Consider the following 56,846-nt stretch of genomic DNA (forward strand, 5'->3'; position numbering starts at 1 on the left):
GGCAGGTCCGTCCGGTATGACGATGGTGTGAGTCCGTCGGTTGCGATTGCCGATGATGGTCTGGTGGTGGAGGTTCACCAGTCGCAGAATCACGACACCCTCTGGAACCACGTTGGCAAGATCAACGGAGATGCCATCGACTTCGGCGACAGCGTCCAATACGACACCGGGATCATCCCATCGGTCGCCGTCACCAGCGACGCAACGGTGGTGGAGATACACCAGGCCGGCCAGGGTAATTCCGCCGTCTGCTGGTCTCGTGGCACCGGTCACGTCGACGGCGGCGCCATCCATTGGGACGACGAGAAGAGCATGCGGATCGGCGACGGCGAGTCCCCGGCGATCGCCTGCAACACACGGGTAGCCATGGAGACCCACACAGCGGACAAGAGCCTGTTCAGCACGATCCTCGACCTGCCGGCTTCCCGCGGCGGCTGGCTGGACCTGCACGGCGCGAATTCCTACAGCTATTGCACGTGCAACAACACGAGCGGCCCCGATCAGCGACACGTCTCCAGTCATGCGCTGAACGTCGAGGCGGAGGCTCCCTATCTCTATGTGGTCCTCAGTCGCAGCATCGACGATGCCGAGTTCCCGGCCGGTGCGAAGATGACCGTCACCGGACCCGACGGAACCAAGTACGACCACGATGCCCAGGACGACAACCAACTCGTGATCATGTCGGGATCGTCGGTGCAGTGCCTCGTTGTCAAGAACCCGGCGGCCGGTGACTGGACCATGTCGATGGACGTTCCCGCGGGCGTGGCCTTCTGGTGCGCGTGCAACACCGTTCCTTCGGCGGACGTCTACCAGACATTGGATTCGACAGCGCAGCTCAACAAACGGTTCATCGCAACCACCACACTCCTGTTCGCCGCCGGTATAGCCCTTCTGGCTGCCGTGGCCTTCCGGCTGCGCAACTCGCCACAACCGGTAGCCGTGGCCGGGTTGACGGCGGCGATGTACGCGGGGCTGGAACCCAGGACCGCGGCCTGGGTGTCCGGTTTCATGTGGGGCTCGTCCCCGGCGGAGCCACCGCCGATGGGAACTCGGACGTACCACGAATTCATCACGGATCTGGCACGTCAGTTGACTTCCCTGGCGGATCGTCTGGAGAGGTCGGGATACGGTGCCTTCGACAGTATCCCGGATTATGTGAGGTGGTTCGGGAAAAACTTCTCCGAAGAGGAATACAACGTCGTACGGGACGCGAACATCCCCGTGGATCGGGTGCTCTTCGTCTACGCCCTCGTCTACTTCGAGGTCAGGCACATGACCGATGCCGAGGAGCAGAACGCCGTTCGCCACGCGCTGTGGCAGTGCTACCTGAAAAAGGCCTTCGGTGCGGACTTCGCGACGAAGGTCGGTGACGCCCATGAAGTGGCGAGGCCGGGAACCGACGAGGACAACCGGGCCGACGAGATCAACAATGTCAAGGGGCAGCAACTGGCCGATCAGGTGACGGCGCCGTACGAGTGTTTCGACGCGGCCCATCAGATGTGGGAGAAGGGCGAGCTGCAGTCGCGTACCGATCTGGAAGGCGACCCGACCTGATTGAGGTCGGTCGGTGGCGGTGCTCAATGCCAGGTCGGCGGCCCCGCCGATTGGCAGCTCACCTTGTTCCAAGAGCTCGCCGCGGCCCAAGCAGCGCCCGAGCCCGGCGTGACGACGGCGACGTCACGCCGGGCTCGACTCAAAGTCCGTGGACGGGGCGAGGTTCTCCGTCCGTGAACGCGGCTCGGTCCCGCTCACGGCTTCGCGGATCACGTGGCCGTGTGCGGGGGCGACGGTCGCGGGTGCCGTCGCTCGTCGAGGACGCGTTCCAGCAGGGTCGGCCACGAGGCGATCAAGCCGTCCGCGCCAGTGTCGAGGATCTGGTTGTAGGTTGTCGCATTCTCCGGGGCGGTGCCGCTGAACCAAACCTGCACGGCGTACCCGTCCGCGTGTGCCCGTGCCACGAACTCGCTGGTGGCGACCGGAATCCCGGCGAACCGCACCGGTACTTGCAGCACCGAGGTCCCGTCGATCGGCTTGACGCCGGCCAGGAAATAGGCCGTCAGCCCCGCACGTCCCGGAGCCAGTGCGACCGCCGGAGCCAGCCGGTGAAACTCGGCCAGCGCGTCGTCGTTGAATGAAGTCACCACGATGTCCCTGGTCCGATGCATCCGGTGCACCAGGGCGGCGAGCAGCCGCGCGTTGTGGAGGAACGACTCGGTGTCCGCATCGGTCGTCCCCTTGATCTCGACGCTGAGCGGCACGTGTCGGAAGGTCGTGAGCACCTCCCGCATGGACGGGACCGCGAAGTCGTCCGCGCGATATCCGCGAGGCGGTCGCCGGTCGTGGGTGCGGACACCGCGAAGGGTGTAAGCCTCGGCCGGTTGCCCGGGAACTGCGCTCTGCCCTGGAATGAAGTTGTAGGCAGCGTCCAACGTGTGGACTTGGCGGTAGGTCATGTCGCGGACCAGCCCCGTCCCGTCGGTCGTGCGATCGACGCCGGCGTCGTGGATCGCCACCAGGACATCATCCGAAGTGGACTCCACATCCATCTCAAGCATGTCGGCGCCCACCGCAACCGCATGCCGGAACGCGTACATGGTGTTCGAGGGCGCCTCGTTCTCCCCGCCCTGATGTGCTACGTCCCGGGCTTGGTGCCGAGATGCTCCGGAGCGGGCCGACACGGCGGAGCTGTCCGTCGTGACCGCGATGCCGATCAAGCACATCGAGATTGCCGCGGCGCGCATCAATCCGATGAGGGTCATGCCTGCCCACGTTCCGGAACCGGCGAGACCCGCAGACGGTCATTGTCTGAGCGCCAGGAGAAATCCCGGTGAAGGTCGTCGTTCTCCGCGACGCTCAGTCCCCGTCCCCATGAACCTTTTCAACCTGGCATCGATCCCGTCGGTTTCGCGCCGTTGACCAGCGGCGGCAGCGCTGTCCGGAGAGGCTCCGCAGCCGCGGGTTGTAACTCGGCTGTACTCCGCCCTCATAGGGTGAGGGCGGTTGTTGATCGATGCCAAGCTTGGACCCGCGAAATGATTTCGACGATGCGAAGAGACGATGCGAAGACGTGTCGCGCCGGAGGAACGGGGGTGCGGGGATGCAGCCGACAGCGGCGGTCGCATCCCCGCACGGTGGTGCGGCTCACGCGTTCCCGCGGCCTCGACGAGGTGAACGGGTCGAGCTGGGCGACCTGGCGGGTCCGCTGGAGTTGTAACTCGGCTGTATGTGTCGTTCCTAGGCTTGCCGTCGATCCTAGATCCCTCTCGAAGGAGTTCGATCATCATGCGGAGAAACGTCGCTCGACTGGCCGTGATCGGCGCGCTCGCCACGGGCGTGATCGGGGCGGTGGCTGCGCCGGCTCTCGCCGAGCAGCCATGGACGCGGCACGGCTTCTATCCGACCTACGCCGCGTGCTCCATGGACGGGTCGCTCGCGGTCCGGGGCCCGGACTGGAGCGAGTACTCGTGCACCTACGAGGGGGTCAACGGCTACGAGCTCTGGCTGCGCTGACCTTTGACGGTGGCGGTGGCCGGCTTGCGGCCACCGCCACCGGCCGCCATGACGCGCGCGGCGTGCGGATCCTCGGACTCCGCCCGTTCCCGAGCGAAGATCCGCACCAGTTCGTGGAACCGGTAGCGAGCCGGTCCGCCGTCCTCGGGCACGGTCTCGATGAGCAGGTGGACGTCGGCCAAATTCTCCAGCGAGGTGGTGACCGGGCCGGTGCCGTCGCCCGTCATGGCCGCCGCGACCGGAACGGTGACGTCCGGCGTGGACAGCAGACTCACGAGCCGCAGCACCCGCCGATCGGCCGGTTGCAGCGCCGCATAGCCGCTGGCGAACCGCGGCCGTACGGCCAAGTCTCCGACCCGCAGCCGACCGAGCCGCTGTGCCTCGTCGCGCAGCAGCGAAGCCGTCTGGGGCAGGGGCCGGCGAGGCCGGGCCGCCGCGATCCGCAGGGCAAGCGGCAGCGAACCGCACATCCGGACGATCTCCCGCGCCGCAGCCCGTTCCACGGTGGCCGGTTCCCGGCCGAGGAAGCCCGCGAACATGGCCATCGCTTGAGGCTCGGCCGGACAGGTGAGATCGAGGAAATCCGCTCCGTCCAAGGCGGACAGCCGTCGGCGACTGGTTACCAGCACCGCGCAGTCGGCGCTACCGGGCAACAGCGCGCGCATCTGGCTCTCGTCCGCCACGTTGTCCAGAAGAACGAGGACCCGTCGGCCGGCCAGCCGGCTCCGTAACAGCCCGGCCCGCTCGGCCAGCCCTTCGGGTACGCGTTCGGACGGTACCTCCAGCAGATCCAGGAAATGCCGGATCACCTGTGCGGGCGCCGTCGGTTCACGATCATCGCCGTGCAGGTCGGCGTAGAGCTGGCCGTCGCTGTAGTGGGCTCGCACCCGATGGGCCAGCGTGACGGCCAGTGCCGTCTTGCCGACCCCGGCCATGCCCGAGACGGCGAGGATCGCAGGAGTGGAGCGCGAAGTGGCGGTGAGAACGCCGAAGCCCAGCGCGATCTCCGCCGACCGGCCACGGAACTCGGGAATGGCCGGTGGGGTGAGGAACGGCGTTCCCACGGCCCCCGACTCCGGTACGAACACCGGCTCCAACGCGGGATTGCGCTCCAAGACGGCGCGGTGCAGTTCGGCAAGCTGGGGTCCGGGCTCAATGCCGAGGTGGCTGGTCAGCGCTTGCCGGGCCGACCCGAACACGTCGAGCGCCCCCGCAGCGTCCCCGCACCGGTACAGCGCGGTCATCAGCAGCGCGTACGGCCGCTCGCGCAAGGGTTCCGCGCGGATGTGCCGGCGCAGCGCCGGGACGACCTCGGCGTAGCGGCCGAGTGCCAGCCGGGCCTCGAACGCCTCCTCCATCGCCTGGGCACGCTCCTCCTCCAGATGGGACGCGTAGGCGCCGAGAACCGGTCCGTCCGAGACCCCTTCAAAAGCCGGCCCGCGCCACAACTCAAGCGCCCGGTCGAGAAATTCGAGGGCGCCATGCGGCGACCCGGCCGCCATCTCGGTACGGCCCAGCCGCACCAGGTTGCGGAACTTGTCGATGTCGAGGAGATACTCACCGCCGGTCACCGTCAGCCGATACGCGCCCGGCTTCGCCAGAATCTGCAGGGACGGCGAATCCCGCCGGATGCTGCGGCGCAGGCCGGCCACATAGGTGCGGACGTTAGCGGTCGCCGATGGCGGCGGTGAGCTGGCCCAAATCTCCCCGACCAGGTCGTCGATCGGAACCGTACGGTTCGCATGCGCCAGCAGGTATGCCATCAGCACGCGTGGCTTGACCGCCGGGAGCGGCACCGTGCTCGCGCCCTGCCGGATCTCCAACGGCCCGAGCACGCGGAAGCTGATCGTCACCGTCCTGACCTCCATCGGGGCGGGTGCGTTACCCCGAGATGATCACCGCGGGCGCTTACCGCAGGCTTACCCGGAGCATCGTCCACACAGGTCAGGTCACCCGGAACCGGGCCTTGACCGCCACCGTCGTACAGTGATCTCGATGAGCGCGGAAGCACCTGATCCGGTCGAATTCCGCCTGTTGGGCCCGGTAGGAGTCACGGTCTCGGGTACTCCGGTGCGGCTCGGCGGCGAGCAGCGGACCGCCCTGTTGACCATGCTGTTGCTGCACCCCAACCGGGTGGTGAGCGCCGAGCGACTCACCGGCCTGCTGTGGGGGCCGCGGTCAGCGCGGACCGCCCGGTCCGCCCTGCAGGTGCGCGTCTCCCAACTGCGTCGCCGATTGGATGAGGCTGGTGCCGGTGACGACCGGCTCAAGTTCCGGCCGCCCGGCTACCTGTTGCGAGTCGAGCCGGGTGAACTGGACCAGCACCGTTTCGTCACGCTTGCCGACCGGGGCCGGGAACGGCTCGCCGCAGGTGACGCCGCGGAGGCGGCTCGCCTGCTGCACGAAGCGCTGGACCTGTTTCAGGGCCTGCCGTTCGAGGATGTGCAGGCTTCGGCTCTGGAGGAGAACCGTACCCGCCTCCTGCGACACCGCTTGGCCGTGTTGACCGACCGCATCGACGCCGACCTGCGGTTGGGGCGGCACGCCGCCGTGACGGCGGAGCTGGTGGCATTGGTCGAGGAACACCCCCTGGATGAGCGGCTGCGCGGCCAGCTCATGCTGGCGTACTACCGGTGCGGCCGCCGGGCTGACGCCCTGGCGAGTTACCGGCAGGCCCGGCAGAAGCTGGTCGACCAGCTCGGCCTGGAACCGGGCGAGGAGCTGCGCCACCTGCAGCGGGAGATCCTCAACGCGAGCCCCACGCCGCCGCCCGCCGCCGAGCAGGTCTCCGCCCCGGAACAGTTGCCTGCCGACCAGCCGTTCTTCACCGGGCGGTCGGACAGCATCGACCGGCTGGACGAGCTGATGCCGACCGGGACGGTACGTCCGGTGCCGGTGGTCATTTCGGCGATCGCCGGCATCGCAGGAGTCGGCAAAACCACCCTGGCCGTCCACTGGGCACACCGGGTGCGCTCGCGCTTCCCCGACGGGCAGCTCTACGTCAACCTCCGGGGGTTCGAACCGACCGGTTTGGCGGCGACGCCCGGTGATGCTCTGCGGATGCTCCTCGACGGGCTCGGCGTGCCGGCGCAGCGCATTCCGTACACCGTGGACGCCCAGGCCAACCTGTACCGCAGCATGCTGGTGCGCAAGCGGATGCTGATCCTGCTCGACAATGCCCGCGACGCCGAACAAGTCCGCCCCCTGCTGCCCGGATCGCCGGGCTGCGTCGCGGTGGTGACCAGCCGCGACCGGCTGACCGGGTTGGTCGCCACGGAGGGCGCCCGGCTGCTGAGCCTCGACGTGTTCTCCCCGGTGCAGGCTCGCGAGCTGCTGGTCGGCCGAATCGGCGCCGACCGGGCGGCGGCGGAGCCCGAGGCCGCCAACGAGATCATCGCGCGCTGCGCGGGGCTGCCGCTCGCGCTGACGGTCGTGGCCGCGCGCGCCGCCGTGGACCCGGGCCTCGCCCTGGTCACCCTCGCCGCCGAGCTCGGCGACGGCGAACTGAACGCGCTGAACACCGGGGACACGGCCACCGACATCCGCCGGGTCTTCTCCTCGTCGTACCGGACCCTGGGCGACGGCGCGCGGCGCCTGGCCCGGCTACTCGGCCTGCACCCCGGCCCCGACATCACCATCAGCGCCGCGTCCAGCCTGGCCGGCGCCGCCCCGGATGACGTACGCCGGTGGTTCGCCGAACTGGTCCAGGCCAGCTTCGTCGCCGAGCCGAGGCCCGGCCGCTTCACCATGCATGATCTGCTGCGGACGTACGCCGCGGAAATGGCCCAGCAGGACGAGAGCGAGGCGGACCAGCGGGCGGCGGTCGAGCGCGACATCGACCATTACCTGCACAGCGCGTCAGCCGGCGCGCGGGCGATCCTTCCGCACGGCGACCGGCCCGAGCCGGGTGAACCAAGCGCCGGCGTGCGACCGGTGGCCTTCGACGGCTCGCCGCAGGCGGTGACCTGGTTCGCCGAGGAACTGCCGGTGCTGCTCGCCGTGCTGCGGGCAGCCGTGGACGCAGGGCACGATCGCCGGGCAGCCGAGCTGGCGTGGACCATGGCGCGCTTCTTCGACCTGCGCAGCCGTTACGGCGACATGGCCGACACTCAGAAGGTCGCGCTGGCGGCGGCCCACCGGATCGGCGACCTGCGCCGTCAGGCGAGGGCTCACCGGCTGATCGGCCTCGCGGCGAGCCGCCAGGCGCTGTACGACGAGGCCCGGGAACACCTCGAACGAGCCCTCACCATGACCGAGACTCTGGGCGACCACACCGCACAAGGGCACACCCGCATGACGCTCGCCCAGCTCCACGCCCGCACCGGAGTCTTCGACGAGGCGCTGAGACACGCCGGACTGGCGTACGCCGCATTCCTGGCCGGCGACCAGCGTTACGGCCAGGCCAACGCCCTGAACGCGATCGGCTGGTACCACGCCCGCCTCGGCGACCACGGCCAGGCGCTCACCATCTGCGCCCAGGCGGTGGCCCTGACGATGGATCTCGGCGACACTCGCGGCGCGGCGTCAGCCTGGGACAGTCAGGGATATGCGCACCATCAGAGGGGCGACTACGGCCAGGCACGCGACTGCTTCCGGCGGGCTATCGACCTGTACGCCGAGACCGGCGATGCGTATTTCGAGGCCGACACCCTCCTCCACCTCGTCGACACCCTGCAGACCTCGAACCATCCCGCCGCCGCGGCGGCCAGCGCGAAGCGCGCTCTGAAACTGCTTGAGGCGCTCGGTCATGTCGATGCCGAACGTGCCCGGAAAAAGCTGCGGGAGCTCGGCTGACCCGCAACCCACCCGATGGTCTGGCGGGCGCCCGCCGGCCATGGAGAGCGGCCGGTGGGCCGGCCCGCTACATGCGGGATTGGAGAACGTCGACCTCGCAACCCGGGGCGAACGGGTCGAAGCCGTGCTCGGCGAGCCAGCGGACGTTGAGCAGGCTGCGCAGGGACCACCAGGCGTGGATGGCGTCCGGTTCGGCGGCGGTGCCGTAACCGGCGAGCACGTCGGCGAGCCGGTCCTCGTGGCCCAGCGTCAGCGTGGCCAGGTCGAACATCGGGTCGCCGTGCCCGGCCTCGGACCAGTCGAGCACACCGGTGACCCGGTCGTCGTCGGTGAAGACGTGGGTGATCTGAAGGTCGCCGTGCGTGAACGCCGGGGTGAACGCGCGGAAGGCGGCCTCGGCGACCGCACGGTTGCGGGCGACCACGTCGGCGGGAAGGACGCCGCAGGCGACGAGCAGTTCGCACTCGGATTCCAACTCCGCCCGCACCCGTGAGTCGGCGCTGCGGCCGGGGCGCGCGGGCAGTGGGGCGTCGTGCAGCGTGCGGGCGGCGGCACCCGCGGCCGCCCAGGCCGCGGGGGAGGCGGGGGACGGCTCGCCGAGGCGGCCGAGGGCCTTGCCGGGGAGGGCACCGAGCGCCATCACCGATGGTTTGCGCCACAGGATCGGAGCCGTCGGCAGCGGCGCCGCGGCCATCGCTTCCACCTCGGCGTCCAGGCGCGCAGGGTCGGCGTCCACCTTGAGGAAGACGTCGCCGACGCGCAGCGTCGCCCGCTCGGAGTGCGCGACCACGACCTGAACCTCGTCCACTCCGGCCAGTATCACGGCAGGTTCGCGCGGTGTCTCGCGATTATCGCCCGAGCGTGCGGCGCAGGCGATTCGATGATGACCCTCGCGGTAGTACCAAGGGCGCGATGGCTTCCTACCAGGATGACCCGCCGGGGTCAGTCGCTGGCGAAGCTGAGGTCGAGGTCGAGAAGCTGGTCGGTCGATACCGAGGTGAGCTGCAGACGTACCCGTCCGTCGGCGATGGTTCCGGTCAGGGCGGAGCCGACATCCAGCGGTATCGGCCAGGGCGGCAGCGAACCCATCTCGGGGCGGCACGGCACAAGCAGGCGCTGGCCGTTGAACACGTTGAGCGCTGCAGCTTCGCTGAGGTGCGGATCGGTCAGTTCGGCGGAAAGCGTCGTACCCGACAACCGTACCCTCCAGTACGTGAGAAGAACCCGTCCGGACGTGGTGTCGAACGACTGTGCTGAATGGAGAGACAACGCGCCGAGCGCACCGAGGTCCGAGGTCGTAAGGACCATCTGGACGGGGTTGTCCTCCGCCAGGGAGCGGAACACGCCACGGACGGCCCGAGAGATGCTACGAAGGGACGTGCCCGACCGGACAAACTCCCCTGATGCCACGTCCCTGGAGACTCCGCGGCTGCTGCTGCGCCGCTGGAGAAGCGAGGACCTGGACGGACTCGCCGCGATCAACGCGCAGCCCGGGGTGATGCGCTACATCCACGACGGCCACACCCTGGACCGGGCCGCGACCGCGGAGCGCCTGGCCCGTTATCGCCGGCATTGGGACGAGCACGGCTTCGGCCTGTACGCGGTGGAGGTGAAACAGACCGGTGAGCTGGCCGGCTTCACCGGGCTGGCGGTGCCGACCTTCCTGCCCGAGATCTTGCCGGCCGTGGAGATCGGTTGGCGGCTCGGCAGCGCGTACTGGGGGCGAGGCTTGGCCACCGAGGCGGCTCGGGCCGTGGTCGCCCACGCCGGTGCCGAGCTCGGTCTGCGGCGGCTGGTCAGCATCCATGTCGTCGGCAATGAGGCGTCCGCGCGCGTGATGATCAAGCTGGGCATGTCGCTGGAACGCGAGACCGAGCAGCCGGACACCGGCCGTCGGGTCCGCGTCTACACGATGGAGCTGTGAGGTGCGCATCGCGAGCGTCAACGCCTGGGGCGGCGCGCTGGCCGACGAGTTGCTCACATGGCTTCCCGGCAGCGGGGCGGACATTGTCTGCCTGCAGGAGGTGACGCGGACTCCCGGTGCGACCGGCTGGACCCGGTTCGCCGACGGCGAGCGAAGCCTGCCGCAGCGCGCCACTCTCCTGGATGACGTACGCGGTGTCCTGCCCCGGCATCAAGCGTTCTTCGTGACGAGCGATTCCGGCCCGGTGCACGACGACACGGGACACCGCCGTCGGCAGGACTTCGGCGTGGCGACCATGGTCGGTGAAGACCTGCCGGTCGTCGGCGTCGACTCCGCCTTCGTGCACGGACAGTTCGCCGACCATGCCGAATGGGTCTCCGACCGTCCACGCGCGGCCCTCGCGGTGCGCACCGTCGATCGCGCCGCCGGCCGGCCAGTGTGGGTCGTGCAGATGCACGGACTTCGCGATCCGAGCGGCAAGGCCGACACCCCTGCCCGGCGCCGCCAGGCCGAACGGCTCGCCGGTCTCGTGCGCCGGATCCGCCGCCCGGAGGATCTGGTGGTGGTGTGCGGCGATTTCAACGTGCTGCCCGACAGCGAGACGTTCGGCGTGTTGGCCGGTCTCGGCCTCACCGACCTGGTCGGCGGGGCGGACACCCGTACGTCTCACTATGGCAAGCCGACCAGACACGCCAGCTATCTGCTCGTCTCCGATCCCGCCGCCGTCAACCGTTTCGAGATTCTGGCCGAGCCCGAGGTCTCCGATCACCGGGTGCTGATTCTTGAGACCGGTCCAGTCGGTCGCGCGGTCACGGATTCGTGAGCTGCCGTGTCAATGTGCTCAGGCCGCTCCTGATCAGTTGTCCGTACTCGTCGTCGCCGAGCACGTCGATTCCGGCTTGGGCGTGGTGCAGGTGCTCGCGGGCGCGGTCGAGGTCGCCGATCCTGCGGTAGCAGTCAGCGAGGTTGAGGTGCAGCGACGGGTACAAGCCGGCGACCGGTACGGCTACGCCGGCTTGCGCGGTCCGCTCGTCGGTGAGCAGGTCGGCCGCGGTGAGTGCCCGGTGGTCCCAGAGCAGTTCCTGGTGCACGTCGTCTTGCACGTCGGCCATGGTGTGCGCGAGCACGCACACGTGCAGCGCGTTGCCGTGCTCGCCGCCGATCTCATCCCAGATCTGGCTGAGCAGGCGGCGAGCGGCGTCACGCTGACCTTGGTGATGGTGCAGTTGCGCTGCCTCGCCGATGCGGGCGAGGGTGGGATCGGTGACCATCGGCGTCTCCCCTCCGGGTGGTCCGTACTGTCGCGCCGGGCCCGCTCCATGGGGTTGTCCCCCGCATGGGCCGGCTGGGCTACTGGGGCTGCGGGTAGAGGGCGGCGGTGAGTGCGCGGCTGTGGGTGCGGCGGCTGAGCGCGTCGGTGTTGTCGACGAACTGATCGATGGCGCCGATCAGTGGCAGCGAGCGCAGGGCGGGGTCGGTGATGCTGCGGATCAGCGCCTGGGCGAAGCGTTCGGCGTGCAGGACGCGGAAGGGCCGGTCGTGGAAGGGCCGGACGGACGGGTCCACCGGTGTGGTCAGGCCGAGCTCGTTGTGCCGGGCGGCGATGGTCTCGTAGGCGGTCACGAGGTGGTGCTCGCGGTCGCGCCAGGTGCCGGCGCGCAACGTGGCGGTGAGCGCGGTGGCGAGCCGGTCGGCGTCGGGCAGACGGGCGAAGGCGGTGCCGAGCCATTTTCCGTACGGCGGATAGGTTCGGCCGATCAGCAGGCGCAGCCGCATCAGGTCGCGGACCAGCCGGGCGGCCACCACCGCCGAGCCGAGTTCGTCGCCGACCTCGCCGCAGCGTCCGACGAACGGTTCCTCTTGGCTGAGGCGCTGCCATTGGCAGGCCAGCACATAGCGCCACACCTCGTCGGGATACCAGGCCAGGGCCCGCCGTGCCGCGTGCAGGGCTCCCAGGCCGTCGTGGTGCACGGCGCCGGTGGTGACCTCGGCCAGGGTTTGGGTGGGGGTGGCCAGCCAGTCGTGTGGCGTGATGCCGGTCAGCGGGTTGAAGCCGAGGTGACCGGTCAGCCAGCAGCCGGGTTCGGTGATCACGACGCCGTGCTGGACGCGCCCGGTGGTGTGCCGCAGGTGCCGGGTGCCGTGCTCGGTGGGAACCAGGCTGGTGGGATAGCCGGCGATGGTGGCCGGCAGCCGCTCGGTCAGCAGGTCGTTGATCCGGGCGCCGTGGCGGGCGAGGTCGTCGGTGGTGAGGAACAGGTGCAGCCGTGCACCCCAGTCGTGGTCGGTGGATCGCTCGGTGTCGAACCCGAGGACCTCGGACCCGGCGCCGATCAACGCCGCGCTGTGGGGGAGACCGGGAAAATGCCGCGACAGCAGGGGCCGGACCGCGTCGTCGTACAGCCGGCGGGACAACTCGGCGCCGGAGATGAAATCCACTGACACATCCCGAATCCTCGCAGTGCTGGGCGGTTGCCGACGACTGATTTCCGCCAACCGGGGCCGTCGATCACCGGGTCCTCGTCGATCACGCCCAGCGCGATAGCCGAGACGCTGAGCACGAGTGAGCAGTACTGAGCATCGAAACGACCTGGAGAGTGGCCGGTTCCGGTCACGAGCATGACTTCTGCCACGACGCCCGTCGGGCGATCCGCGATAGGTGAGGAGTCACGTGTGAACAGAACGAAGAAGATCTCCGGCGTTCTGGCGATCGCCGTCGCAGCGGCACTGGTGTCCAGCGGCTCGGCCGTCGCCGCGCCGCCGACCGATTCGCCTGTGCAGACCTATGCGGCGTCGGCCCAGGTGAGTCCGGCCGAGCTGAGTCCGGCCGAGCTGAGTCCGGCCGAGGCGGCGACGGCCGAGAAGCAGCTCGTCCTCGCAGCGGCGGCCGCGCAAGGCGGTTCCAGCATCGACCTGATCGACGGGTTGCTGAACACGGCGAAGCGGATCCTCTCCTTCGCGATCGCGCAGGCGACCGCCAACCAGAACCGGTCCGGCTACGTCCGCAGCCTGCTGGAGGCAGGCTGGTACAAGACCGGCGAGAAGCACAACGTCGTCGTGATGGTGGCCCCGGGTGGAAAGACGAAGGGCCGGTTCGCCATCAACGTCAAGGGCAAGGTCTCGGACGCCGTCTACCACTACAAGGGCTACCCGCCCTTCCGGGTCATCGTCTTCAAGTCCGGGACGGTCAAGAACAAGGGCGACGGTGGCTACATCAACTGGGCCTACCGGGGCTGGTTCACCCGCAACAACATGACCGTGCACTTCCACAAGCCGTGATCATCCGCCGAAGGGAGGAAACCGACGTGCGACGAAACCTCATGAGCAGAGCCGGCCGACTGTTCCTCGGCGTGGCCACCGCCCTGGCCCTGACCGCCGCGGCGGCGGCCCCGGCCGCGGCGGCGGCCCCGGCCGATCAGCCGGTGACGATGGCCACCCCCTCCTCCGTCACGGTCTTCAAGTCGAAGGGTGTCCCGGGCGTGAAGATCGCCCATGCCCTGGACGGCATCGACGCGGTCAACCGGGCCGAGTTCACCCAGCGGGCCGTCAAGGTGGCGGCACGGGTCGACGCGCACCCGTACAACGTGATCATCATGAATCTCTCGGTGAACTACAAGGCGCAACTGACCGGCGTGAAGTTCTACGCCAACATCACGTACAAGGGCATCTTCTACGGCATCTGGATCGCCACGGGCGGCAAGTTCACCAATCTCGGTGACGGGGGTTACAAGAACTGGGCCTTCTTCGGTCAGTTCAATCGCACCGGCAAGGGCGGCAAGGTCGTCCACTTCCACTGACGTGGGTGCACGGCAGTGATGTCTCAGATCGACAACCGACCGGGAAGGAATGATGTGGTGAAGATCCGCCGGGCCGGCGCCCGCTTCGCTATGGTCGCCGCCCTCGCCCTGTCCGCGCTCTTCGTCGCCGGCCAGCCCGCCTCCGCCGCCTGGAAATCATGCGACCTGCGGGTGAAGGTCAACCAACTGCGCGGTTATGACGCGAACGGCAAGTTCAACATCCTCGTGTGGAAGGGTTCCGCCGAGAAGAGCATCCATCTCAAGGGCGTCACGCTCAACGCGACCGTCCAACGCAAGGCCTGCGACCAGCCGGCCAGCGGCATGAAGTACTACCACTGGGCCATGTTCAAGTCCGGTGACTTCGTCCGCAAGGGCGACGGCGGCTATCGGAACTGGGCCTTCTTCGGCAACTGGAAGCGACCGACCGACAAGCACGTCATCTTCAAGCCTCGCTGACCACCGACCGCCGAGCGCAGAAAGGCCGTCCATGAGAACCGTCCCCTCCAAAACCGCTGTCGTCCGTGCTCTCGTCGCTGGTGCCGTCGCCGTCACCGGCGTCGTTGCCGGTGCCTCACCGGCCAGCGCGGCCTACCCGCCCACCATCGTGCCGTGTCATCTCGACCAGACCGTCGGCGAGCTGACCCAGTGGGGTGCCAACGGAAAGAACAACGTCATCGTCTACGTCGGATCCGCGAAGAAGTCGGCGCACTTCGAGGGAGTCGTCAAACGGGGCCACAAGAAGAAGTACGGCTGCAACGAGATCGGTGAACCGTTCAACAACAAGCGCACCTTCTACTGGGTCGTCTTCCACGGGAAGGGCACGTTCGTCCGCAAGGGCGACGGTGGTTACCGGAACTGGGCGTTCTTCGGGGTCTACGACCGCGTGAACGACAAGAAGGTGAAGTTTCACGCCCGAGGCTGAGGGAACGGCCCGGCCGGTTCGGCGCGGCGCTTGCGGAGCACCTCGTCGAGCCGGTCGATCCCGGCCTTCAGGTGCCGTCGATAGGTGCTGAACGGGAGGTCGAGCCGGGCCGCTGCGGCTTCCTGACTCGTCGCGCGTTCCAGATAGGTCGCACGCAGAGCACGGTGGTGCCGGATGTGGCTCGGATCGGCGCCGAGCGCTCCGACGGCGGCCTGGAGCGCGTCACGCAGGGCGGCGCCGTCGCCGTAGAACCGTACGAGGGGGTTCGCGGCGACGGCGTCGTCGTCGTGCCAGTCCCGCAACACCTGCCGTACGGCCTCCCGATGGTCCTTCTTGGAGAGTGGGCGACGGATCGTGCCCGGCCGCTCGCGGGCCGGACCGAGAGCCGGGGCGATCCGGTCCAGATAGGTGATCATCGGCGCCTTCCGCCAGTCGTGGCCGAAGACCCCCCAGGTGCGGCCCCCGGCGACCGGGGAACCGGGCAGGAGGGCGAAGCCGAACTTCGCCATGGTGGCGACCCGGCTCTGCGGATCCGGCAGCAGCAGAAAGCTGGCCGCCAGACTTCCGGGCCGCCGCAGGTGCTCGACCGCGAGTCCCTGGAACAGCCGGTCGGCCTCGGCCAGGGAAGCGCCCGGCGCCGGAACCATGAACCGGCCCACCCCGATGTGGTCGTCGTCGTGCAGCGGCGCGAGCCGGCCGAGATGGTCCCGCACCGGTGCGAGCATCGGATCGGTGTCCAGATCGTCGGTGCCCGGCCGCAAGCGCAGCCAGCCGAAGCAGGCAACGGGCGCCGGGTCGTCGGCCCGGGAGTAGACCCGGAACGCCTCCGGCTGCCGCGCCAGCCAGTGCGCGACCCACCTCGCCGCCCCGCCGCCCTGGTCGTCGCGGGTCAGGCGTAGCAGCGCGTCGTGGAGGCCGGGGGCGTATGCGCGCTCGGTCACGGTGTCATCGCGGGCGGAGCCGGGCGACTCTTGGTCCGGCGGGCCGGGATGGCCGGGGTGGCCCGGGCCCAGAAGGTACGACAACTCGGAGACCACCGCGCCGACGTCGTCCCCGGACGCCGAGCGGGCCTGTCGCCCGAGCGCGTGCCACAGGTCGGTCCACAACCTGCCGTACGCCTCGGGGTTGCGCCATCGGGCGTCCGCGCGGACGACGCGGCTCAACAACTCGTGCGGATGCAACCCGTTGCGGCCCGGTGTCACCCCCGGCAGGTGGCCGAGCCAGTCGAAGACCGTGCCGGCCGTCGCCGGGTCCGGCCCGGTACGCAGCAGATCGACGGTGACGTGCCGGACCAGGCCGCAGACCCGCAGAGCGTGCTCGTGAACGCCGGACGGAACTCCGCCGAGCAGGTGTTCCAGCAGGGTCTGGACGATCAGCGGGCTGGGTACCCGGTCGTCGCGGCCGGGGCCTCCGGCGGTCGCCGCCTCGGCCGACAGGGCCAAGGCCAGCGGATGCCCCCCGGCGAATTCCCCGATCGCCGGCCGGTGCTCGTCGGGGATCCCGCGCTCGGAGAGCAGGGTGGTGACGTCGTCCGGTCGCAGCGGCCCCAGCTCCATGATGTGCACCAGAGCGCGCCAGCCGGGGTCGACCGTCCATTGCGGTTGGGGTGGACGTTGCCCGGCGATGACAACGACGGTGCTCTCGGGACTCGCCGGCAGGAACTCCTCGCGCAACCAGGTCTCCACCGCCTGGCAGTGCTCGAACCTGTCCACGACCAGGAGGGGCCGGTTGGCGTACCGGATCGGCTGGGCCCGCTCCTCGAACTCCCGGACATCCGCTGCGGTCCGTTCCCCGTCCACCCGGATCACGGTCCACTCGCGGGCGAGCGCGTCGTCGGCGAACTGTTCGAGCAGCGCCGACTTGCCGATCCCGGGAACGCCGTGGACGAAGAAGACCTGGGGAGCGTCGGGCTCCGCCCGTAGGGCCCGGCGGAAAGTCCGACGCTCCTCGGCGCGTCCGACGAAGCCGTCCCGGCGCGAGCGCCGGACCCGATCGGCCAGGGTTCGCGGCCGGCCCGGGAGTACCCCCGTGTCGTGGGCGATCTCAGTCATGCGTCTGCCCCCTGCCCGTCATCGGCCGCCGATCCGTGGATCGGACGGGTGCCGGGCGACGGAACAGCCGCAGTGGCGTCGTCGTCCGCTCGGCTACGGACCAGGTTCTCGCAGCCGGAGTAATGCACTCCGGTCGATGCGTAACGTCGCGCGCCGGAGGTCACTGGCGCTCGGCCCTCCGCGTTGTGCCCGTGACCCGCCGCCAACTTGCGATGCGGGCCCGGCACGCTAGCGTCTAAGCGGTTATCGCCCCGGTCATGGAGGACCACGCGTGCTGCAGCGGTCACTCGGCGACGTGGCGTCGGCGCGTCTGTCCTTCTCGATTCTCGGCCCGGTCCAGGTGCTGGGGGACGGTCGGCCGGTGCCGCTGCGCTCCCTGAAGAGCCGTGCGGTGCTGGCACTGCTGATCCTGCACCGGGGGTGGCCGGTCGGTCCCGCACTGCTGGTCGACCGCGTCTGGGACGGCCCCCCGCCGCCCACGGCTCCGGCGTCGGTCCGCAATCTGCTCTCCGCGCTGCGGCGCCTGCTCGCGACCGACGACCAGGTGTCGATCACGACAGGCGAGGAGGGATACGTGTTCCAGGCTCCGGCCGAGGCGGTGGACCTGGAGACCTTCGAAACGCGGCGGGCCCGGGGCCGTGGCCTGATGCTGGGCGGCGCCTGGGACGCTGCGGCGCGCGAGCTGGGCCGGGCCCTCGACCACTGGACGGGGCCGGCGCTGATGGATCTGGCTCTGGCCGGGATCGACTGGCCGGAGCGCACCGCGCTGGACGAGCGCCGGCTGGCGACGATCGAAGACCTGGTCCAGGTCGACCTGACCCGCCAGCGGTACCGGGAGGTCTTGGTCCGCCTGACCCGGCTGCTGGCCGAGCATCCCGGCCGGGAGGCGCTGCATCGCGCCCGGATCATCGCACTGCAGCGATCCGGGCGGCGGGCCGAGGCGGCCCGCGCCTATCTCGACGCCCGGAAGACGCTCGCGGAGCACACCGGCCGCGAACCGAGCGCGGAGTTCCGTGATCTGCACCGGCGGATCCTGGCCGACGAACATCGCACGGTCGACTCGCAGTTCCCGCCGCCGGTGGACACGTCCCGCGCATCGGTGGTGACCCGTTCCGTGCGCCGCTCGGACGCCGCCGGCCGATCGCTGATTCCCCGGGTCGGGGCCCCGGACTACTCGTCCGAACTGGCCCATGAGGTTCGCGCCGTCGCGGTCCTCTGCGTACGGGTGTGCGCGCCGGCCTTGCCGGCGGCGACCAGTGATCACGTCGGCGACATCGTCGCGCAGCACGGTGGGGTGATGGGCGAGATCCGGGGCTCGACCATGGTCAGCTACTTCGGGCTGGCCGACGCCGAGCCGGGCGGCGAAGCGGGGACGACGGCGGCCGACCGGGCCGCTGCCTGCGCAATCGCCCTGCACGCGAGCGGCTCGGTCGACCGGATTCGTTCGGGCGATCTGAACGGGACCGTGTTCGGGGCGGTCCCGCCGTCGGGGGACGGCGGCGGCCTGCCGCCGACCCGGTTCGCGTGCGTGATCGCGACCGGCCCCGTCATGCACGTCGTGCGGAAGCTCGGCCGCGGTGAGGTGGTCTCCTGGGTCGCCGGCGAGATGATCGAGCTCTGCCAGCAACGGGCCGGACGCGTACGGCCGGGTGAGACGGCGATCTTCTGATCGCCATTTCCGCCGAGAACGCCGGAGGGAGACGACGTGGCGATCACGATCGAGCTGCTCGGCGTCGTCCGGGTGCTCCGGGACGGCGAGCCGGTGGATCTGTCTCGGTGGTGGACCCGCGAGGTGCTGGCCCTGATGGCGTTCGACGCGGGCACCTACGTGTCCCGGGAACAGCTTGCCAGGCGCGTCCGGGACGGTGACCTCGACGCCGGCACGCACGCGCGGATCGAGCGGGCCGTGCGGGAACTGGAGCAGGTCTTCGCCATGCCGCATGGGTCCGAGGCCGACGGGCCCCGGGTCGAGCGCTCGGCCGGCGGCGGCTGTGTCCGATTGCTGGTGCCCGCCGACGGTACGGATCTGATGCAGGTCGAGCGGCTGCACACCGAGGCCGGCCGGGCAGCCGGCCGGGGCGACTACACGACGGCCGTCGAGCTGACCGGAGAGGCGCTGGAGCGCTGGACCGGGCCCGGCCTCCAGGAATTGCGGACCGGGCCCCGATGGCCGGAGACCACCGCCCTGCACGAGCTGAGGGCACTGCTCGAACAGGACCACTACTACTGGATGCTGGCCGGCGGAGCCGATCCGGCGGGCGCGGTCGATCGGGTGACACAGTTGGCGGCGGCCCACCCCGCCGACGAGTCGTGGTGCGCGCTGCTGATGGCGGTTCTGACCGCCGCCGGTCGCACCGACGAGGCCGCGACCGCCTACGACCGGATGACCGAGAGACTGACCACGGAGTGGGGACTGCAGCCCGGGCCCCGGCTGCGTGGTGAACGCCGACGACTCGACCGGGCGACGGCGGCGTCCGAGAAGTTGGGGGCCGAGGTCTCGATCATCGTCGTCTCGCGCGATCCGGAGCTGAGCCGCTCCGACGACGAGACGATCTGGCGGGCCGTCCGCGGGCGCGAGGGCATCATCATCTGGCGCATCCACCCCGTCACGATGGGCCTGTTCACCGGACCCGGTCACTGCGCGCGAGCACTCGACGTCGGTCGGGAGATCCAACGACTGCGGGAACGGCACCACCCGGCACTCGCCCGCACCGCCAGGACATTCGTCGGATCGGGCTGGGCCGATCGCTGCACCCTGCAGAACTCCGCCCGGCAGGGCGCCACCGGCCCGATACTGGCCGGAACCGTCCTGTCCGAAGGGCGGGAGGCGTTCTTCGAGGCGCGCCCGGGCGCGATCACCGTCGATGCGTCGACGGCGGAGCGAACCGCGGAACTGGCCGGGTACGAAGCCGACGGTGGCGGCTACCGGGTGGTGTCCTGGAGGCGCTGAACGGTCCGCTCGGAAGACTTGCCCGGAATTATCTTAATAGTTAAGGTAATTCCCATGGCTCCTTCCATCGCCGTCGCGGGCGCCGGGCTGTCCGGGCTTCTGCTGGCGCACCGACTCGTGCGGGCCGGCGTCGACGTGCACGTCTACGAACGTGACGAGGCGCCCTTCACCCGCCCGCAGGGTTACCGCATCACTGTGGACGCCGACGGTCTGCGAGCGCTTCGTACGGCATTGCCCGACGAGCTCCGTGCGCAGATCCTCAGCACCGGAGGCACGCCGGGCGGCTCCTTCCGATTCACCAACAGCCGGCTCCGCGACGCGTTCACGCTCACCTTCAAGGCCGAGGCCGACGGCGGGCGGCAGATCGACCGGCAGGTGCTGCGTTCGGCGCTGCTCAACGGGCTACCGGAGCGAGTGCATTTCGGCCGGGCCGTGTCCCACATCGATGGGCACGACGTGCACTTCGACGACGGGAGCCACGTCCACGCCGATGTGATCGTCGGCGCTGACGGTGTCGGTTCGGCGTTGCGGCGCCAGATCGCGCCGGGCGCGGAGCCGAGGGACAGCGGCATGGCCGGCATCTACGGCCGCAGCCCGATCCCCGACCTGCCGGATGCCTTGCGCAAGAGCGGGGTGCTGGCCATCGGCGACCGCCCCGCCAGCGCGTTCTTCTTCACCTCCATGCGGTACGCGACGCCGCCCGTGGGCCTGGTGCCCGATCCCCGTGACTATGTGATGTGGGGTGTCGTCGTTCGCCGGACCGAGGTCACCGACGCCCCGCTGCAGCAGCAGGCCGTCGACCAGGTGAGGGACTACCATCCCCTGATCCGCTCGCTGGTCGCCACCGCCGACCCGGCTGCGATCGTGCTCGCGTCGTTCGCCGTCGGTTGCCGGCCGGTGCGCTGGCCGCTGCCCCACGCCACGTTGACCGGTGACGCGATCCACGTCATGCCGCCATTCGGCGCCCACGGCGGCAACACGGCCCTGCGTGATGCGGGGCTGCTCGGCGACCGCCTGGCCGGCGGCGGCCGTCCGGAAGCCGCGATCGCCGCATACCAGCGCGACATGGTGGACTACGCGTTCCGGGACGTCGACCGCGCCGCCGCCATGATGCGCCGGATGACCGACAGCGGTGCCGTCGGGCGGTTCGTGCTCACCCGGCTGCTGCCCAGCCTGCACCGGCACACCGTCCCGGCGGGGTAACCTCGGCGGCACCATGGACGAACGCGAGCGGGCAGTCGCCGAGTTCCAGCGCGCAGGCCGCGAGTCGTCGCGCCTGTCCGTGCTGTTCCGACACGCCCTCGCCGGCCGCCTCGGCCTGACCGTGACCGACATGGAGTGCCTCGACTTCCTCATGGACACCGGCTCGGCGACCGCCGGGCAACTGGCCGAGCAGACCAACCTCACGACCGGCGCCATCACCAGCATGATCCGCCGCCTCGAACATGCCGGCTATATCAGCTCCGAACGTGACCCGGCCGACCGTCGCCGAGTCGTCGCCACCATCAACCCGGCTAAGATCGCCGAGGGCGTCGAGCTGTACCAGTCCTACGGAGACGAGGTGGCCGAGGTGCTCAACGGCTACACCACCGAACAACTGGTCTTTCTCTCGCAGCACTATGACCGGATGAGCGCCGCCTACACCCGACAGATGCAGCGGCTACGCACCGGCTGAGGCTCGCGTCGCCTGCCCTGCGCCGACGTTATTCGATTCACTTCCGCCACGACCGTCGCGATAGTTGACCGATGATCGACAGGCTCAACCCCTCCACTGTCCATGTGCCGGACGGCTACAGCCACGTGACGATTTCGACCGCGGGCCGGCTGGCGCATCTCGCCGGGCAGTGCCCGCTCGACCTCTCCGGCACGGTGGTCGGCGAACCCGGAGATTTCGCCGCCCAGACCGAGCAGGTGATGACGAACTGCCTGGCGGTTCTCGAGGCCGCCGGGGCCACCCCGGCTGACGTGGTCCGGTCGGTCGTCTACGTGGTCAGCCCGGACAGTGCGATTCTGTCCTCGGTGTGGCGACAACTCAACGCGTCGCCGCTGGCCGAAGCATTCACCACCGCCAGTACGCTGCTGGGTGTGGCTTCGCTCGGCTACCGCGGACAACTCGTCGAGATTGATCTCACCGCAGCACTTCCCGATTGACCGGACGCCGCTGAGGCCGGTGCGGGAATCAGCGGCCCGGTGCGAGGAAGTGGACCTCCGGGAACCGGGGTGACGGCCCGGACAGCAGCGGTTGCGGCCGGTGCCGCAGGTGCAGGTCGAGAAACGCGGCCACATAGGTGCGACTGATACGTACGGCGCGGGGTCCGGGCATCGGCTGCATGTCCAGGCCCAGCCATTCGCCGACCACGGCAGCGTCGCTGGGGGAGCGGTGGTTCATCTCCGGCACGTACAGCCAACGGCGCCAGCCGGTCAGGTGGGGCCAGCTCTCCGGCCAGGAGGCGTCCACGGTGTCCGCGCCGTGTGGGCTCGTGCCCAGCATGAGGAACGGGCGGTCCAGGTCATGGGTGAGCGTCGGCTGGAAGGTTCCGTCCAGGTTCGCCCCGGCGACCACGCGCCGGTCGGCGAGCATCGTGGTGGCGGCGGCGGCCCCGCCCATGGAGTGCCCGACGACGGCGATGCGCCGGTGATCGATGAGCCGGCCGTACCGGTGCCCACCGAGCAACCGGTCGAGCACGAAGGAGATGTCTCGGGCACGGCTGGCCGCAATCTCTGGGCTGTGGACGTCGCTGGCGCACACGACGCATTCGGCCACCCGGCCGTCGGGGAAGGTGACGGCTGCCGCCTCGTACGTGTGGTCGACCCCGGCCACGACGTAGCCGCGACTGGCCAGGTCCTCCGCCAGCGCGGTCTGCATCCATCGGGGATCGCCGAAGCCGGGGGAGAGCACGACCAGCGGGCGTCGCCGGGTGGTGGGCAGCGCGGGAGCGCCGGACCGGGCGTGGGTGCGCACCCGGGTCAGCGCGTCGGCGGGCGCGTCGGTGGTGTCGAGAACGCCGGTCAGCCGCAGCATCAGTTCCGACTCGGCCGCGCTCGCGTAGGGCACGCGGCGGCCTTGCCCGGCGACGGCCGGGTACCACACCGAGACCATGAGTTCGCGTGGCCCGCTCGGGACCCACGGGTCCGGCCGGTCCCGGTCGATCAGGTGCAGGACGTCCCGGCCGACCGGGTTGGGGCCGGTCGGCGCCGGTAGGCTCCAGTCCGCCGTACGCGGCACCGGTTCCGCGCTACGCGGTGTCGGCACCGCCGCCGGTGCCGACACCGGCGGCGCCACCCCGACCGCCAGGAGCCCGGCCATCGCCGCGAGAAAACCGCGCGTCGCCCGCATGTCATCCTCCTCCGTCGAACACATCGGAGGATCAGCATCGATGACCGAAGACCCGAGACGCCGCCGGGAAATACCCCGAGATGCCCCGGGTCTCCGGCGGCTCCTCTACAAGGGATCACCGCGGGCCGCATCACCCCACGACCCCAGCGGCTCCCGCTACCGGTATGGGCCCTGGGGCGGGCATCACGCGTCCGGTGAGGTGGTCATGATGCCCAGGCACATCTCGTCGCTGGTGCCTTCTCCCCAGACCACGTAACGCGGCGGGAGGGTCTTCAACTGGGGCAGTCGTGCGCGCAGGGACGCGTCGTGCGTACAGGTGAGCCGGACTTTGTCTCCGGCCTTGAGGTGGACGGGCCGGTCGAGGATCTGCAAGGCCTGGTTGTCAAAGTCGAACGACGGGACGTCGAGCAAGGTCTGCGCGGTGGCTGTGCCCGGGTTGAGTTCGATCTTGATGGAGCGGCCGAGCAGGTGCATGTGGCCACGGGTAGCGTAGACCGTCATCGGGGCCGGTATCCTCTTGTCGCAGCTCTGGGTGTTTCCCGGCTGGGGTTTGCCGCCGCTGCACATTTTCAGGAGCCTCCCGGCCTGGTCCGGGGTGCCGGGCGAGCGCTTGGCCACGTCCGCGACTGCGGCGTCCCGGTCGCAGAGCGGTCCGGTCTCGCCGGCGGGGCAGGGCAGTTCGATCGGGGCGACGACGTTGGTTGTGGTCAGTGGCACGGTGTTCGCCGTCCCGTCGGTGAGCCGCAGCCGGACCGAAGACTGGTCGCTACCTACGGCCTTGCCGCCGCTGGCCAGCAGGTTGTAGTGGACCTGCAGGACGATGAGGCTGCCCGGTTTCATGGCGTAGCCGGCGTCGCGGTCGAGCAGGGTCTCCTTGCCTCCGGGGGTCCAGACGTCGACCCAGGCCGAGCCCTGCAGGCCGTCGTTGCCGAAGCACGTGTAACCCTCGCCGGGTGCGGCGGCGTCCTTGGCCCGGGCTTCGGCGGCGTGCTCCGGAGACACGACGAATATGATGGCGTGGTGCGCGATCGCCGGGTTCTGCGGCTCGAACTGGCTGCCGGTCAGGTATGCCGGGGCGGTGAGCTTCGGGTCGATGACCATGCATCGGTAGTCGTCGGTGCCGCCCGCCGGAGGGGCCGGGGTGTACGGCCGGCTCATGCCCAGATTCTGGAACCGCTCACCGGTACGCAGGGGCAGCGCCGCCGCGTTCGCGGCCGTGCCGGAGTGTTGATGCGTACCGGGACTCGTATTCGTACTCGCGGATTCAGAGTTGCCGGAGCACGCGGCGAGCGCGGGCAGCAGAGTGAGGGCCGCCATGGCAGCGGTCCCGGCTCGACGGGAATTCATAAAACGGCATATTTCCGCCGGCGGATCCTGGTCGGCAATCGGCTCGTTGTAGGCACATCACTCTGGTGCCCACGCACCAGAGGGCGCGCAGAGATACTGCGATCTGACGACGTCGCGCCGCGGGCACCCGCATAGGCTGGCGTAGATGAATCTGGATCGGCTGTGGACCGGATTCGGGCGAAGCATCCGGCGGCATCCGCTGCTGGCCGACGCGTTGCTCGCGCTGGCCTTGGCCGTCGTGTCGGTCGGCATCATCTTCATCGATGCGCCGGCCCGCGCGCTGCCTGCCCCCGACGCGGGACAGGTCTTCGCCTTCGTCCTCGCCCTGGCCGCGATCACCATACGCCGCTGGTTCACCCTCACGAGCCTGGTTCTCGTCGTCGCTGCCGCCGTCGTCCTCCTCGTCTTGCAGCATCGGGAGAGGCCGGCACTGACCATAGCGGTAGCGGTGCTCACCTACACGTACGCCACCCGGGCTGATCGGCGGCGCGGGTGGATTGCCGCCGGCCTCACCGCGACCGTCCTGATCCTCGCCGACCTGCTATGGCACGAGAGCGGCGGCGATCGGTTCGCCATCTTCCTCTGGCCCGGCATCGGCGCGGCGGCAGGCGATGCCGCCCGCAGCCACCGGGCCTACATCGCCGAGGCGGAGGAACGCGCCCGGCAGGCGGAACAGTCCCGCGACGAGGAAGTCAGGTTACGTGTCGCCGAGGAGCGGATGCGGGTCGCCCGCGAGCTGCACGACGTCGTGGCCCACCGGATAGCAGCCGTCAAGGTGCAGGCGACCGGAGCACGGCACATCCTGACGTACCGGCCCGAGCAGGTAGCGCCCGCGCTCGACCACATCAGCCGGCTCTCCGACACCGTCCTGCGGGAAATGGGGTCGGTGATCGGGCTGCTGCGCCATTCCGCCAACGACGCCGTTCCCGGAAACGCCCCCGTGCCCGGCCTCTCGCGGCTTCGGGGCCTGCTCGACGAGTTCACCACCGCCGGCCTGCACATCCGGCACCGGCAGGTCGGCGCCGCCCGGACGCTGCCGGTTCTCGCGGACCTCGCCGCCTACCGGATCATCCAGGAAGGTCTGACGAACGCCCACAAGTACGGCGACGGCGCCGCCGACCTGACCGTCACCTACACCGCCGGCGGAGTCACCGTCGACATCCGCAACACCATCGGCGTACGGCCCGCCCCGCACGGCACCGGCTACGGCGTCATCGGGATGAGCGAACGAGTAGCCACGACCGGCGGCACCTTCACCGCGGGGCCGACCACGAAGGAGCATTACACCGTGCACGCCGAGCTGTCCGCCCCGATCGTGGCACCGGCACGATGACCATCCACCTGCTGCTCGCCGACGACCAGCCACTCATCCGCGCCGGTTTCAGGATGTTCGTCGACCCGGAGCCCGACGTCGAGGTGGTCGGCGAGGCCAGTTCCGGGGCAGAGGCCGTCGAGCTGGCCCGCGCGCTCAACGCAGACGTCGTCCTGATGGATCTGCGCATGCCGGAGATGGACGGTATCGAGGCCACCCGGCGCATAGCGAACGCCGACGACCTCGACGACGTCCGTGTCCTCGTGCTGACCACGTTCGACGACGACGAAAACGTCGTTCGTGCCCTGCGCGCCGGAGCCAGCGGCTTTCTCGGCAAACACGTCCAGCCCGCGGAGCTCGTGCACGCCATCCGCGTCGTGGCGGCCGGCGAGGCGTTGCTTTCCCCTGCCGCCACCAAGAGCCTGATCACCCGTTTCCTGGACCAGCCGACGTCCGAAGCCCTGCCGGACCACCCCGAACTGGAGAAACTCACCGCCCGCGAACAGGAAGTCCTCACCCTGGTGGCGTACGGCCTGACCAACGACGAGATCGCCGACCGGCTGTACGTTTCACCCTTCACCGTACGGTCGCACGTCGCCCGATCCATGACGAAACTCGGGGCCCGCGACCGCGCACAACTCGTGGTGATCGCCTATCAGGGCGGCCTGATCGCGCCGTGGCATGGCTGATGTCAGGGGTCGCCGCCCCGGTCGGCATCCACGCCGTACCCCGTCGAAGACCTGTCGCCCGCTCGGGCGGTGATGCGGAGGCCGGGCACCCGCCGGATGCGGTCCGCCGGATGCGGAACCCGATGCGAAATAATCCGTGGCGGGTTGTCGTATCGGCGGGATGTCGTTCGTGGTGATGGCAGGCGGTCATCGGAGCCGCCCGGAAAGTTGAGGAGAGCTGAGATGACGCACTACCTGCTGAGCGTGCATGGTCCGGCCGAGCGCAACGAGTTCGGCAACTACGGCTCCAAGCAGGAGATGGAGGAGGCGTTCGCCGCGACCGGAGCCTTCAACGACAAGCTGCAGGCCACGGGCTACTGGGTCTTCGCCGGCGGCCTTGCGGCGGCATCGACGGCGACCGTCGTGGACGGCCAGGGCGAGGCCCCGGTCCTGACCGACGGCCCGTACCTGGAGACCAAGGAGATCATCGGCGGTTTCTGGGTCATCGACGCGCCCGACCTGGACGTGGCGCTCAAGCTTGCCGCCGAGGGATCGAAGGCATGCCGCGGCAAGGTCGAGGTCCGGCCGTTCGACGGCCTCGCCTGAGCGGGCTCGGCCGGAAGAGCCCGGGGAAATAATGGACAGCGGGACGGCGGCCGTCGAGCGGGTCTTCCGCGAACAGTACGGCCGCCTGATCGCCTCGCTGGTACGCCGCTTCGGCGACATCGACATCGCCGAGGAAGCAGCCGGCGAGGCTCTGGTGGCCGCGCTGCAGCGATGGCCGGAGGCCGGTGTGCCGCCCAATCCCGGTGGCTGGCTGACCACCACCGCGGGTAACCGCGCGATCGACCAGATCCGCCGCGACAAGCAGCGCGACGCCAAGCATCAGGCGGCTCTCATGCAGTACGACGACTCGCCCCACGATTCCACCGGACCGATCGAGGACGACCGGCTACGGCTGTTGTTCACCTGCTGCCACCCGGCGCTGGCCCCGGACGCACGGATCGCGCTGACGCTGCGACTGCTCGGTGGACTGAGCACGCCCGAGATCGCGCAAGCGTTCCTCGTGCCCGAAACCACCATGGCGCAACGCCTCACCCGGGCGAAGAAGAAGATCGCGGCGGCGAAGGTGCCGTACCGGATACCCGAGACCACCGACCTGCCCGAACGGCTCGGCGGTGTGCTCACGGTACTGTTCCTGGTCTTCAACGAGGGCTACCTCGCCACCGGTGACGGCGACCCGGTTCGTGCCGAGCTCACCGGCGAGGCCATCCGGCTGACCCGGATCCTGCGCCAACTGCTGCCCGACCAGCCGGAGGTGACGGGTCTGCTCGGGCTGCTGGTGCTCATCGAGGCCCGGCGCGAGGCTCGCGTCCGCGATGGACAGTTGGTCCCACTCCTCGAACAGGACCGCGCCGGCTGGAACCGAGCCTTGATCGACGAAGGTCACACCCTGGTCCGCGAGTGCCTGGCGATCAACCAACCCGGCCGTTACCAGATACTGGCCGCGATCAACGCCGTCCACACCGACGCCTTCACCGCGGCGGACACCGACTGGTCGCAAGTCCTCGCCCTCTACGATCGGCTGACCCGGCTCGACCCGTCCCCGATCGTCGCGCTCAACCGCGCCGTCGCGGTCGCCGAACTCGACGGCCCGGCAGTTGCCCTCGCCCTGGTCGATCGGCTCCCACTGGCCGGCTACCACGCCTGGCACGCCACCCGCGCCGACCTGCTGCGCCGACTCGGCCGCAGTGCCGAAGCGAAACTGGCCTACGCCGCCGCCGTCGCCGCCACCCACAACTCCGCCGAGCGCGCTTACCTGACTCGCAAACGCGGCGAACTGGTCTGAGCGGCCACGGCCGAAGTCGACATCGGCCTCCACGCGACGGAGGATGTCCACGCGTCCGGCGTAGAATTCCGAGGAAGTCTCAACATCCGGCCAAGGCACCCGGGTGCGTCATGAGAACGGAAGGATCGACCGATGGGCGAATGGGCCGCGGAGGCTACCGATGGCGAGGCGATCACCCGGTTGGATACCGGTGTGGCGCATATCGCGCGGGTTTACGACTACCTGCTCGGTGGCAAGGACAACTTCGCCAGCGACCGCGTGGCGGGCGATGAACTCGTGAAGGTCATGCCCTCCATCGTGCCCGGTGTCCGTGGATGCCGCGGGTTCCTGGTCCGGGTGGTGCGGTACCTGGCGGCCGAGGCCGGAATCCGCCAGTTCCTCGACATCGGTACGGGACTGCCCACGGCGAACAACACCCACGAGACGGCCCAGCAGGCAGCCCCCGAGAGTCGGGTCGTGTACGTGGACAACGACCCCTTGGTACTGGTGCATGCACGGGCGCTGCTGACCAGCAGCCCGCAGGGGAAAACCGCGTACCTCGACGCCGACCTGCGCGATCCCGGGAAGATTCTTGAGGAAGCGGCCGACACTTTGGACTTCAGCCGTCCGGTCGCAGTCATGCTCGTCGGGGTGCTGCACTGCATCCCCGACGACGGCGATCCATGGGGGATCGTGGACCAGATCGTGGCGGCATTGTCGCCGGGCAGCTACCTGGTTGTCGGCCAGCCGGCCAACGATATCCAAGCCGAGGCCGAGGAGGGCGCCGCGGGACTGAACGACAGGCTCGCCGAACCTGTCACCTTCCGAACCCGCGACCAGATCGGCCGGTTCCTCAACGGGCTGGAGATCCTGGAACCCGGAATCGTCCAGTACCCGCACTGGCGGCCGGACCCCGACGCCGAGCCGATCCCGGACACCCCGGCCTGGTGCGCGGTCGCTCGCAAGAACTAGAACCCGCCAGCGCAGACCACGCGAGACAGGACCCCTGATGTCTGGTCCCGGCGAGGCCGAGCCACTATCGGCTATCGGCGCCCCCGGAGGATGACTTCGGCCCGGCCGTCGACCCGCATCTCCGCCCGGGTGCAGGCGGCCTTCGCGTCGGTGATCTCGCTGACCACGAGGGCGGCGGGTTCGACTCCGGCCCGCGCTGCAGCTTCACGGGCGTAGTCCGCCGCTGTTTCGAGCGGGTCGCAGCTATCCCTCAGGTGCTCTCTGAGGGCGCGGGCCAGCGAGGCCAGCGCCGGGTCGACGGACGTAGTGCCGTGCTCGACCGGGACGAGGACCACTCTGCGGGTCACGGCGTCGAGCGAGTAGTACGTGCACGTGTCGGTGCCGTCGGCCGCGCCACGCTCGGTCGTCACGGACCAGTCGTGGAGCCCGAGCCGGCTCAGCTCCCGCTCGGTGGCGGTCCGGGCAACCGCCAGCGGAAGACAATCCGACCGTAGGCCGTCGATCCGGTCATCGAGCGCGGCGTCCAGCTCGATCAGGGTGGGATCTTGGCTGACGCCCGGCTCCAGCCGCGTCCAACCTTTGTCCGGCAGGGTGCCGGCGGTGACGACGTCGGTCCCACCGTGCCCGTTGTCGTAGGCGACCAAGGGCGGGGCGTCGGCTCCGGTCTCCCGCTTCCACTCGGCGGCGCAGTCGGCGACCGGATCCCCCGTGATCGGCTTGACCACTGAGATCGAGCCGTCGGCGATGTGACACCCGTTGGCGGGGCCACCGTCGCCGCTACCGGTCAGCCCGGCCCAGGCCGCGCCACCGGCCGCCGCGACGGCGACACCGGCGAACACGGCGACCAGCCCGCGGGTCATCCGGGGCCGTTTGGCTCTCGGGGCCGCCGTCGCGGTGATCTGCTCGAACAAAGCTTGTCGAGCGTCCGGGTCGGCCTGCAGGCCGACCTCATGGTCGCTGATCAGCGACAGCCGACGGATGTATTCCTGCGTGCGGTGCTCGGTGTTCACAGCGCCTCCTGCACGGTTGGCTGTTCGGTGATCCGTCGGACGCCTCCGACTCCCTGCCGCGCGAGTTCGCGGGCGAACCGGGCGCGGGCCCGGTGCAGGCGGACCCGCGCCGTAGCCGGGGTGCATCCCAGCACGGAGCCGATCTGCGGCATGTCGAGTCCCTCCCAGCCGACGAGCAGCAGCAGCTCCCGATCGAGCTCGCTGAGCCGACGGAATGCCGCCGTGATGGCCGTGGCCTGCTCACCGGGTGCCGGTTCGGGCGGCATCGGCGCGACCGCGCGCGACAACCTCTCCCTGACGCGGCGGTAACGGTTCAGTCCTCGGTGATGGTTGGCCAGCACCCGGCGCGCGACGCCGTACAACCACAACCGGGCCTCGTCGTCCTCCGGCACGTCGGCCAACCGCCGCCACGCCGTCAGAAACGTCTCCGCTACAACATCGGCGGCGTCCTCCTGACTGTCGGTGCGGCGCAGCGCGTACCCCAACAACCGGTCGTAGTTCGCGTCGTATATTCGCCCGAAGCGGGCGACATCGTCGGACACCAGTCCTCCTTGACCGTCCGGCACCCGAGTAGGTGCTGCCAGGGTCATGTCCACCACTCCGGGAGCGTTACATCGGACCGCTCCGACGCGGCGAGATCCCCCATGGCCGGCCGTTGCGCAGGCAGCCTCCTCCGGCGGTTGAGTCGGCACAGCCGTGGCGCCGCACTCTGGGAGAAGCGCTTGTGAACGCTCGGCATGAATGCGCTCGGGCTGGTTACCGCATCGGAGAACTCGCCGGGGCGCACGCTCGGTCCACGACGAAGTAGATCAACGTCATGTCGATTGCGGAGTCGCGACGGGTGGGCCGACCGGAGGGTCGGTGGCAACGTTCATCGCTGCGGCGAGGATGGTCAGGATCGGGATCACCGCTTGGGGTGCGAGTTCGTACTCGCCGCGACGCTTCTGTGTGATCAGCCCCGCCCCCTGCAGCGCCCGCAGGTGATGGTAGAGCTGGCCGCTGGTCGTCTCCCCCTGGCTCGCGCCGAGCGCCTCCTGAAGGTCGACGTTGGTGCGGCGGCCCTCGCGCAGAAGCGCCCCGAGCAACGCCAGCCGCGGCAGGCTGCCGAGGGATTCCAGGATGCCGGCCGCCGGACCCCAGTCCGCCGGCAGTAGCTCGGCCAGCGGTATCTGCCTGGCCCAAAGCAGTTCCCTCCCGGCCACGTACCCCGCATAGCCCACCGTCCCGGGCAGGGACTGCTCCTCGGCCTCGCGGCGCCAGCCATGCAGCACCCCCATCAGCGGGTTCGCACCTCGCGCGGTACGCCTCGGCGCGGTTCCGCCGTCGATCCGGCTCTCCAGTCGGGCGATCCGTTGCTCAAGTTCGTCAAGCCTGTTGTCGCTCATGACCCTCTTTCGTTGCTCCGTAACTACGAACTAGCGTAGAGGACCGGCGGCAGGCTTGCAACGCAGGTTCAGAGAACGGCTGGAGCAAGCCTCGCGCGAGGATCGCGTCTTCCATTCGCCGATGAACCTCCTGGGCCTGCGCGCCGACTGAATGGGTGAAGGAGGGTCGATGACTGATGAGTTACTGGTGATCCGCTGTCAGTTGGGTGAGCGGGAAGCGTTCGCCGAGTTGGTACGAGACTGGCATCCGGTGGTCGAGCGATACGTCGGCCGGATGCTCGGCAGGTCTGACGATGACGTGGTGCAGGAGATCTGGCTGGCGGTCTTCAGGGGGCTGCCCGGGCTGCGGCAGCCGGACCGGTTCGCCCCCTGGTTCTACGTGGTCGCCCGTCGCGCCGTGATGAACCAGTTGCGAGAGCAGTACCGGCGGCCGGAGTCCGAACCGGTCGGTGACCCGCTGGAGGCCGATGAGGCGGATGGTGTCGTCGACCGGGAGACGCTGGCCAGAGCGTTGGCGGCGCTTCCGGCCAGAGAGCGGGAGGTACTGATGCTGTTCTACCTCGAGGATCTGCCGGTGGGCGTCTGCGCGCAGATCTGCGATGTTCCCGTCGGGACGGTGAAATCACGGCTGAACAGAGCCCGCAAGTTGTTGCACCTGGAACTGGTTCGGAAGGGATACCAGGCATGACTCCGAACGAAATCCTGGCGCGGCTGGAGGCGCCGTTGTCGTTGCGCAGGCGGGTTGGCTACGTGGCGGTGGGACTCGCGGGCCTTACCGGCAGCGCCTTGATCAGCCTGCTGTGGGCGACCGAACCCGCGTTGCCACCGCGCACGAAGGTCGCCTTCGCAGTTCTGGTGGCGATCGGTTTGAGCTGGGTGGCGGTGGCCGGCTGGGCCGTAACCCGGCGCACGCCGCTGTTCGCCCGAGATCGGGTGATAGCCGCATGGCTCGGCACCGGAGCCTGGCTGGTCTTCGCCGTAGGTTCGCTGATCCTCGCGGCCTCGCGGCACCGGTCGGAGCTCCCGCTGACCGGCGTCGTGGTCGCGCTGGGTCTGATGGCCGCCGTGAACCTGTGGTCAGCCCGCCGCCGGAGGCGGGCTTTGCTGCGCCGCAGAGAAAACCTGAACAGGCTCGGCGGCAACGAGTGAGCATCGCCCAGAAAATCCGTACCCCGCGCGGGCACCTCCGACCCCACGCAGCGCAGCATCCACTTGTCGGCACTGTCCACGGTCATGGTGCTGGTGCGCAGGAACCGGATTGGTTCGTCGCCGGCGACCCATGGCTCTGGGCGGCACCCGGATTCGTCGAGGGCGAGATGGACCAGGTCGGCGCGACCGCAGATAGGCGGCCACGCTGGTTACCACGTTTCGATTGCGCGAGGCCGTCTCTGCCGGCGAGCCGGAACGGCATCGGGCCGCGCTGATCGCCTGGCATCGTGCCGAGTTGGACGAGCCGGTGCTCGCCGATGAGGGCCCGCGGCACGGTGTGCGGATGCCCGCGCTCGGTGAGATCTACATCGATCCGGTCTTTCGGGTACGCCCCGGCGGGCCGATCACTCGCAGCAGCGTCCCGGCACCGGACTCCGTCACCGGGACGCACGGGCGGTTGTTTCCGCGCCGCCAATTGGTTGACCATCGCCAACCCCCTGGCCCGTCAATGACCCCGACCTGGAAAGCGTCTAGCGGTGGGGAGTGCGCAGGCCGTCAAGGACGATCGCGAGGAGGTGGCGGGCGCGGTCGGCGAACTCTTCCGCGTCGAGGCGGGACAGGTAGGTGATGAGGATGATGACGTCGCGGGCGTCGGCGTCCGGGCGGATCGTGCCGGCGAACTGGCCCGCCTGGAGCAGGCGGGTCACCGCGTCGCCGATCGGGCCGTGGCTGTGCGCGGAGAGATCGGCCCATGTCGCGCTCTCGACGGCCGCCATGACGTCGCGTTTGACCTGAGCGTAATCGGCGACGCGGTCGAACCAGCGGGCCAGTGCGGTCACCGGCTCGTGGGTCGCCAGCAGGGTGGTCGCCGCCTCCACGAGTTCGTCGACGTCAGTGCGGTAGACCTCGGCCAGGAGGTGGGCACGGGTGGGGAAGTGCCGGTACAGGGTGCCTTGGCCGACTCCGGCGCGCTGGGCTATGGCGTTGAGCTTGGCCTCCGCGTTTATCGCGATCTCGGCCCGGGCGGCGGCGAGGATCCGGTCGCGGTTGGCGGAGGCATCGGCGCGGGGCGGGGTCACCGGTACGTCGTATCACATCGCTGGGCAAGCGGACACGTGTCCGGCTAGCCTTCGGGTAAGCGGACACCTGTCCGCAAAGACGAGAGGTGGACGACGTGGAAAAGGTCGTGGCGATCACCGGGGCCAGCAGTGGAATCGGCGAGGCGACAGCGCGGCTCTTGGCCCGCAGCGGGGCGGTCGTGGCCCTCGGTGCCCGGCGGACCCAGCGGCTCGAAGCCCTTGCCGCCGAGCTGCGCGATCAAGGAGGAACGGTTTCTGTGCACCGGACCGACGTGACCAGCCGGGCCGATGTCGATGAATTCATCCAGGCGACCGCGAAGGAGTTCGGGCGGCTGGACGTGCTGGTGGCCAACGCCGGGATTGCCCGGACCGCGCCGCTGGCCGACCTGGATGTCGAGGGCTGGGATGCGATGATCGAGGTGAACCTGCGCGGTGTCCTGCACGGCATCGCGGCGGCGTTGCCCCTCTTCCGAGCGCAGGGCCGCGGGCATTTCGTGACAGTCGTATCGACCTCGGGGCTGAAGATCGTGTCCAACCAGGCGGTGTACGCGGGTACCAAGAACGCGGTCCGGACCGTGCTCGAAGCCCTGCGGCAGGAATCCACCGAAGGCGTGCTCCGCACGACGTCGATCTCGCCCGGCTACGTCCGCACCGAGCTGGCCGACCATATCGACGATCCGGCGCTGCGGGAGCACATCCAGCGCAACATGGCCGAGTTGGCGATCGCTCCCGAGGCCGTGGCCCGAGCGATCGCGTTCGCCATCGACCAGCCGGACGACGTGGAGATCGGTGACCTGACCATCCGGCCGACCCGGCAGGGTTGAGCGGGTGGTCGTCTTCGCTCTGCCGCCATCTCGATTCGATTCTGAGGGTGGGTAAGGGTGCACTCGGCTGTCAGGTCAGACGCGTGCCGGTAGCCGACCGGCCCGGGTCGGTGTCCTCAGGTGTCCTTGCCGTGGCTGGCGCGGTGAGAGATGACGGTGTCCATGTTGTCCTGGGCCCATGCGCGGAGGTGGCCCACCACCTGGTGCAGGGACACACCGAGCTCGGTGAGCTCGTAGGTGACCGTCACCGGCACGGTCGGGACGACGCTCCGCGACCGCGGTCATCGAGACGGACATCGGGAGAAGGCCCCACTATGAGCACCACCTCCACCAGCGACGCTACCGGCTCCACCCCCCTCGTTCTGCCCGGCGGGACGTGGACCCTGGGTGGGCGTGAGGTCACCCGCTTCGGCTACGGCGCGATGCAGTTAGCCGGTGCCTGGGTCATGGGCCCTCCGGCCGACCACGACGGTGCCCTCGCCGTCCTGCGCGCCGTCGTCGGTGCCGGCATCACCCATATCGATACCTCCGACGCCTACGGACCCCACATCACCAACGACCTCATCCGCGAAGCGCTGCACCCCTATCCCGGACCGCTGCTCGTCGCCACCAAGGTCGGCGCCAACCGCGACGCCCGGGGCGGCTGGCCCACCGCCCGGCGTCCCGAGGACCTGCGCCGTCAGGTCCAGGAGAACCTGCAGGCCCTGGGGGTGGACGTCCTGGACCTGGTGAACATTCGCATGGGCGACGCGAATGGCCCCCAGGTCGGCTCGATCGCCGAAGCCTTCGAGACCCTCGCCCAGCTCCAGCAGGACGGCCTGGTCCGTCACCTCGGGGTCAGCAACGTCACCGCCGGGCAGGTCGCCGAGGCCCGGGCGATCGCCCCGGTCGTGTGCGTGCAGAACATGTACAACCTCGCCGTGCGCCACGACGACGACCTGATCGACGATCTGGCCCGCGACGGCATCGCCTATGTGCCCTTCTTCCCTCTCGGCGGGTTCACGCCGCTGCAGTCCGACGCGCTGTCAGCCGTGGCGCAGCGGCGGTCGGCCACGCCGATGGCGGTGGCGTTGAGCTGGCTGCTGCAGCGTTCTCCGAATGTGCTGCTGATCCCGGGGACCAAGTCGGTGAAGCACCTGCGCGAGAACATCACCGGCGCAGCCACCATGCTGTCCGAGCAAGACCTGGCCGACCTGGACACCATCGGACGCTGAACAACCCCGAAGACGAGGGCTGAACCCGGCGCGCTGCCTGCGTGGGCGACGTGTCATGGTCACCGACCATCCGCCGTCGTGACGGACGAGCGGGTTTCGCCGCCAAACCATGGCGGCATTGCACGGGGGAGGAACCACCGGTCCGCGCGATTTCGGTAGTGAACCATAGCGGCGCTCTGGCCCGGAGCGGCGACGACGTTGACGGTCTCGCCGTTGTCCGGCTCACCGGGGTCCTCTCCGCACGCTGCGGCGACGACCGCGCGCAGGCAGCCCGAGTGGGTGGCGACCACGGTTGCTGTGGTGGGGTCGCCCCTGGCGATCAACCGGCCGATCGCGCGCCCGAACCGGAGGACGACGGCGACCGGTGGTTCGAACGAGGGAAGCGGTTGGCGCAGCCAGTAGCCGACCGGGTCACCTCCGAGGCGCTGACGTTCGAGGTATCGAGTGAAATCGGTGATCCAGTCCGCGGCCGCGTCGGCCTGCTCGATTTTCTGGTATAGGGCATGGGCTCCGGTCGGCTCCGTGATGGTTTCTCCGCACCTGATCAGGAAGTTGCTGAAGGCGGGATCGGGTTGAGGGGTTCCGGCCACTGGCGGCCCGGACGCGTCGGTCAGACCGGCGCGGAGAGCTTCGGCGGTCTCGCGCGCGCGTTCGGTCGGTGCGTGTCGTAGCACGATCCGGTCACGCCCGGCCAGGGCCCGCGCCAGCGCCGTTCCTCGCGTGTAGGCCTGGTGTTCGCCGCGGTCAGTCAGCCCGGCATCGTGATCGTATGTCCCGGTTTCGCCGTGCCGGACGAGTACGACCTCGATCTTGTCGGCACCGGCCACCGGCTCAGGCCTGAACCCAGGTCCGCGTCACGATGAGCCGGCGAAGGGTCCAGGTGGCTTCGTCGACGACGACGTCGTACTCGCCGAGGGTGTTGAGCACCGGTTCGGGCGTGAGCACGTAGCGGGTGTAGTGCGCTCGTGCGATCCAGGTGCCCGGGGTGTCGCCGGGCAGGACGAGCAGGTTCGACAGGTCGTGCCGGTGCTTGGTGGGATTGCCCCACAGCTTGGTGAACAAGGCCCGGGCGGTTTCCGGATCGTGGGAGGTCCCAGCGGGAAAGGACACCTCGGCCTGACCGAGGACGGCGACCGCAGCCTCGACGTCCTTGCGGTCGGCCGCCTCCAGGTAGGCGGCGAGCAGGTTGGCGATCTGGTGTCGTGCGACGGTGGTGTCGTCGAGCGAGCGCGTGGCGGTAGTCATGGTCAGCCTCCTTGATGTGCGGCCGGCGGCCCGGCCTGTCGGGACTGGTTCGAGGTCACGTTCGGCTTGCCCGGTTCTGGTCGTGGGTGAGACGTGAGCGCCATCCGGCTGCGGTTCAGCCGACGCCAGCCGGAGTCAGCACTTCCTCCCGCAGACGAAGGGCATCCTCGCCGTCGGGTACGACGAGCCAGTCGAGGTGCCCGTCGGCGTAGCGTTGCGCCACGCGTTCACGCAACTCTGCACGCTCGCCGAACAGTGTGTAGGCGCAGTCGTCCAGGTCGATGCGAGGGATGCCGAGCGCTTGCGCGTACCGCTCGGCGTATTTGTTTTTCTCCTCGCGTCCGCACAGACGCAGGGCGCTGAGCGTGACCGACGTCGTGCCGGATTCCTCCCGGCCGAGAGTGTGCCGCAGTTCCCGCCATCGGCGAGCGTGGTCGCGGACGGCCGCGACCGAGGTGCGCAACCGGCGGCGTGTGTCCGAGTCTCGCGCGCGGCAGCCCGACCGCGAAGCGCTTTGGGGTTCGATACCTGGAGGTGTGTTCACGTCGAGGTGGTCGCCATGTCGTGCGGCAAGTTCCAGCAGGCCCGACGAACCGCCGCCGAAGAGCAAGCGCGGCGCCTTGTCCAACGCCGGCGACAACGGAAACCCCGCGGCAGCGCCCTCTTCAGAAACGATCTTCCCGGCGAACAAGGACTGGGCGAGTTCGACCGTGCGGCCGAGCTCGTGGAGCCGGTCGCGCAGCGGGGGCATGGTCGAGCCCACCGCCTCGTACTCGATCGCGTTCCACCCTGCGCCGAATCCCGCCCACACACGATCGGCACCTGCCAGGGCCACGAGTTGCGCCACCTCCCGCAGAATGTGAACGGGATGGCGGATCGTGTAGTTACTCACGATCGTCGCGAGATCCAGCCGGTCGGAGAGGGCCGCGACGGCGGCGAGCAGCACATAGGGCTCGACGCGGCTCTGTGCCGGTGACCGCGTGGTCGACGAGCCGACCGAGAACAGGTGATCGCCGGCAACGACGCCGTCGATCCCGGCGTCGAGCCAGCGCGTTACTCGCTCGCGCAGGACCGCGACCTCGGTCGACGCACTGATTTTGACCAGAATCCGCATGGCGGGGCGGCTCCTACGAGCGGTGACCAGGGACACGGCGCAAAACAACCGTTTCGGGCCCATTACGTGTCGGGGTCAGCGTGGGCTCAACCGGACATGCTCACCATTATGCACATCTTGAGCGTGTCGGCCAGTGCAGAGAAATGTCCGTATCGAGAGGTTTGTCCGCGAGGTTGAGTCTGGTTCTCCGGCTGGACGGCGTAACGCAGCAGCACGTTCACTTGAGATTGTCCGCTTGGTGAAGCGAGAGATTATCCGCTCACGCCTTGACTTGTTCATTGAGCTTTCGCCGGGTAAGAGATGTGACGTTCGGTGAGGATGCCTCCCGGGCTGCACCGGCAACGTTGCCCGCGTCATCTCGACCCGGCAAAAAAATTCCGTGGTCAGCCTGCTCGGAGTCCACAACACCGGCAAAATCGCTGCCGCACTGCGGCACAACGTCGGCAAACCATCGGCTCCCTAAATTCTTAGCGCTTGACCAGCCTAAACGCTCACTCAGCAAGCTTTGCCGTGCCTGCGCCTCTTGACATGGCTATTTAAGGAGGTCGATGGTATTCGTCGTACGTTGGCACATCGCCCTCCTCGGCGGCCACACCCTGTCGGGAACGAAGGAGTGGTATGCACCCCGAGAAATTGGATGAGGCGTTTCGCAGGGGCCTCGACTTGCCGTCCGGCACAGATCTGATGTCCATCCGCTATGCGAACCATCCTCATTGGGACTCCCTCGGTCATCTGTCTTTGGTTGTGGCACTCGAAGAAGCGTTCGAGGTCGAATTTGAAGAGGATGAGGTCTTGACGCTGGACAGTTACCACGCGGCGGCCGAAATGATCGCCAAGAAGAAGGCGGGCCAGTTGTGACAGTGCTGGGGTGGATGACAGACCCCCCGCCTGCCCCGGCGCTGGTTGATGCGGCCACCGGTCACGTGCTCGACTACCGGGAACTGGCCGACCGCGTGAGCAGCCTCGCGGAGATGATGCGCCGCCCGCGGAAGTCGCTCGTGATCTGCCTGTGCCGTCCCGACGTGGACACGGCGCTTGTCTACCTCGCGAGCCTCTACGCAGGGCACGCAGTGCTCTTGACCAGCGTGGCGCGGCCGGAGTCCGCCGCGGTGCTGGCCGAAAGGCTCGGGGCGACGTTCGTCGTCGGTCCGCACTGCCAGATCCAGGATCTCAAGCAGCACGGCGATGTACATCCCGATCTCGCGGTGCTGCTCGCCACGTCCGGCTCGACGGGCAACGCCAAGTATGTCCGGCTCAGCCGCGCTGCTATCGACGCCAACGCCGCGCAGATCACCAGTGCGCTCGATCTCAATGCAACGGCACGTGCGGTGCAAAGCCTGCCGCTGCACTATTCCTACGGCCTCTCCGTGCTCAACTCGCATCTCCACGCACGGGGATCGATTATGTTCTCCGGACATGGCCTCGTGACCCGCCGTTTCTGGGCCGACGTCCGCGCACACGAGTGCACCGGACTCGCGGGCGTCCCGTACTCCTTCACGATAATGGACCGTATCGGATTCTCCGGCATGGAGCTTCCGGCTCTGCGGACCGTGACGCACGCCGGCGGCAGAATGGCGAAGGAAGCCATTGTGCGCTACGCCACATTGATGGCGGAACGGGGCGGTCGCTTCTATTCCATGTATGGGCAGACCGAGGCGACGGCACGGATGTCTGTGGTCCCTTGGACGCATGCCGTGACGAAAGCAGGGACGATCGGCGTGCCGATACCCCACGGCAATTTCGACATAGCCGAGGATGGCGAATTGGTCTACCGCGGGCCCAACGTCATGATGGGATACGCCGAATCGGCCAGCGATCTCGCCCTGGGAGATGTCACCGCGGGCAGCTTGCACACCGGCGACCTGGGACAACGGGACAAAGATGGGTTCTATCGCATAGTCGGCAGAAAAAGCAGGATCGCGAAGATCGCTGGTTACCGGATCAACCTCGACGACGTCGAGGCCGTGGCGACCACCAGCCCCATGGTTGCGGTCGAGCACAACGAACAGATCGTGATCGTCCGTGAACGAGAAGCCAGTGGCATGAGCGCCGAGGAGCTGTCGAGGCACGTCGGCGAGTTCGTCGGGCTCCCTTCGCGGTTCTTCCGGGTGGAAGACGTCGACGCGCTGCCGATGACCGGCAGCGGCAAGGTCGATCTTCCCGCCGTCTCCGAAGGAGTGGTCCAGAGCTCGTGACCGACACTCGAACCAGCCCCGCACCATCACCGAAGCCAACCGGCCGTCCAGCCGCCCCGTCGAGCGTGCCGACGGCCACGGTCACCCCGGCCGCGGTGGCCGACGCCACAACCCGCTACCTCGGTCACACCGGCCCCGACACTGTGGCCGGCATCGGAGTCGCCACCTGGCTCAACGTCAGCCGGTTCGTCGAAGCCACCGGCGACACCGATCCGCTGTACACCGATGTCCAGTACGGTGCCGGATCGGTACACGGGACGATGCTCGCGCCCCCGACATTCGTCCTCGCTGTCCGTCGCCCCAGTTCCTCGGGTGCGCTCGACACCATGGCCGGGCATGACCTCGTGGAGCGCACCGAGTCGATGAGAGCGACGTGGAGCGACCGGATACCGCTGGGCGCGCGGCTCGGCGCTCGCTCGTCCATTGTGGATGCCACGCATGATCCGGGTTCGCCTGCCACGACCCGGATCACCACTGAGACCGGCTACACCATCGATGGGCGGCCGGTGGCCGAGGTCGCCGCGACTGTGGCCGTCCGCGAGCGTGATCTGCAGAAGCGCGGGATCCACCGGTATTCGGCGGCCGACGTGGACGAGCTCGTTCATCGTCTGGAGAACGAGCCGGCCGGTCGGGGGCCGCGCCCGCGGTTCTGGAGCGAGAGCCATCCCGGCGATCCGTTGCCCGAACTGCTCAAGGGACCGTTGACGTTCTCCGACCTGTTCGTGTGGACCATCGCCGAGGCGCGCTCGGTACAGGCGGGCAATCTGCATCTGAAAGCCCTCGCCTCTCTGCCGGGACGATGGCGCCGCAACCCGGAGACCGGCTGGACTCGCTGGGACCGCCACGACGCGTGGATCGACTCGGCGGCGTCACACGAGGCCGGCCTCGGCGCGCCCATCGCGCCGACGGAACTGGTCTTCGCCCTCGCCGGCCAGCACCTCACGCACTGGGCCGGAGATGCCGGGTTCCTGTGGCGCCTGCGGCTGCGCATGTCCACGCCGCTGCTCTACGGCGACTGCCTCCATCTCGCGGGTCGGGTGGCTGACCGCTGGCACCAGGAAGCCCCGTCGGAAGACGAGCGGCACGCCGTGCTGCTCACCACCACAGGAACCAACCAGCGTGGTGAAACCGTCTTCGCCGCCGACGCGACCGTGCTGCTTCCCGAACCGGGCCGCTCGGTGGAACTGCCCCTGACCGGCACCCCACGACTGCGGAGCATCTGATGGAGCAGACCTTCAACGAGGCCCTTGAGGAGTTCCTCAAGCGGAGCCGGGAACTCCTGCATCACGAAAGCCAGGAGGACGTCCCACCTCCGCACCCCGCGCCGCTCGGACGCAACCGGGTACCCGTGCCCTCAGCATTCCTCCTGACACCAGAGTCGATCAGCCGGTACGCCGCGACCATCGGAGACGACAACCCGGTCTACACCGACGATCGCTACGCCCGGGGGACCCGTCACGGCAGCCTCATCGCGCCGGGCCCGATCCTCGTGCACGCACGCTATCCCGGCGACCACGGCGCCCAGCGCGCCATCGGCTATCCGGTCGCCAACTTCCTCTCCGGCGTCGCATGGGATTTCTATGACGTCTTGCGGCCGGGCATGCAGTTCGAGTCCTCGAAGATTCCGCGCGAGCTCGTGGTGTCCGGCGGCCGGCAGGGGCGCACGATTTCTCACCACTCCGAGACTTTCTACTGGGACAACCGCGGCGAGCTGAAGGCGAAGTCCTACGGCCGGCTGTTGCACATTCCGGTGGAACAGATGGGCGGGCGGCGCGTCATGCCGCCGGACCGGCTCGGCGAGCGCATGTTCTACGACTACAAGCCTTATCAGTACAGCGACGCCGAGATCGCCGCGATCGACACGGCGCTCGCGGGCGAGACGCGGCGCGGCGCGGCGCCACGCTGGTGGGAGGAAGTCTCGGTCGACGACGAACTACCACCCATCGTCCAGCCGCCTTACACGGTGCGCGACGAGATGACCTACCAGTCGCTGCACCACGGGCTGAACGCCGCGTTCGACGGCACCCGCTTGGTGCGGGCGTTTCGTCCCGCGTACGAACGGTGCCGCGAGAACCCGGACTTCGCCCGGACCCACCCCGTCACGGGCTGGCCGTACACGCCCTATGACGAGCACGAGGATCGTCATCTCTCGGCCTACCGGTGCGAGCCGCTGCCGTTCGACTTCGGCGTGCAACGCGCTCAGATTCCCATCCGGCTGCTGACGAACTGGGCCGGCGACGACGCGTTCGTCCGGCGCATGTACACCTCCATGCGACGCCCGGTCTTCTACGGCGACACCGTCTCGTTCATCGGGGTCGTGCGCCGCAAGTACCGGCTGGACTTGGCCGACGAGCACGGTCGCGCAGCGGCATATCACGCCGTGGCCGTCGAGATCACCGGCGTCAACCAACGGGGCGAGATTCACTGCCTCGGCTACGGCTCGGTCCTGTTGCCGTCACGGGAATCCGGCCCGCCACAGCTACCCCTGCCCCACGACGACCGCCCGTCCTATGTCCCGTTCGACACCCACCGCCGCGCGGAGTGGTTCTGATGACCTCGACCGTCGGCCTGCCCGCCCGGCTCGGGGGCAGGCCCGTCGTGTCCGCGGACGCCCACCGACCGTGGCCTCAGATCACCGACGACGACCGTCGCGCACTTGAGCGAGTGCTGACCCGCGGGGTGCTGGCCGGCCCGAACGCGCCGGAGCTGCGGGCGCTGGAAGAGGAGTACGCGGAACTCGTCGGAGTGCGCCACTGTGTGTTCACCGGCAGCGGCACCTCGTCGTTGCATGCCGCGCTGGCGGCAGTCGGGGTCCGCGCCGGTGACGAGGTGATCGTGCCTGCTTTCACCTTCGTGGCCTCCGGGCTTGCCGCCGTGCATCAGGGGGCCGATGTGGTGTTCTGCGATGTCGACCCGCGCACCTACAACCTCGACGCGAAAGCGCTGGCGGCATGCATCTCCGAACGGACAGCGGCGATCATGGCCGTTCACGCTCACGGGCAGCCCGCCGACATGGACGACATCCTCGCCGTCGCCGCGCGCCACGGCGTGCCCGTTGTGGAGGACAACGCGCAGGCACACGGGATCCGCTACCGGGGGCGAATGGCGGGCAGCCTCGGCGCCGCGTCCGGGGGCAGCATCAACGTCTCCAAGAATCTCTCGGGTGGTGAGGGCGGTCTGTTCACCACCGATGACGACGACGGGGCGCTGGTTGCGCGGCGCATGGTCCTCTACGGCGAGGATGTGCTCCCTGGTGTGATCCGCCCCTACTGGTCGCACGGTGTCGGCTACAACTACCGCGGGCAGGAGATGGTGGCGGCGTTCGCCCGCAGCCAGCTACCCAGGTTGCGGGAGTTCAACGCCCGCGCGATGGCGAACGCCGCGATCCTCGACGCCGGCCTGCGCGACCTGCCCGGCATCCGACCGCCGTTCGTGCACCCCGACCGTGAGGCGTCCTACTGGCGATACGCCACCCAGCTCGACCCAGAAGCCCTGGGGTACGACGGCGACGTCCGCGACCTGCGCGACACCGTCATGCATGCCTTGGGTGACGAGGGCGTCGAGGTGAACATCTGGCAGCCGCAGCCGGTGCCGGCCCAGCCGGTGTTCCGGCGGCGCTCCCACACTGTGTGGCACCCCCGCGTGGAAGCCGAGCCGCTGTCGGAGTGGCATGGCGATGCCTTCCCCGCGGCGTCGCGGATCTGCGACACGACCGTGAACCTCGGCGCCGTCTTCAAACCCCTCTACGTCCAGACCGCCCAGCTCATGGAGTCCTACGTCGAGGCCATCCACAAGGTCTTCGCTCACCTCGACCTGCTCCTCGAACTGCCCGCCAACCCTCAGCCCCGCAACACCGCTCGACCCAACACCCCGTTCCCCGCACAGACCCACACGCGCTAGGAGACCAGGATGAAGCTCGCAATCGCTGGCGTCGGGAACAACATCTCGGCCCTGATCCAGGGGATCGCCTACTACGGCATGCTCGACGCGGAAGCGTTGCCCGGCGTTGCCCGTCCCGTCCTCGGCGGCATCGCCGTCACCGACATCGAAACGGTGGCCGTCTTCGACCTGGCTCCCAACAAGGTCGGCAAGAAGCTCTCCGATGCGATGTTCGCCGAGCCGAACAACTACCCGAAGTTGGAGACTCCGGGGCCTGCCAGCGACCCCGAAGTCACCTTCGGCATCGCCGACCCCACCGACCGCAGTCAGATCGACGCCGTCGCGCAGGTGTTGCGGGACAGCGGCGCGGAGGTCTTTCTCTACTCGCTGCCGACCGGGCTCCCGGAGCTGGCCGCGGCGTACGGTCGCGCTGCGGTCGACGCAGGCGTCGCGGTGGTCAACTGCACGCCCGACCCGATCGCCGGGTTGCCCGCCCTGTTCGCCGAGGCCCGCGAGAAGAACATCCCGATGGTGGGCGATGACCTGCAGAGCCACATCGGCAGCTCGATCGTGCACGGCACCGTGCTCTCCCTGCTCGAGGAGCGGGGCATTACGCTGACCGGCTCGTACCAGCTCAACATCGGCGGCAACGCCGACTTCAAGAACCTGCGCGAGCACGGCGGCAACAAGGAGGCCTCGAAGCACCGGGCCCTGCGCCAGAAGGTCGGCAACACCGATTCGGTCACCGTCATCCCCTCGGCCGGGTTTGTCGCCCACCTCCACGACCGCAAGATCGCGCACATGTCCGTGGAAGGACGGGGCTGGGCCGGCATGCCCGTCCGGCTCGAAATCTCCTTGCAGGTCCAGGACTCCAGCAATGCGGCAGGTGTGATCATCGACCTCATCCGGATCGCGGCGATCGCCGCGCGCCGCGGCGAGGGGGGCTTCCCGGTGGCCGCCACGCAGCTACTGAAGTCACCCCAGATGCTTACCGAATGGCACGAGCAGGTCCCCAGTGGGCGCGCCGCGCTGTCCGCCCTCGCCGCCGACCATGCCTGAACGCGTGCCCGAGCGGACCAGCGTCGCCGACCTCGCCCGGACCAAGGCACTTCCCGAGGACGCGCTACGCGGCTTCGGCGTGACCGACGTCCACGGCGGCGGGGTACGGGAGGAGTACCTCTCTCCCGACGGCGCACCGGTCCGCGACCGGTTCCGGTGGACCCCGGGCGGCCTGAACAGCTCCACCTGGGAGGAGCGGGACCTGCCCCGGACCGCCTACTGGCGGCCGTTCGTGCCCGGGTTGGCCCGCGACCGCGGGTACCTCCTGCTGTGTGAGGGCGAATCCTCGTGCTGGACAGCCTGGCACCACGGCGTCGCGGCCGTCGGGTTCCCGGGGGCCGACCACATCGGTGTGCTCGGCGCCGGCCATCTCGCCGGTGCGGACGTCATCGGGGTCATCGTCGAGCCTGATGACCCCGACACCTACCCGAGGGGCGCCGACCATTACCGCGACCAGGTCCTCGCTCGGCTCGCGCAGCTCGGGCTGCCCGACGCGCAGCGGCGTGTCGTCGTGCTGGACCTGACCGGTACGGCAGCCGACCTCGTCGAGCTGCACCGGCAGGACCCGCAGCAGTTCCCGGCACGGCTGGGGACCTTGCTCGACGACGCTCGCGAGACCCGACCCCCCTTCGTCCAGGAGCAGCGATGACCTCATCAGCACCTGACCACCGCCCGACCGTGGCCGTGCTCGGCACCGGCACCCTCGGCGCCCCCATCGCCCGCCACCTGACCGGGGTGGCCAGCGTGCGGGTGTGGAACCGCACCACCGACCGCGCCGCGCCCCTGTCCGAACACGGATGCACCGTGTCGCACAGTGCCGCCGAGGCCGTCGCCGACGCCGACGCCGTCCTGACCGTGCTGGCCGACAACTCCAGCCTTCAGGCCGTCATGACCGACGAGGTCCTTGACGCGACGACCGAGGGCACCGTGTGGGTGCAGTCGAGCACGATCGGCGTCAGCGAGACCCAGGCGTGGGCCGTGCGGGCCGCGAAGGCCGGTGTCAGCCTGGTCGACGCACCACTGCTGGGCACGCGCGGACCCGCCGAGCGCGGCCAGCTCGTCGTCCTCGCGTCCGGGGCCGACGCCGCACTGGAGCAAGTCACTCCGCTGCTCGACAGCTACGCCAAGACCATCGTGCGGGTCGGCGAGGCAGGCGCGGGCACCCGGCTCAAGCTCGCGGTCAATAGCTGGCTGCTGTCCCTGGTCCAGGTGCTTGCCGAGTCGATCGCGTTCACCCGTGCCATGGGGTTCGAGCCCGAAACTCTGTTCGACACCCTCGACGCGGGCGGTGTGAGCCTGCCCTACGTACGCCTCAAGGGCGGTGCCATGGCGGCGGAGCACTTCCCACCAGACTTCACCCTCACCCTGGCCCGCAAGGACCTCGCGCTGGTCCTCGACGCCGCCGCCGACACCGTGTCGATGACCGCGGCGACCACCGCACTCGCGGGCTTCGACCGTGCCATCGCCCTCGGACACGGGGGAGACGACTACGCGGCCACCTACCTCGCCGTGCGGGCTGAGCAGTGACCGCGGCAGCGGCTCCCGTCGCCGTCCTCGGCCTCGGACACATGGGGCGTGCGGTGTCCGGGCGACTGCTCGCCGCCGGACACGTGGTGCGCGGTCACGACGTGAGCGCCGGGGCTCGCAAGGCGGCGCTTGAGGCGGGTGTCGACGTGTGCAACGGCCTGCCCGCAGCAGTCGACAACGCCGCGGTGGTGATCAGCTACCTGCCCGACGCCGGAGTGGTCGGGGACATCGCCGACGCTGTCCTGTCCGCGGCCCGGCCCGGCACGATCTGGCTTGAGATGAGCTCCTCACACCCCGACACGACCCGGGCGATCGCCGAGCGGGCCGGACAGAAGGGTGTGCGGTTCCTGGACGCGCCGGTGGCGGGCGGGGTCGCCGGCGCCGAGAACGGCACGCTCACCATCATGGCCGCGGGGCCCGCCGAGCACCTGGCCGCCGTGATGCCCGTCCTTGAGGTCATGGGCCAGAAGATCATCCACGTTTCCGGCCGGGCCGGTGACGGCGACCTCGCCAAGGTCATCAACAACCTCCTCGCCGCCGCCAACCTCGCCCTCGCCGCCGAGGGGCTCGCGCTGGGGCTGGCCGAGGGGCTGGATGTCGAAGTCCTGCTCGACGTCCTCAACGCGAGCAGCGCGACATCGTTCGCGACCCGTACGCAGATTCCGCGCTTCGCGCTGACCGGACGGTTTGACGCCCGCTTCACCACCAGCCAGTACAGCAAGGACGCCGACGTCGCACTCGACGTTGCCCGGCGGCGGGGCCTGGAACTCCCGCTGGCCGGACGTGCCGGGACACTCTGGCGGGATCTCACCGCCGCACACGGCTCGGAGGACTACACCCACATCGTCGAATGGGTCGCCGAGACCGCGGGTACCGCCTGGCCCACTCCGCACCGTGCGTCCACCGAGGCCGACCGGTGAGCCCGACTGTCGCAGTCGTCACCGGGGCCGCGGGCGGCATCGGCGCAGCCACCGCGCACGCCCTCGCGGAGACGGGGCACCGGGTCCACGGCATCGACCTGGCCTGGCCGCGGCCCCCGGCCGACGACCGGATCCGAGCGTGCACGGTCGACGTCAGCGATCCCGACGCGGTGGGGCGGTTCTTCGCCGAGCTTGACGACGACCTGGCCCGCGACGGGGCGCAGTTGCGCGTGCTCGCCAACGTCGCGGGCACAGTGCTGGTCAAGCCCTTTCTGGACACCACATGGGAGGACTACCGGGGGGTGATCGACGTGAACCTCGGTGGCACCCTGCTGTGCTGCCGCCACGCCGCGGCACGGATGCCCGCGGGCTCGGCGATCGTCAACGTGGCGTCGATTTCCGGGCACATCGGACAGACCCAGCATGCCGTGTACGCCGCCAGCAAAGGTTCGATCCTCGCTCTCTGCCGCGCGCTGGCCTGGGAGTTCGCCCCGATGGGGATCCGAGTCAACTCGGTGTCCCCGGGATCGGTCGACACCGCGATGCTGCGCTCGGACATCGATGTCGAGGCACGCCGGCTCGGCCGGTCGTTCGACGAGGTCAAGGCCGAACGCGAGGCTGAGCAGTCGCTGGGCCGATGGGCGGACCCCGGCGAGATCGCCTCGGCGATCGTGTTTCTCGCCGGCGGCGGCGCCACCTACGTCAACGGGACCGACCTCCTGGTCGACTCCGGGTGGGTCGCGCGATGACCGGACCGACCGGAGGCGGTGCCATCCGCATCGGCATCATCGGCCTCGGCCGGGTCAGTGCCGATCATGTCGTGGGCTACCGGGCGCTGGCGGGCGAAGCCGAGATCACCGCGGTGTGCGACACCGACCCCGCCGCGCTGCTCCCGGTCGCGACGGAACTCGGGGTCGACGGTTACCGCGACCACCGCGAGCTGCTTGCCCGCGCCGACGTCGACGCCGTCGTCGTCCTGCTGCCCCATCTCCTGCACGGCCCGGTGGTCCGCGACGCGCTGACGGCCGGAAAACACGTCACCGTGGAGAAGCCGCTGGCGGCGACGGCCGCCGAGGGTGAGCAACTGGCGGCGCTGGCCACCAAGCTCGGGCTGGTGCTGGCGGTGTCGGAGAACAGCCGCTTCGTCGAGTCCTACATGCAGGTGGCCGACCTGGTCGCGCGGGGCGCGCCCGGCATGGTCCGGCTCGTCCGCGGACTCATCTACGGCAGCGCCGTGGACGAATACCGGGACGACACCGCGCCGTGGAAACGCCAGGAGCACGGCTTCGCCGCCATCCTCGACGCCGCCACCCACTTCTTCTATGTTCTGGCCTGGATGTTCGGACCTGTCGCCTCCGTGCAGGCGATCACCCGGAACTGGGCGGCCACCCACCTGCCCGGGGTCGAGGTCGAGGACGGAGCTCTGGTCACCGGCACCCTGCACTGCGGCGCGTTCTTCAGCGTGGAGGTGGGCCTGACGCTGGAACTGCCCTGGGGTGAGCGATTCGAGGTCTACGGTGACCGTGCGTCGATCGTGTGCGACCAGTTGCGTGACCCGCCGGTGATAGTCCACCGTGGTGCCCGCGATCCCGGTGTGCCCCTGGCCCGAGTCCCCGCCGAGCCGCGCACCTGGAGGGCATCGTCGATGGCCCGTGGCGCCGCGGACTTCGTGCGGGCGTTGCAGGAGGGGCGAGCACCCGCGGTCGACACCGTGCACGCGGTGCACGCCGTCCGTGTCGCCGAGGCGGCCTACCGATCGGTGCGCGCCGGCGGCACCATGCAGACCGTCTGACCGCCCGACCGACGATCCCTGGAGCCGCTCGATGCCGTTCGCCACCGTCCGCCACGAGGCGTTGCTCACCGAGATCCACACCGACATCGACAAGATCGATCGTAATCGCTGGGACGCGCTGGAGCGTCCCTCGGTGTACCTGCGGTACGACTGGCTGCGCGGGCGCAGCCAGTCGGTCCGCGGCGAGCCGCGATTCGTGACAGTGAGCGGCCCCGGCGGCCAATTGCTGTTCGGCGCCCCGGCCTTCCTCACCGGCGACGGGGCCCATCCGGCGTACGACCTGGGCAAGGTCCTCACCATGGAAGAACTCGACGTGGGCGACTTGACCGAGCTGCCCGACGCACGCGAATCCCTCACCAGGTTGCGGGCCGACGCGACGCCATGGCACCCCGCGATCGTGGCCGGCTCGCCGGGACGGATGGGCGGTGCCGCCTATGCCGCCCAGCTCGACGGCGAAGGGCGGCGACAAGTCGCCGCCGCGGCGGCCGGCGCACTCGAGCAGCGCGCGGACGCCGACGGAGCCGCGCACGTGGCGTGGCTCTACCTGCTCGAACACCACGACCCGGCGCTTGAGGCTGTGCTGGCCGGGCGCGGTTACCGGAATGTCGTCATCGGCGCCGATGCATACATCCCGATCGAGTTCGACGACTTCGACGGCTATCTCGCACAGTTCACCTCGCACCGCCGTGTGAGTGCCCGCAAGGAGATCGAAGCCTTCGATCAGGCGGGGATCTCCGTGGCGGTGCATGACGCCGACGTCCTCGGCCCGCGGCTGGCCGAACTCGAGCTGAGCTGGCGAGCCAAGTACGGGCGGGCCGCGGACCTCGACGACACCGTCGCCGGCTACCAGTCGCTGCAGGAGAACATCGGCGACGCGCTGCGCGTGGTGGTCGCCTCCCGGGCGGGCGAGCCGATCGGGTTCGTGGTCTTCCTGGAGGACCCGGACACATGGTGGGCCCGCTTCGGCGGCTTCGATTACCGCGACAAGAAGACGTACCTGTATTTCAACCTCGTATTCTATCGGCCCGTCCAGTTGGCCATCGAGCGCGGCATCGGCGCCATCGGCTACTCGATGGGGTCCTACGAGGCGAAGCACACCCGCGGCGCACGGCTACGCCACTTCATGGGCTACCTGTCCGGTGTGGCGCCGGACAGTCCCACCGCGAGGGACCTCGCGAAGGTCGACGACGCCCAGCGCCGCAAGCTGGAATCGGTGACGCGCCACCGCGTCCTGCGCCAGGCCGGGAGCTGAGACCATGGTCGATTCCCGGTTCAGCGCACCCAGCCGGCTCGGCTTCGGCGCCGCCACGATCGGCAACCTCTATCGGCCGGTTACCGACGAGGCCGCCGCTGAGGCGCTGGAAGCCGCGTGGCGGGTCGGCGTCCGATACTTCGACACCGCCCCGCACTATGGTCTCGGTCTCTCCGAGCGCCGTCTCGGCGCCGCCCTCAACCGATGGCCGCGCCAGGAGTTCGCCGTGTCTACGAAGGTCGGGCGCCGGCTCGATCCGCGGGACACGCCGGTGAGCGATCTCAAGGAGGGCGGCTACGCCGTCGAAACCGCGCTGCGCAGGGTGTGGGACTTCTCGGCCGACGGTGTGCGACGGACTCTCGACGACTCACTGAGCCGGCTCGGCCTCGACCACGTCGACCTCGTCTACATTCACGATCCCGACGACCACGTGGAGGAGGCCCTGCGCGGGGCCTACCCGGCGCTGGCGCAGTTGCGCGACCAAGGGGTGATCCGAGCGATCGGGGTCGGCATGAACCAATGGGAGGTCCCGGCCCGGTTCGTGGCCGAGGCGGATCTCGACGTCATCATGCTCGCCGGCCGCTACACCCTCCACGAGCAGCCGGCACTGGCCGAATTGTTGCCCCGCTGCATCGAACGCGGGGTGCGTGTCGTCGCTGCGGCGGTGTTCAACACCGGTCTGCTTTCGGACACCAACATCGGCGACGACGCCCGATACAACTTCACCAGCGCGCCCCGTGGCCCGATCCTGCGTGCACGACGCCTGGCCGAGGTGTGCCGGCGGCACGACGTCGCCCTCCCACACGCCGCATTGCAGTTCCCCCTCGCACACCCCGCCGTCGAGGCCGTCGTCGTCGGCGCCCGATCCGCTCAGCACATCACGGACGACGCCAGGTGGCTCACCACGCCGGTCCCGAACGCGCTGTGGAACGACCTGCGGTCCGAAGGCCTGATCCCGGCACACGCGCCCGTCCCGGACGGCCGGTGAGGCCGATCGCCCGCGCGTCCTGGTGGAACGCCGCGACGGCGCAGTACACGCTCGGGGAACTGCTCTCGCAGTCCGGCACCTACGTCTCCGCCACAGCACAGGCATGGGTCGTGCTCAGCGCCACCCAGGACCCGCTGTCGCTGGGCATCTTCATGGCCTTGCGATACGGGCCCGCCGCACTCGTCACACCCTGGATCGGTGCCCTGGTCGACGGGCGCAACCCCCGCCGGGTCCTGCAGATGTCCAACCTCTTGCAGATGGCCTTCGCCCTGGCGGCCGGAGCGCTCGCACTCAGCCCCGGCACGCTGGCCTTCTGGCCGTTCGCGCTCGTCGGGGCCGGCAGCCAGGTCCTCGCGGTGGCGGAGTACGCCAGCCGAACCGCCTACCTGACCGCATTGGTGTCCGACGAGCACCGCGCACAGTTCGTGGGAGCCACGACCTCGGCGTCCAGCGTGGGCCGCGTGGTGGGGCCCATGATCGCAGGGGTCATGCTCAGCGTCGCACCCAGCGGCCTGTGCTTCGTCGTCGATGCCGTCACGTTCCTGCTCTCATTCCTGCTCCTGCCCCGCGGCCACCACCGCGCGAGGACGACGACGCGAGCCTCTCTGCGCGAGAGCTTCCAGGTGGTGTGGCACTTGCCCGCGGTGCGCGACCTGCTGCTCGTCTTCGCCCTCGTCAGCCTCGTCTCCTTCAACGTGGCCACCCTGGTGCCACTCTTCGTCCGAGACGACTACCTCAACGACCCGAAGGCGCTTGCCCTGTTCAACGCGACGTTCGGGATCGGCTCCGTGGCCGGCGGACTACTGCGGGCGACCGTCAGGGCGTCCCCCGCGGTCACAACGGTCTGCGGGCTCGCTCTGTTCGGAGTCGCATTCGCCGCGGCCGGTGCCGGTGGTCCTCCGTGGAGCGTCGGAGCCCTGCTCTTCGCCGCCGGGTTCGGCCGGCTCCTGTTCGCAGCCTCCTCCAACGCCATGCTGGTCACCGGCGTTGCGGAGGGCCGCCGGGGCTTCGTCGGCAGCCTCTACGCCTTCGCCTTCACCGGGGTCACCCCAGTCGGCGCCCTGCTCGTGGCCTCCTCGTCCGCCGCCGTCGGCGCCGGCGCCACGATTTCCGTCGCGGGCGGGTTCGCCGCAGTGGCCGCGGGAGCGTACGCCGTACGGCTCGCCCGAACCCCCCGCGCCGCACATCCGCATGCCCATCCAGCCCCGAAAACAGCCCGGAAGGCGGAAACCATGACCATCGACGACCCGATCCGGTTCGTTCGCGAACGAGCCATCACCCTGTCCATGCGCCCCGGCAAGATCGAGGCCGTCCAGCGGATCGCCCGAGAGGTCGAGAAGACGCAGATCTCAGGCGTCTTCGTCGAGACTGGCGTCGCACTCGGGGGATCGGCCATCGTCCTGGCCAAGGCGAAGACGCCCGAGCGTGAACTGAGGCTCTACGACGTGTACGACCTGATCCCGGCCCCCGGAGAGAACGACGACCAGCGATCCCACGACGACTACTCCAAGCTCCTGGCGAAGCAGGCGGACCGGCCCTCCGTCGCCAACTATCTCGCCCACACCGAAGACATGCTCGAGTACGTGAAAACCAACTTTCGCCGAGCCGGGATCGACGTGCAGAAGGAAAACGTCCACTTCATCCGGGGACTCTTCGACGAAACGCTCGTCATCGACGAACCGGTCGCGCTGGCCCACGTGGACTGCGACTGGTACGACCCGGTGTCCCTGTGCATCGAACGGCTGCGCGACCACATCAGCCTCGGCGGCGTCGTCGTGTTCGACGACTACGGCACCTATGGAGGCGCCAAACGCGCCGTCGATTCCTGGCTGGCGGTGGACGATCGCTTCGAGGTCATCCACCACGACCGTTCGCTCGCCGTCCGGCGTCGATGACCTCCGGACACGCTAACCCGGAACAGAGCGAGAAACTCCGTGAGGCGTACGGGGGTTCAACTGGCCGGGAACCGGACCAGCCCGTTCGGGGGCGGAGGGCAGCGCCGTGGCCACGGGCTGGTCGAGGAAACGTGTGATCACGCTCTTGGTGGCGGCGGGGGAGAGCAGGGCCTCGCCGTCGGGCCGATCACGCTGCGGTACGAGGCCCCGGCGCCGCCCGGCGAGTGCAGGGCCCCGTTGCGGTGGCCGCATACACCCAGAGCTGAGCCGTCCCGTCGCATCGACAGTTGGAAACTTTTACGTAATAATGTTTACTAATACGCGTCGCATGTCGCCCCTCACGGTGAACCTTTTCAACGTGGCGAGGCTGGCAGGTGCCGCCGCTGGTCGACGGCGCGCAACCGACGGGCTCGATGCCAGGTTGAAAACGGTTCAGTAGATCGAACCACTCTGTACGAGAGGACGTTCTCCGTGACAATGAATGCAGGTTTTGCGGACCGAGCGCTGTCACGCAGCCGCCGGCGCGTCATGGTCCTGCTCACCGCGGCCGTCACCGCACTCGTCGGCAGCGCGGTCGTCCAGCAGCAGCCCGCACACGCCGCTACGTGGAACCTCGTGTGGGCCGACGAGTTCAACGGGTCCGGCGCGCCCAGCAGCGCCAACTGGAACTACAACGTCGGCAACGGACTCAACCCCGGCAACAATGCCTTCGACGGCTGGGGCAACGGCGAGTGGGAGTGGTACAGGCCCGAGAACTGCACGCAGTCCGGCGGCAACCTCGTGATGCGCGCCAACTGGCTCACCACGCCGATCACGGTCAACGGCCGCAACTTCTACCAGACGTCGTGCCGCATGACGACGGACACGAAGAGGTCCTTCCAGTACGGCCGCATCGAGGCGCGCATGGCGCTGCCGACCGCCGCCGGCTCGTGGCCGGCTTTCTGGATGCTCGGTGACGCGTGCGACGAGACGTCCACGAGCGCCTACAACCCGGCACAGACCTACTACGACCGTCTGCCCACCAACTGGGCCAGTTGCGGCGAGGTCGACATCATGGAACACGCGAACGCGAACGCGACCGTGACGAACAACATCTTCTGGGATGTCCGGACCGGCGTGTTCCCGTGGACGGCGGGTCAGAACGCCAACTACGTCGCTAACCCCGCCGTCAACAACGCCGCGGCCTTCCACGTCTATGCGATCGAGTGGACGGCCGCGCAGATCCGCTGGTACGTCGACGGCGTACAAACGCACGTGATCGACACGACACCAGCGACCTTGGAGGAGTTCCGCAAGCCGTTCCACCTCATTTTCAACCTGGCGCTAGGCGGCACGTACCCCGGACAGAACCCGGTCCAGAGCCAGTTCCCGCTCACCGCGTCGATCGACTACGTGCGCTACTACCAGGACGGCGGGGGCACGACGCCGCCGTCCACGGGCGGATCCGCGACGCAGGTCAACGGGCCGGGCGGCAAGTGCGTGGACGTGGACGGGAACGACACGGGCGGCAACGGCGCGGCCGTGCAGTTGTGGACGTGCCAGGGGTCTTCTCTTTCGCAGGACCAGCAGTGGAGCTGGAACGGCCAGACCCTGCGGACGCTGGGCCGGTGCCTCGACGTCACCAGTTCGGGTACGGCCAACGGCACGAAGGTGCAGCTCTGGGACTGCAACGGCAGCGGCGCACAGAACTGGGTCCAGGAAGGTAACCGGTTGCGCAACCCGAACTCCAACAAGTGCCTGGACTCCCCGTCCGGCTCGACGGCGGACGGCGCGCGATTGCAGATCTGGGACTGCAACGGATCGGCCGCACAGTACTTCGTGAAGGCCGCGTGACGGCCGGCCGAGAGGCACGCTGACGGTCAAGGCGCGGGAGCGGACAGGCTCCCGCGCCTTTTCCGCGAGAGCACGATCGTCGCGGACGACACCGTCCGACCGGTGTTCAAACTGCCACTCACCGCAGACGCGGAAGAGCCCGGAAACGACGAACGGCCAGCCCCCGACGGGCTGACCCCTACCGACCGTGACACCAACCAGGTGGTTCACGCACTGACAACTATGGTGGACCGAACGTGGCAGAATGAGAACCGCGTTTTCCCTGTTCAGGGACCATCTGTTGCCGTACCGGCGGTTCGTTTTCGGGCCGCATCGGCGTCATCGTTGGAACTACGCGCACCGCAGTAACCCTGTGTGACCTTTGGGCCCACGCCTCGGGCTGCGCTCGTGCGTCGCGAGGCGACCGTGTGCGGCCTGCGTGGGCCGAGCCGCGCCTTATCGGCGGCAGATCCGTGTGTCGGCCGGACGCGCACACCTGCATGACGAGCAGGTCAGGGCGTGTTGCTCGGGCGTCGTCATGCGAGGCTTGGAGGATGTTGCGTGCTGTCGTGTTCGACCTCGACGACACGCTTATCGATCATGAGACCGCTGCTCGCCACGCGGTTCTCGGGTGGGCTGCGGATCTCGCGATCTCCGATCCTGAGGTCGTCCGACGCTGGGCGCGGGTCTCGGCCCGGCATCTGGACCGCTATCAGCGGCGCGAGCTCACGTTCGCCGAGCAGCGACGGGAGCGCGTACGTGAGTTCCTGGGCGTTGCCATGACCGATCAGGAAGCCGACACCCTGTTCGGTGGGTACCTCGAACGCTATGAGGATGGCTGGACGGTGTTCGAGGACGTGGTTCCCACGCTTCGGCGCGCCCGTGCCGCCGGGTTGGTGGTCGCCGTACTGACAAACGGTGAGGACAGTCAGCAGCGCCGGAAGCTGGACCGCCTTCGCCTTACTCCCGAAATAGACGTGTTGGTGGCGTCGTCGATGCTGCCCGCGGGCAAGCCGGATCCGCGCGCCTTTCAGCGCACCGTCGAGTTGCTGGGGGTCGACAGCGGCGACACCATGATGGTCGGGGATTCCCTCC

General features: G+C 69.2%; 56 protein-coding genes (1 of these 56 running past the window's edge). 39 read left to right on the forward strand and 17 right to left on the reverse strand.

Features of this window, described 5'->3' with window-relative positions; genetic code table 11:
- On the forward strand, nt 1–1,554 hold a 1,554-nt coding region (locus IEY73_RS07365; RefSeq protein ID WP_444543370.1), incomplete at its 5' end, for a DUF6973 domain-containing protein.
- A 209-nt stretch (nt 1,555–1,763) separates the two neighbouring features.
- Here IEY73_RS07365 and IEY73_RS07370 read toward each other — a convergent pair.
- Nucleotides 1,764–2,759 carry a glycerophosphodiester phosphodiesterase family protein gene (locus IEY73_RS07370; protein ID WP_189078315.1) on the reverse strand — a complete coding sequence of 332 codons (996 nt, stop codon included), beginning with the start codon at nt 2,757–2,759 and terminating at the stop codon, nt 1,764–1,766.
- Nucleotides 2,760–3,282: 523 nt separating this feature from the next.
- Here IEY73_RS07370 and IEY73_RS07375 point away from each other — a divergent pair.
- The gene (locus IEY73_RS07375) at nt 3,283–3,510 is read left to right on the forward strand and encodes a hypothetical protein (protein ID WP_189078316.1); all 228 of its coding nucleotides are present in this window, start codon (nt 3,283–3,285) and stop codon (nt 3,508–3,510) included.
- On the opposite strand, the gene IEY73_RS07380 is transcribed toward IEY73_RS07375, so the two are convergent.
- Nucleotides 3,489–5,363 (reverse strand): AfsR/SARP family transcriptional regulator, encoded by a 1,875-nt coding sequence (locus IEY73_RS07380; RefSeq protein ID WP_189078317.1) that lies wholly within the window; start codon nt 5,361–5,363, stop codon nt 3,489–3,491. The genes IEY73_RS07375 and IEY73_RS07380 overlap by 22 nt on opposite strands.
- A gap of 142 nt (nt 5,364–5,505) precedes the next feature.
- Here IEY73_RS07380 and IEY73_RS07385 point away from each other — a divergent pair, with 142 nt between their 5' ends.
- A complete protein-coding gene (locus IEY73_RS07385; RefSeq protein WP_189078318.1) occupies nt 5,506–8,304 on the forward strand; it encodes an AfsR/SARP family transcriptional regulator in 2,799 nt (932 codons plus the stop codon).
- 67 nt (nt 8,305–8,371) lie between these two features.
- On the opposite strand, the gene IEY73_RS07390 is transcribed toward IEY73_RS07385, so the two are convergent.
- Both IEY73_RS07390 and IEY73_RS07395 read right to left on the reverse strand, forming a co-directional pair.
- A complete protein-coding gene (locus IEY73_RS07390) occupies nt 8,372–9,112 on the reverse strand; it encodes a phosphotransferase (protein WP_189078319.1) in 741 nt (246 codons plus the stop codon).
- A 134-nt stretch (nt 9,113–9,246) separates the two neighbouring features.
- Entirely contained in the window at nt 9,247–9,648 is a 402-nt protein-coding gene (locus tag IEY73_RS07395) for a hypothetical protein (protein WP_189078320.1), read from the reverse strand.
- 34 nt (nt 9,649–9,682) lie between these two features.
- On the opposite strand from IEY73_RS07395, the gene IEY73_RS07400 reads away from it, so the two are divergent.
- Together IEY73_RS07400 and IEY73_RS07405 are read left to right on the forward strand one after the other, a co-directional pair.
- Entirely contained in the window at nt 9,683–10,228 is a 546-nt protein-coding gene (locus IEY73_RS07400; RefSeq protein ID WP_229715643.1) for a GNAT family N-acetyltransferase, read from the forward strand.
- A gap of 1 nt (nt 10,229) precedes the next feature.
- A complete protein-coding gene (locus IEY73_RS07405) occupies nt 10,230–11,051 on the forward strand; it encodes an endonuclease/exonuclease/phosphatase family protein (RefSeq protein WP_189078322.1) in 822 nt (273 codons plus the stop codon).
- On the opposite strand, the gene IEY73_RS07410 is transcribed toward IEY73_RS07405, so the two are convergent.
- Nucleotides 11,038–11,499: a tetratricopeptide repeat protein gene (locus IEY73_RS07410; protein WP_189078323.1), complete on the reverse strand. Its 462-nt coding sequence runs from the start codon at nt 11,497–11,499 to the stop codon at nt 11,038–11,040. The two genes, IEY73_RS07405 and IEY73_RS07410, sit on opposite strands and share 14 nt — an antisense overlap.
- A 79-nt stretch (nt 11,500–11,578) precedes the next feature.
- Nucleotides 11,579–12,673 (reverse strand): DUF4037 domain-containing protein, encoded by a 1,095-nt coding sequence (locus IEY73_RS07415; protein ID WP_229715644.1) that lies wholly within the window; start codon nt 12,671–12,673, stop codon nt 11,579–11,581.
- 228 nt (nt 12,674–12,901) lie between these two features.
- Here IEY73_RS07415 and IEY73_RS07420 point away from each other — a divergent pair, with 228 nt between their 5' ends.
- Genes IEY73_RS07420 through IEY73_RS07435 form a run of 4 tightly spaced genes read left to right on the forward strand, consistent with a single transcriptional unit; the run spans nt 12,902 to nt 14,947 of the window.
- Nucleotides 12,902–13,507 carry a hypothetical protein gene (locus IEY73_RS07420; protein ID WP_189078324.1) on the forward strand — a complete coding sequence of 202 codons (606 nt, stop codon included), beginning with the start codon at nt 12,902–12,904 and terminating at the stop codon, nt 13,505–13,507.
- Between the two features lie 41 nt (nt 13,508–13,548).
- Nucleotides 13,549–14,025, forward strand: coding sequence for a stress protein (locus IEY73_RS07425; RefSeq protein ID WP_189078325.1), 477 nt, complete (start codon nt 13,549–13,551; stop codon nt 14,023–14,025).
- Nucleotides 14,026–14,043: 18 nt separating this feature from the next.
- Nucleotides 14,044–14,481 (forward strand): hypothetical protein, encoded by a 438-nt coding sequence (locus tag IEY73_RS07430; protein ID WP_189078326.1) that lies wholly within the window; start codon nt 14,044–14,046, stop codon nt 14,479–14,481.
- 31 nt (nt 14,482–14,512) lie between these two features.
- Entirely contained in the window at nt 14,513–14,947 is a 435-nt protein-coding gene (locus IEY73_RS07435; RefSeq protein WP_189078327.1) for a hypothetical protein, read from the forward strand.
- Here the strand turns inward: IEY73_RS07435 and IEY73_RS07440 are convergent.
- Entirely contained in the window at nt 14,932–16,998 is a 2,067-nt protein-coding gene (locus IEY73_RS07440; RefSeq protein WP_189078328.1) for an AAA family ATPase, read from the reverse strand. The two genes, IEY73_RS07435 and IEY73_RS07440, sit on opposite strands and share 16 nt — an antisense overlap.
- 271 nt (nt 16,999–17,269) lie before the next feature.
- Here IEY73_RS07440 and IEY73_RS07445 point away from each other — a divergent pair, with 271 nt between their 5' ends.
- The 5 genes from IEY73_RS07445 (at nt 17,270) to IEY73_RS07465 (ending at nt 22,099) form a co-directional block, all read left to right on the forward strand.
- The gene (locus tag IEY73_RS07445) at nt 17,270–18,667 is read left to right on the forward strand and encodes an AfsR/SARP family transcriptional regulator (protein WP_189078329.1); all 1,398 of its coding nucleotides are present in this window, start codon (nt 17,270–17,272) and stop codon (nt 18,665–18,667) included.
- A gap of 36 nt (nt 18,668–18,703) precedes the next feature.
- The gene (locus tag IEY73_RS07450) at nt 18,704–19,948 is read left to right on the forward strand and encodes an AfsR/SARP family transcriptional regulator (protein WP_189078330.1); all 1,245 of its coding nucleotides are present in this window, start codon (nt 18,704–18,706) and stop codon (nt 19,946–19,948) included.
- Between the two features lie 54 nt (nt 19,949–20,002).
- A complete protein-coding gene (locus tag IEY73_RS07455; RefSeq protein ID WP_189078331.1) occupies nt 20,003–21,151 on the forward strand; it encodes an FAD-dependent oxidoreductase in 1,149 nt (382 codons plus the stop codon).
- Nucleotides 21,152–21,164: 13 nt separating this feature from the next.
- Entirely contained in the window at nt 21,165–21,623 is a 459-nt protein-coding gene (locus tag IEY73_RS07460) for a MarR family winged helix-turn-helix transcriptional regulator (protein WP_189078332.1), read from the forward strand.
- 71 nt (nt 21,624–21,694) lie between these two features.
- Complete coding sequence (locus IEY73_RS07465; protein ID WP_189078333.1) at nt 21,695–22,099, forward strand: RidA family protein; 405 nt, start codon at nt 21,695–21,697, stop codon at nt 22,097–22,099.
- A 28-nt stretch (nt 22,100–22,127) separates the two neighbouring features.
- On the opposite strand, the gene IEY73_RS07470 is transcribed toward IEY73_RS07465, so the two are convergent.
- On the reverse strand, nt 22,128–23,285 hold the full coding sequence (locus tag IEY73_RS07470; protein WP_189078334.1) for an alpha/beta hydrolase family protein: 1,158 nt from the start codon (nt 23,283–23,285) through the stop codon (nt 22,128–22,130).
- A 183-nt stretch (nt 23,286–23,468) separates the two neighbouring features.
- Nucleotides 23,469–24,602 (reverse strand): monooxygenase, encoded by a 1,134-nt coding sequence (locus IEY73_RS07475; RefSeq protein ID WP_229715645.1) that lies wholly within the window; start codon nt 24,600–24,602, stop codon nt 23,469–23,471.
- A gap of 175 nt (nt 24,603–24,777) precedes the next feature.
- On the opposite strand from IEY73_RS07475, the gene IEY73_RS07480 reads away from it, so the two are divergent.
- The 5 genes from IEY73_RS07480 (at nt 24,778) to IEY73_RS07500 (ending at nt 29,412) form a co-directional block, all read left to right on the forward strand.
- Nucleotides 24,778–25,965, forward strand: a complete 1,188-nt coding sequence (locus IEY73_RS07480) for a sensor histidine kinase (RefSeq protein WP_189078336.1) — start codon at nt 24,778–24,780, stop codon at nt 25,963–25,965.
- The gene (locus tag IEY73_RS07485; RefSeq protein ID WP_189078337.1) at nt 25,962–26,633 is read left to right on the forward strand and encodes a response regulator; all 672 of its coding nucleotides are present in this window, start codon (nt 25,962–25,964) and stop codon (nt 26,631–26,633) included. Before IEY73_RS07480 ends, IEY73_RS07485 begins: the two co-directional genes overlap by 4 nt.
- A 222-nt stretch (nt 26,634–26,855) precedes the next feature.
- The gene (locus tag IEY73_RS07490; RefSeq protein WP_189078338.1) at nt 26,856–27,218 is read left to right on the forward strand and encodes a YciI family protein; all 363 of its coding nucleotides are present in this window, start codon (nt 26,856–26,858) and stop codon (nt 27,216–27,218) included.
- Nucleotides 27,219–27,249: 31 nt separating this feature from the next.
- A complete protein-coding gene (locus IEY73_RS07495) occupies nt 27,250–28,461 on the forward strand; it encodes an RNA polymerase sigma factor (protein ID WP_189078339.1) in 1,212 nt (403 codons plus the stop codon).
- 132 nt (nt 28,462–28,593) lie between these two features.
- Entirely contained in the window at nt 28,594–29,412 is an 819-nt protein-coding gene (locus tag IEY73_RS07500; protein WP_189078340.1) for an SAM-dependent methyltransferase, read from the forward strand.
- Nucleotides 29,413–29,483: 71 nt separating this feature from the next.
- Here the strand turns inward: IEY73_RS07500 and IEY73_RS07505 are convergent, their stop codons facing one another.
- From IEY73_RS07505 to IEY73_RS07515, 3 genes are all read right to left on the reverse strand, one after another.
- Nucleotides 29,484–30,422, reverse strand: coding sequence for a hypothetical protein (locus IEY73_RS07505; protein ID WP_189078341.1), 939 nt, complete (start codon nt 30,420–30,422; stop codon nt 29,484–29,486).
- Nucleotides 30,419–30,964, reverse strand: coding sequence for an RNA polymerase sigma factor (locus IEY73_RS07510; protein ID WP_229715646.1), 546 nt, complete (start codon nt 30,962–30,964; stop codon nt 30,419–30,421). The genes IEY73_RS07505 and IEY73_RS07510 overlap by 4 nt, the downstream gene beginning before the upstream one ends.
- 273 nt (nt 30,965–31,237) lie before the next feature.
- On the reverse strand, nt 31,238–31,807 hold the full coding sequence (locus IEY73_RS07515; protein WP_189078342.1) for an ArsR/SmtB family transcription factor: 570 nt from the start codon (nt 31,805–31,807) through the stop codon (nt 31,238–31,240).
- A 169-nt stretch (nt 31,808–31,976) separates the two neighbouring features.
- On the opposite strand from IEY73_RS07515, the gene IEY73_RS07520 reads away from it, so the two are divergent.
- Both IEY73_RS07520 and IEY73_RS07525 read left to right on the forward strand, forming a co-directional pair.
- Nucleotides 31,977–32,495 (forward strand): RNA polymerase sigma factor, encoded by a 519-nt coding sequence (locus IEY73_RS07520; protein ID WP_189078343.1) that lies wholly within the window; start codon nt 31,977–31,979, stop codon nt 32,493–32,495.
- Nucleotides 32,492–32,956 (forward strand): hypothetical protein, encoded by a 465-nt coding sequence (locus IEY73_RS07525; RefSeq protein ID WP_229715647.1) that lies wholly within the window; start codon nt 32,492–32,494, stop codon nt 32,954–32,956. The genes IEY73_RS07520 and IEY73_RS07525 overlap by 4 nt, the downstream gene beginning before the upstream one ends.
- Before the next feature lie 530 nt (nt 32,957–33,486).
- Here IEY73_RS07525 and IEY73_RS07530 read toward each other — a convergent pair.
- Complete coding sequence (locus IEY73_RS07530) at nt 33,487–34,035, reverse strand: TetR/AcrR family transcriptional regulator (protein WP_189078344.1); 549 nt, start codon at nt 34,033–34,035, stop codon at nt 33,487–33,489.
- Between the two features lie 86 nt (nt 34,036–34,121).
- Between IEY73_RS07530 and IEY73_RS07535 the strand changes: the two genes are divergently transcribed.
- Nucleotides 34,122–34,859: an SDR family oxidoreductase gene (locus tag IEY73_RS07535; protein ID WP_189078345.1), complete on the forward strand. Its 738-nt coding sequence runs from the start codon at nt 34,122–34,124 to the stop codon at nt 34,857–34,859.
- A 116-nt stretch (nt 34,860–34,975) separates the two neighbouring features.
- On the opposite strand, the gene IEY73_RS07540 is transcribed toward IEY73_RS07535, so the two are convergent.
- Nucleotides 34,976–35,113 (reverse strand): winged helix-turn-helix transcriptional regulator, encoded by a 138-nt coding sequence (locus tag IEY73_RS07540; RefSeq protein ID WP_189078346.1) that lies wholly within the window; start codon nt 35,111–35,113, stop codon nt 34,976–34,978.
- Nucleotides 35,114–35,173: 60 nt separating this feature from the next.
- Between IEY73_RS07540 and IEY73_RS07545 the strand changes: the two genes are divergently transcribed.
- Entirely contained in the window at nt 35,174–36,073 is a 900-nt protein-coding gene (locus IEY73_RS07545; protein WP_306661473.1) for an oxidoreductase, read from the forward strand.
- A 59-nt stretch (nt 36,074–36,132) separates the two neighbouring features.
- On the opposite strand, the gene IEY73_RS07550 is transcribed toward IEY73_RS07545, so the two are convergent.
- The 3 genes from IEY73_RS07550 to IEY73_RS07560 all read right to left on the reverse strand — a co-directional run bounded on the left by IEY73_RS07550 (nt 36,133) and on the right by IEY73_RS07560 (nt 38,432).
- Nucleotides 36,133–36,900, reverse strand: a complete 768-nt coding sequence (locus tag IEY73_RS07550) for a histidine phosphatase family protein (protein ID WP_189078347.1) — start codon at nt 36,898–36,900, stop codon at nt 36,133–36,135.
- 4 nt (nt 36,901–36,904) lie between these two features.
- On the reverse strand, nt 36,905–37,318 hold the full coding sequence (locus IEY73_RS07555; protein WP_189078348.1) for a nuclear transport factor 2 family protein: 414 nt from the start codon (nt 37,316–37,318) through the stop codon (nt 36,905–36,907).
- Between the two features lie 115 nt (nt 37,319–37,433).
- Nucleotides 37,434–38,432: an LLM class flavin-dependent oxidoreductase gene (locus IEY73_RS07560; RefSeq protein ID WP_189078349.1), complete on the reverse strand. Its 999-nt coding sequence runs from the start codon at nt 38,430–38,432 to the stop codon at nt 37,434–37,436.
- Nucleotides 38,433–39,050: 618 nt separating this feature from the next.
- On the opposite strand from IEY73_RS07560, the gene IEY73_RS07565 reads away from it, so the two are divergent.
- The 16 genes from IEY73_RS07565 to IEY73_RS07640 form a co-directional block, all read left to right on the forward strand.
- On the forward strand, nt 39,051–39,290 hold the full coding sequence (locus tag IEY73_RS07565; RefSeq protein WP_189078350.1) for an acyl carrier protein: 240 nt from the start codon (nt 39,051–39,053) through the stop codon (nt 39,288–39,290).
- Between the two features lie 14 nt (nt 39,291–39,304).
- Nucleotides 39,305–40,627, forward strand: coding sequence for an AMP-binding protein (locus IEY73_RS07570; protein WP_189078351.1), 1,323 nt, complete (start codon nt 39,305–39,307; stop codon nt 40,625–40,627).
- The gene (locus IEY73_RS07575; RefSeq protein WP_189078352.1) at nt 40,624–41,850 is read left to right on the forward strand and encodes a MaoC family dehydratase; all 1,227 of its coding nucleotides are present in this window, start codon (nt 40,624–40,626) and stop codon (nt 41,848–41,850) included. Before IEY73_RS07570 ends, IEY73_RS07575 begins: the two co-directional genes overlap by 4 nt.
- Nucleotides 41,850–43,178, forward strand: coding sequence for an FAS1-like dehydratase domain-containing protein (locus tag IEY73_RS07580; RefSeq protein ID WP_189078353.1), 1,329 nt, complete (start codon nt 41,850–41,852; stop codon nt 43,176–43,178). Before IEY73_RS07575 ends, IEY73_RS07580 begins: the two co-directional genes overlap by 1 nt.
- Nucleotides 43,178–44,527: a DegT/DnrJ/EryC1/StrS family aminotransferase gene (locus tag IEY73_RS07585; protein ID WP_189078354.1), complete on the forward strand. Its 1,350-nt coding sequence runs from the start codon at nt 43,178–43,180 to the stop codon at nt 44,525–44,527. Before IEY73_RS07580 ends, IEY73_RS07585 begins: the two co-directional genes overlap by 1 nt.
- 9 nt (nt 44,528–44,536) lie before the next feature.
- Nucleotides 44,537–45,565 carry an inositol-3-phosphate synthase gene (locus IEY73_RS07590; protein ID WP_189078355.1) on the forward strand — a complete coding sequence of 343 codons (1,029 nt, stop codon included), beginning with the start codon at nt 44,537–44,539 and terminating at the stop codon, nt 45,563–45,565.
- A 4-nt stretch (nt 45,566–45,569) separates the two neighbouring features.
- A complete protein-coding gene (locus IEY73_RS07595; protein WP_189078356.1) occupies nt 45,570–46,214 on the forward strand; it encodes a hypothetical protein in 645 nt (214 codons plus the stop codon).
- On the forward strand, nt 46,211–47,092 hold the full coding sequence (locus IEY73_RS07600; protein ID WP_189078357.1) for an NAD(P)-dependent oxidoreductase: 882 nt from the start codon (nt 46,211–46,213) through the stop codon (nt 47,090–47,092). The genes IEY73_RS07595 and IEY73_RS07600 overlap by 4 nt, the downstream gene beginning before the upstream one ends.
- Nucleotides 47,089–48,012, forward strand: a complete 924-nt coding sequence (locus IEY73_RS07605) for an NAD(P)-dependent oxidoreductase (RefSeq protein ID WP_268240418.1) — start codon at nt 47,089–47,091, stop codon at nt 48,010–48,012. The genes IEY73_RS07600 and IEY73_RS07605 overlap by 4 nt, the downstream gene beginning before the upstream one ends.
- Entirely contained in the window at nt 48,009–48,761 is a 753-nt protein-coding gene (locus IEY73_RS07610) for an SDR family NAD(P)-dependent oxidoreductase (RefSeq protein ID WP_189078359.1), read from the forward strand. Before IEY73_RS07605 ends, IEY73_RS07610 begins: the two co-directional genes overlap by 4 nt.
- A complete protein-coding gene (locus IEY73_RS07615) occupies nt 48,758–49,804 on the forward strand; it encodes a Gfo/Idh/MocA family protein (RefSeq protein ID WP_189078360.1) in 1,047 nt (348 codons plus the stop codon). The genes IEY73_RS07610 and IEY73_RS07615 overlap by 4 nt, the downstream gene beginning before the upstream one ends.
- Nucleotides 49,805–49,835: 31 nt before the next feature.
- A complete protein-coding gene (locus IEY73_RS07620; protein ID WP_189078361.1) occupies nt 49,836–51,056 on the forward strand; it encodes a GNAT family N-acetyltransferase in 1,221 nt (406 codons plus the stop codon).
- Nucleotides 51,057–51,060: 4 nt separating this feature from the next.
- Nucleotides 51,061–52,044 (forward strand): aldo/keto reductase, encoded by a 984-nt coding sequence (locus IEY73_RS07625; protein WP_189078362.1) that lies wholly within the window; start codon nt 51,061–51,063, stop codon nt 52,042–52,044.
- Nucleotides 52,041–53,939, forward strand: coding sequence for an MFS transporter (locus IEY73_RS07630; protein ID WP_189078363.1), 1,899 nt, complete (start codon nt 52,041–52,043; stop codon nt 53,937–53,939). The genes IEY73_RS07625 and IEY73_RS07630 overlap by 4 nt, the downstream gene beginning before the upstream one ends.
- 477 nt (nt 53,940–54,416) lie before the next feature.
- Entirely contained in the window at nt 54,417–55,772 is a 1,356-nt protein-coding gene (locus IEY73_RS07635) for a ricin-type beta-trefoil lectin domain protein (protein WP_229715655.1), read from the forward strand.
- A 548-nt stretch (nt 55,773–56,320) separates the two neighbouring features.
- Nucleotides 56,321–56,846, forward strand: partial view of an HAD family hydrolase gene (locus IEY73_RS07640; RefSeq protein ID WP_229715648.1) — the 5' portion only. It continues 122 nt past the right edge of the window; only the first 526 of its 648 coding nucleotides appear in the window; the start codon lies at nt 56,321–56,323; its stop codon lies off the right edge, out of view.

Source organism: Mangrovihabitans endophyticus (assembly GCF_014646155.1).
Lineage (GTDB): Bacteria > Actinomycetota > Actinomycetes > Mycobacteriales > Micromonosporaceae > Actinoplanes > Actinoplanes endophyticus.

Coding starts and splice junctions, on each gene's coding strand:
- IEY73_RS07560 (WP_189078349.1), bottom strand. CDS start 38,432: ATGCGGATTCTGGTCAAAATCAGTGCGTCGACCGAGGTCGCGGTCCTG.
- IEY73_RS07370 (WP_189078315.1), bottom strand. CDS start 2,759: ATGACCCTCATCGGATTGATGCGCGCCGCGGCAATCTCGATGTGCTTG.
- IEY73_RS07470 (WP_189078334.1), bottom strand. CDS start 23,285: ATGCGGGCGACGCGCGGTTTTCTCGCGGCGATGGCCGGGCTCCTGGCG.
- IEY73_RS07565 (WP_189078350.1), top strand. CDS start 39,051: ATGCACCCCGAGAAATTGGATGAGGCGTTTCGCAGGGGCCTCGACTTG.
- IEY73_RS07430 (WP_189078326.1), top strand. CDS start 14,044: ATGTCTCAGATCGACAACCGACCGGGAAGGAATGATGTGGTGAAGATC.
- IEY73_RS07580 (WP_189078353.1), top strand. CDS start 41,850: ATGGAGCAGACCTTCAACGAGGCCCTTGAGGAGTTCCTCAAGCGGAGC.
- IEY73_RS07435 (WP_189078327.1), top strand. CDS start 14,513: ATGAGAACCGTCCCCTCCAAAACCGCTGTCGTCCGTGCTCTCGTCGCT.
- IEY73_RS07625 (WP_189078362.1), top strand. CDS start 51,061: ATGGTCGATTCCCGGTTCAGCGCACCCAGCCGGCTCGGCTTCGGCGCC.
- IEY73_RS07520 (WP_189078343.1), top strand. CDS start 31,977: ATGACTGATGAGTTACTGGTGATCCGCTGTCAGTTGGGTGAGCGGGAA.
- IEY73_RS07620 (WP_189078361.1), top strand. CDS start 49,836: ATGCCGTTCGCCACCGTCCGCCACGAGGCGTTGCTCACCGAGATCCAC.
- IEY73_RS07555 (WP_189078348.1), bottom strand. CDS start 37,318: ATGACTACCGCCACGCGCTCGCTCGACGACACCACCGTCGCACGACAC.
- IEY73_RS07425 (WP_189078325.1), top strand. CDS start 13,549: ATGAGCAGAGCCGGCCGACTGTTCCTCGGCGTGGCCACCGCCCTGGCC.
- IEY73_RS07615 (WP_189078360.1), top strand. CDS start 48,758: ATGACCGGACCGACCGGAGGCGGTGCCATCCGCATCGGCATCATCGGC.
- IEY73_RS07485 (WP_189078337.1), top strand. CDS start 25,962: ATGACCATCCACCTGCTGCTCGCCGACGACCAGCCACTCATCCGCGCC.
- IEY73_RS07585 (WP_189078354.1), top strand. CDS start 43,178: ATGACCTCGACCGTCGGCCTGCCCGCCCGGCTCGGGGGCAGGCCCGTC.
- IEY73_RS07490 (WP_189078338.1), top strand. CDS start 26,856: ATGACGCACTACCTGCTGAGCGTGCATGGTCCGGCCGAGCGCAACGAG.
- IEY73_RS07495 (WP_189078339.1), top strand. CDS start 27,250: ATGGACAGCGGGACGGCGGCCGTCGAGCGGGTCTTCCGCGAACAGTAC.
- IEY73_RS07460 (WP_189078332.1), top strand. CDS start 21,165: ATGGACGAACGCGAGCGGGCAGTCGCCGAGTTCCAGCGCGCAGGCCGC.
- IEY73_RS07385 (WP_189078318.1), top strand. CDS start 5,506: ATGAGCGCGGAAGCACCTGATCCGGTCGAATTCCGCCTGTTGGGCCCG.
- IEY73_RS07480 (WP_189078336.1), top strand. CDS start 24,778: ATGAATCTGGATCGGCTGTGGACCGGATTCGGGCGAAGCATCCGGCGG.
- IEY73_RS07545 (WP_306661473.1), top strand. CDS start 35,174: ATGAGCACCACCTCCACCAGCGACGCTACCGGCTCCACCCCCCTCGTT.
- IEY73_RS07410 (WP_189078323.1), bottom strand. CDS start 11,499: ATGGTCACCGATCCCACCCTCGCCCGCATCGGCGAGGCAGCGCAACTG.
- IEY73_RS07455 (WP_189078331.1), top strand. CDS start 20,003: ATGGCTCCTTCCATCGCCGTCGCGGGCGCCGGGCTGTCCGGGCTTCTG.
- IEY73_RS07465 (WP_189078333.1), top strand. CDS start 21,695: ATGATCGACAGGCTCAACCCCTCCACTGTCCATGTGCCGGACGGCTAC.
- IEY73_RS07475 (WP_229715645.1), bottom strand. CDS start 24,602: ATGGCGGCCCTCACTCTGCTGCCCGCGCTCGCCGCGTGCTCCGGCAAC.
- IEY73_RS07500 (WP_189078340.1), top strand. CDS start 28,594: ATGGGCGAATGGGCCGCGGAGGCTACCGATGGCGAGGCGATCACCCGG.
- IEY73_RS07590 (WP_189078355.1), top strand. CDS start 44,537: ATGAAGCTCGCAATCGCTGGCGTCGGGAACAACATCTCGGCCCTGATC.
- IEY73_RS07570 (WP_189078351.1), top strand. CDS start 39,305: ATGACAGACCCCCCGCCTGCCCCGGCGCTGGTTGATGCGGCCACCGGT.
- IEY73_RS07600 (WP_189078357.1), top strand. CDS start 46,211: ATGACCTCATCAGCACCTGACCACCGCCCGACCGTGGCCGTGCTCGGC.
- IEY73_RS07440 (WP_189078328.1), bottom strand. CDS start 16,998: ATGACTGAGATCGCCCACGACACGGGGGTACTCCCGGGCCGGCCGCGA.
- IEY73_RS07525 (WP_229715647.1), top strand. CDS start 32,492: ATGACTCCGAACGAAATCCTGGCGCGGCTGGAGGCGCCGTTGTCGTTG.
- IEY73_RS07515 (WP_189078342.1), bottom strand. CDS start 31,807: ATGAGCGACAACAGGCTTGACGAACTTGAGCAACGGATCGCCCGACTG.
- IEY73_RS07375 (WP_189078316.1), top strand. CDS start 3,283: ATGCGGAGAAACGTCGCTCGACTGGCCGTGATCGGCGCGCTCGCCACG.
- IEY73_RS07635 (WP_229715655.1), top strand. CDS start 54,417: ATGAATGCAGGTTTTGCGGACCGAGCGCTGTCACGCAGCCGCCGGCGC.